Annotated in this window: 41 protein-coding genes and 1 rRNA gene (2 of these 42 cut by a window edge); 32 read left to right on the top strand and 10 right to left on the bottom strand. The window is 73.3% G+C overall.

Going from position 1 to position 57,671, the window contains the following annotated elements:
* Positions 1-149, bottom strand: the beginning of a protein-coding gene (locus RMN57_RS14570; protein ID WP_313763835.1) for a phosphatase PAP2 family protein. 502 nt of this gene lie to the left of the window's left edge; only the first 149 of its 651 coding nucleotides appear in the window; its start codon is at positions 147-149; the stop codon falls past the left edge of the window.
* A 545-nt stretch (positions 150-694) separates the two neighbouring features.
* Positions 695-2,050 carry a 4-aminobutyrate--2-oxoglutarate transaminase gene (gabT, locus tag RMN57_RS14565; RefSeq protein WP_313763834.1) on the bottom strand — a complete coding sequence of 452 codons (1,356 nt, stop codon included), beginning with the start codon at positions 2,048-2,050 and terminating at the stop codon, positions 695-697.
* 240 nt (positions 2,051-2,290) lie between these two features.
* On the opposite strand from gabT, the gene RMN57_RS14560 reads away from it, so the two are divergent.
* The 3 genes from RMN57_RS14560 (at position 2,291) to RMN57_RS14550 (ending at position 7,870) form a co-directional block, all read left to right on the top strand.
* Entirely contained in the window at positions 2,291-4,384 is a 2,094-nt protein-coding gene (locus RMN57_RS14560) for an ATP-binding protein (RefSeq protein WP_313763833.1), read from the top strand.
* Positions 4,385-4,586: 202 nt separating this feature from the next.
* Complete coding sequence (locus tag RMN57_RS14555; protein WP_313763832.1) at positions 4,587-6,152, top strand: PucR family transcriptional regulator; 1,566 nt, start codon at positions 4,587-4,589, stop codon at positions 6,150-6,152.
* Between the two features lie 275 nt (positions 6,153-6,427).
* Complete coding sequence (locus RMN57_RS14550) at positions 6,428-7,870, top strand: aldehyde dehydrogenase family protein (RefSeq protein ID WP_313763831.1); 1,443 nt, start codon at positions 6,428-6,430, stop codon at positions 7,868-7,870.
* 131 nt (positions 7,871-8,001) lie between these two features.
* Here the strand turns inward: RMN57_RS14550 and RMN57_RS14545 are convergent, their stop codons facing one another.
* Positions 8,002-8,670, bottom strand: a complete 669-nt coding sequence (locus RMN57_RS14545; RefSeq protein ID WP_313763830.1) for an NAD(P)-binding oxidoreductase — start codon at positions 8,668-8,670, stop codon at positions 8,002-8,004.
* A 68-nt stretch (positions 8,671-8,738) separates the two neighbouring features.
* On the opposite strand from RMN57_RS14545, the gene dxr reads away from it, so the two are divergent.
* The 5 genes from dxr (at position 8,739) to RMN57_RS14520 (ending at position 14,307) form a co-directional block, all read left to right on the top strand.
* Entirely contained in the window at positions 8,739-9,968 is a 1,230-nt protein-coding gene (gene dxr / locus RMN57_RS14540; RefSeq protein WP_313763829.1) for a 1-deoxy-D-xylulose-5-phosphate reductoisomerase, read from the top strand.
* A gap of 70 nt (positions 9,969-10,038) precedes the next feature.
* Complete coding sequence (locus RMN57_RS14535; protein ID WP_313763828.1) at positions 10,039-11,343, top strand: site-2 protease family protein; 1,305 nt, start codon at positions 10,039-10,041, stop codon at positions 11,341-11,343.
* Between the two features lie 142 nt (positions 11,344-11,485).
* Positions 11,486-12,646: a flavodoxin-dependent (E)-4-hydroxy-3-methylbut-2-enyl-diphosphate synthase gene (ispG, locus tag RMN57_RS14530; protein ID WP_313763827.1), complete on the top strand. Its 1,161-nt coding sequence runs from the start codon at positions 11,486-11,488 to the stop codon at positions 12,644-12,646.
* Between the two features lie 137 nt (positions 12,647-12,783).
* Positions 12,784-13,659 carry a GNAT family N-acetyltransferase gene (locus tag RMN57_RS14525; RefSeq protein WP_313767822.1) on the top strand — a complete coding sequence of 292 codons (876 nt, stop codon included), beginning with the start codon at positions 12,784-12,786 and terminating at the stop codon, positions 13,657-13,659.
* A 72-nt stretch (positions 13,660-13,731) separates the two neighbouring features.
* Positions 13,732-14,307 (top strand): GNAT family N-acetyltransferase, encoded by a 576-nt coding sequence (locus RMN57_RS14520; RefSeq protein WP_313763826.1) that lies wholly within the window; start codon positions 13,732-13,734, stop codon positions 14,305-14,307.
* Here the strand turns inward: RMN57_RS14520 and RMN57_RS14515 are convergent.
* Both RMN57_RS14515 and RMN57_RS14510 read right to left on the bottom strand, forming a co-directional pair.
* The gene (locus tag RMN57_RS14515; RefSeq protein WP_313763825.1) at positions 14,280-15,197 is read right to left on the bottom strand and encodes an aminoglycoside phosphotransferase family protein; all 918 of its coding nucleotides are present in this window, start codon (positions 15,195-15,197) and stop codon (positions 14,280-14,282) included. The two genes, RMN57_RS14520 and RMN57_RS14515, sit on opposite strands and share 28 nt — an antisense overlap.
* Positions 15,198-15,375: 178 nt before the next feature.
* A complete protein-coding gene (locus RMN57_RS14510) occupies positions 15,376-15,831 on the bottom strand; it encodes a ferritin-like domain-containing protein (protein WP_313767821.1) in 456 nt (151 codons plus the stop codon).
* Positions 15,832-16,825: 994 nt separating this feature from the next.
* On the opposite strand from RMN57_RS14510, the gene rimP reads away from it, so the two are divergent.
* The 10 genes from rimP (at position 16,826) to RMN57_RS14460 (ending at position 30,594) form a co-directional block, all read left to right on the top strand.
* Positions 16,826-17,416, top strand: coding sequence for a ribosome maturation factor RimP (rimP, locus tag RMN57_RS14505; RefSeq protein WP_313763824.1), 591 nt, complete (start codon positions 16,826-16,828; stop codon positions 17,414-17,416).
* A 57-nt stretch (positions 17,417-17,473) separates the two neighbouring features.
* A complete protein-coding gene (gene nusA / locus RMN57_RS14500) occupies positions 17,474-18,484 on the top strand; it encodes a transcription termination factor NusA (protein WP_313763823.1) in 1,011 nt (336 codons plus the stop codon).
* Positions 18,485-18,586: 102 nt separating this feature from the next.
* Entirely contained in the window at positions 18,587-18,886 is a 300-nt protein-coding gene (locus RMN57_RS14495) for a YlxR family protein (protein WP_313763822.1), read from the top strand.
* 249 nt (positions 18,887-19,135) lie between these two features.
* Positions 19,136-22,270 carry a translation initiation factor IF-2 gene (gene infB / locus RMN57_RS14490; RefSeq protein ID WP_313763821.1) on the top strand — a complete coding sequence of 1,045 codons (3,135 nt, stop codon included), beginning with the start codon at positions 19,136-19,138 and terminating at the stop codon, positions 22,268-22,270.
* Positions 22,271-22,420: 150 nt separating this feature from the next.
* Positions 22,421-22,717, top strand: coding sequence for a DUF503 domain-containing protein (locus RMN57_RS14485; RefSeq protein ID WP_030397729.1), 297 nt, complete (start codon positions 22,421-22,423; stop codon positions 22,715-22,717).
* A gap of 153 nt (positions 22,718-22,870) precedes the next feature.
* A complete protein-coding gene (gene rbfA, locus RMN57_RS14480) occupies positions 22,871-23,314 on the top strand; it encodes a 30S ribosome-binding factor RbfA (RefSeq protein WP_238741323.1) in 444 nt (147 codons plus the stop codon).
* Positions 23,315-23,316: 2 nt separating this feature from the next.
* Positions 23,317-24,420, top strand: a complete 1,104-nt coding sequence (locus RMN57_RS14475; RefSeq protein WP_313763820.1) for a bifunctional oligoribonuclease/PAP phosphatase NrnA — start codon at positions 23,317-23,319, stop codon at positions 24,418-24,420.
* A 61-nt stretch (positions 24,421-24,481) separates the two neighbouring features.
* The gene (truB, locus tag RMN57_RS14470; protein WP_313763819.1) at positions 24,482-25,411 is read left to right on the top strand and encodes a tRNA pseudouridine(55) synthase TruB; all 930 of its coding nucleotides are present in this window, start codon (positions 24,482-24,484) and stop codon (positions 25,409-25,411) included.
* Between the two features lie 401 nt (positions 25,412-25,812).
* Positions 25,813-29,583, top strand: coding sequence for a serine protease (locus RMN57_RS14465; protein ID WP_313763818.1), 3,771 nt, complete (start codon positions 25,813-25,815; stop codon positions 29,581-29,583).
* A gap of 66 nt (positions 29,584-29,649) precedes the next feature.
* Positions 29,650-30,594, top strand: coding sequence for a bifunctional riboflavin kinase/FAD synthetase (locus RMN57_RS14460; RefSeq protein WP_313763817.1), 945 nt, complete (start codon positions 29,650-29,652; stop codon positions 30,592-30,594).
* Positions 30,595-30,688: 94 nt separating this feature from the next.
* Here the strand turns inward: RMN57_RS14460 and RMN57_RS14455 are convergent, their stop codons facing one another.
* The 3 genes from RMN57_RS14455 to eccE all read right to left on the bottom strand — a co-directional run bounded on the left by RMN57_RS14455 (position 30,689) and on the right by eccE (position 35,341).
* Positions 30,689-32,875: a MinD/ParA family protein gene (locus tag RMN57_RS14455; RefSeq protein ID WP_313763816.1), complete on the bottom strand. Its 2,187-nt coding sequence runs from the start codon at positions 32,873-32,875 to the stop codon at positions 30,689-30,691.
* A 430-nt stretch (positions 32,876-33,305) separates the two neighbouring features.
* Complete coding sequence (locus RMN57_RS14450) at positions 33,306-34,076, bottom strand: hypothetical protein (protein WP_313763815.1); 771 nt, start codon at positions 34,074-34,076, stop codon at positions 33,306-33,308.
* On the bottom strand, positions 34,076-35,341 hold the full coding sequence (gene eccE / locus RMN57_RS14445) for a type VII secretion protein EccE (RefSeq protein ID WP_313763814.1): 1,266 nt from the start codon (positions 35,339-35,341) through the stop codon (positions 34,076-34,078). The genes RMN57_RS14450 and eccE overlap by 1 nt, the downstream gene beginning before the upstream one ends.
* 307 nt (positions 35,342-35,648) lie before the next feature.
* On the opposite strand from eccE, the gene eccB reads away from it, so the two are divergent.
* From eccB to mycP, 4 genes are all read left to right on the top strand, one after another.
* Positions 35,649-37,322, top strand: coding sequence for a type VII secretion protein EccB (eccB, locus tag RMN57_RS14440; RefSeq protein WP_313763813.1), 1,674 nt, complete (start codon positions 35,649-35,651; stop codon positions 37,320-37,322).
* A gap of 179 nt (positions 37,323-37,501) precedes the next feature.
* Positions 37,502-37,792 (top strand): WXG100 family type VII secretion target, encoded by a 291-nt coding sequence (locus tag RMN57_RS14435; RefSeq protein WP_313763812.1) that lies wholly within the window; start codon positions 37,502-37,504, stop codon positions 37,790-37,792.
* 70 nt (positions 37,793-37,862) lie between these two features.
* Positions 37,863-38,153: a WXG100 family type VII secretion target gene (locus RMN57_RS14430; RefSeq protein ID WP_313763811.1), complete on the top strand. Its 291-nt coding sequence runs from the start codon at positions 37,863-37,865 to the stop codon at positions 38,151-38,153.
* Between the two features lie 113 nt (positions 38,154-38,266).
* Positions 38,267-39,496 (top strand): type VII secretion-associated serine protease mycosin, encoded by a 1,230-nt coding sequence (gene mycP / locus RMN57_RS14425; protein WP_313763810.1) that lies wholly within the window; start codon positions 38,267-38,269, stop codon positions 39,494-39,496.
* Positions 39,497-39,660: 164 nt separating this feature from the next.
* Here the strand turns inward: mycP and RMN57_RS14420 are convergent, their stop codons facing one another.
* Together RMN57_RS14420 and eccCa are read right to left on the bottom strand one after the other, a co-directional pair.
* On the bottom strand, positions 39,661-41,076 hold the full coding sequence (locus tag RMN57_RS14420; RefSeq protein ID WP_313763809.1) for an APC family permease: 1,416 nt from the start codon (positions 41,074-41,076) through the stop codon (positions 39,661-39,663).
* A gap of 528 nt (positions 41,077-41,604) precedes the next feature.
* On the bottom strand, positions 41,605-45,552 hold the full coding sequence (eccCa, locus tag RMN57_RS14415) for a type VII secretion protein EccCa (RefSeq protein WP_313763808.1): 3,948 nt from the start codon (positions 45,550-45,552) through the stop codon (positions 41,605-41,607).
* Between the two features lie 424 nt (positions 45,553-45,976).
* On the opposite strand from eccCa, the gene eccD reads away from it, so the two are divergent.
* From eccD to RMN57_RS14365, 10 genes are all read left to right on the top strand, one after another.
* On the top strand, positions 45,977-47,437 hold the full coding sequence (gene eccD / locus RMN57_RS14410) for a type VII secretion integral membrane protein EccD (protein ID WP_313763807.1): 1,461 nt from the start codon (positions 45,977-45,979) through the stop codon (positions 47,435-47,437).
* 174 nt (positions 47,438-47,611) lie between these two features.
* Complete coding sequence (rpsO, locus tag RMN57_RS14405) at positions 47,612-47,902, top strand: 30S ribosomal protein S15 (protein ID WP_238741294.1); 291 nt, start codon at positions 47,612-47,614, stop codon at positions 47,900-47,902.
* Positions 47,903-48,368: 466 nt separating this feature from the next.
* A complete protein-coding gene (locus RMN57_RS14400) occupies positions 48,369-50,576 on the top strand; it encodes a polyribonucleotide nucleotidyltransferase (RefSeq protein ID WP_313763806.1) in 2,208 nt (735 codons plus the stop codon).
* Positions 50,577-50,682: 106 nt separating this feature from the next.
* Complete coding sequence (locus RMN57_RS14395) at positions 50,683-52,035, top strand: pitrilysin family protein (protein ID WP_313763805.1); 1,353 nt, start codon at positions 50,683-50,685, stop codon at positions 52,033-52,035.
* A 14-nt stretch (positions 52,036-52,049) separates the two neighbouring features.
* Positions 52,050-52,796, top strand: coding sequence for a 4-hydroxy-tetrahydrodipicolinate reductase (gene dapB / locus RMN57_RS14390; protein ID WP_313763804.1), 747 nt, complete (start codon positions 52,050-52,052; stop codon positions 52,794-52,796).
* A 25-nt stretch (positions 52,797-52,821) separates the two neighbouring features.
* Positions 52,822-53,325: a hypothetical protein gene (locus tag RMN57_RS14385; protein WP_313763803.1), complete on the top strand. Its 504-nt coding sequence runs from the start codon at positions 52,822-52,824 to the stop codon at positions 53,323-53,325.
* Positions 53,322-54,053, top strand: coding sequence for an FAD-dependent thymidylate synthase (gene thyX, locus RMN57_RS14380; protein WP_313763802.1), 732 nt, complete (start codon positions 53,322-53,324; stop codon positions 54,051-54,053). Before RMN57_RS14385 ends, thyX begins: the two co-directional genes overlap by 4 nt.
* 214 nt (positions 54,054-54,267) lie before the next feature.
* Entirely contained in the window at positions 54,268-55,167 is a 900-nt protein-coding gene (dapA, locus tag RMN57_RS14375; protein WP_313763801.1) for a 4-hydroxy-tetrahydrodipicolinate synthase, read from the top strand.
* Positions 55,168-55,337: 170 nt separating this feature from the next.
* Complete coding sequence (locus RMN57_RS14370) at positions 55,338-57,023, top strand: ribonuclease J (protein ID WP_313763800.1); 1,686 nt, start codon at positions 55,338-55,340, stop codon at positions 57,021-57,023.
* 450 nt (positions 57,024-57,473) lie between these two features.
* A 16S ribosomal RNA gene (locus tag RMN57_RS14365) occupies positions 57,474-57,671 on the top strand (it continues 1,326 nt past the right edge of the window).

The following is a 57,671-nucleotide window of genomic DNA, read 5'->3' as shown; positions in this document are numbered from 1 at the left end:
CCGCCGAGGTCGGACAGGGCCTTGCCGAGGTGGTTGAGCAACGTGCTGTGCAGCTCGTGCCGGCTCTCCCGGACGGCGTGCCGGACCCAGCGGTCCAGCCCGAGCAGCGGCCCGTCGACGGCCACCTGCCAGGAGACCGGCACCAGCACGGCGACCAGCAGCGCCGGCAGCGCGGGAGAGGCGGCGAACCGGCGGAGGACGCGAAGCGGCCGCCCCGGAGCAGGGGGGAGAGCTCCGGGGCGGCTCTGATGATCGCCGTTCCGTGCGCCCCGGGGGGTGTGGGTCGGACGGTCGGTCGATCGGCCTTCGGTGTGCGCCGCCTCTTGCGGGGCGGCCTGGTTGTCCTCACGGCCGTCACGCGGACCCGCCTCCGAGGCCGGTTCCGCGGACGGTTCCGCCAATGGCTTTGGCTCGCTGTCCATCTGTCATGACACTACGTCAACGGCCGTGCCCCGTTGAGGAGCTTCAGCGATTCCGCACAGCATCTTCACCGCGGCCGGTCGGTGCCCCGCACGGCCCGCACACGCCGCCGAACGCACGGCCGGGCACGCGGCCGCGGGTGCGGCTGGCGGGTCCTCCGGACGGCGCCGGAGGGCCCGCACAAGACCGAACGGCCCGCGGGGACTCTCGTCCTCGCGGGCCGTTCAGCGCTGTCCGGACATCCCTCCGGCGGGGTCTGTGGCGCCTGCCCCGGTCAGGCGGCGGTGACGCCCTGCAGAGCGAAGGCGCCCTCGATGATGTCCAGGCCCTCGTTGAGCAGGTGCTCCGGGATCACCAGCGGCGGCAGGAAGCGCAGCACGTTGCCGTAGGTGCCGGCGGTCAGCACGACCAGGCCCTCGGCGTGGCAGGCCTTCGCCACGGCGGCGGTGATCTCCGGGTTCGGCTCCTTGGAGCCCGGCTTCACCAGCTCGATCGCGATCATCGCGCCGCGGCCGCGGACCTCGCCGATCACGTCGAACTTCTCCTGCATCGCCGACAGGCGGCCCAGCATGATCTCGCCGATCCGCTGCGCCTTGCCGTTGAGGTCCTGCTCCTTCATGGTCTCGATGGAGCCCAGCGCGGCGGCGCAGGCCACCGGGTTGCCGCCGTAGGTGCCGCCCAGGCCACCCGCGTGCGCGGCGTCCATGATCTCGGCGCGACCGGTCACCGCGGCCAGCGGCAGACCGCCGGCGATGCCCTTGGCGGTGGTGATCAGGTCCGGGACGATGCCCTCGTCGTCGCACGCGAACCACTGGCCGGTGCGGCAGAAGCCGGTCTGGATCTCGTCCGCGACGAACACGATGCCGTTGGCCTTCGCGTACTCCACGATCGCCGGCAGGAAGCCCTTGGCCGGCTCGATGAAGCCGCCCTCGCCCTGGATCGGCTCGATGATGATCGCAGCGACGTTCTCGGCGCCGATCTGCTTGTTGATGATGTCGATCGCCTGGGCGGCGGCCTCGGCGGCGCAGTTCTCCGCACCGGTCAGCCAGCGGTAGGGGTAGGCCACCGGCACCCGGTAGATCTCCGGGGCGAACGGACCGAAGCCCTGCTTGTACGGCATGTTCTTCGCCGTCAGGCCCATGGTGAGGTTGGTGCGGCCGTGGTAGCCGTGGTCGAACACCACGACGGCGGTGCGCTTGGTGTAAGCGCGGGCGATCTTCACCGCGTTCTCGACCGCCTCGGCGCCCGAGTTGAACAGCGCGGTGCGCTTCTCGTGGTCGCCCGGGGTCAGCTCGTTCAGCTGCTCGGCCACGGCCACGTAACCCTCGTACGGGGTCACCATGAAACAGGTGTGCGTGAAGGCGGCCAGCTGCTCGGACGCCTTGGCCACGACGGCCTCGGCGCTGTTGCCGACGTTGGTCACGGCGATGCCGGAGCCGAAGTCGATCAGCGAGTTGCCGTCCACGTCCTCCAGCACGCCGCCGTTGGCGCGGGACACGTACACCGGCAGGGTGGTGCCGACGCCGGCCGCCACCGCACCCAGCTTGCGGGCCTGCAGCTCCTGCGACTTCGGACCGGGGATCGCGGTGACCAGGCGGCGCTCCTGCGGGAGCGGCGTTGCGGCGCTCATCAGTTTTCTCCAGACTTCTCGGCTCGGTGCTTCGCAGGCTACGGCCGCCCTCCCCGGCCGGGCATGCGCCACTCGGTAGCACTGAGCCGTCCGACTTGTCCGAGGCGGCCAGGCGGGTGGTGCGACTACCGGGAGGCTCCGCTCCACTACATTGAGCGCGGGCGTGTCGCCGGTGCGGCGGCATGGGTATGGCGGGACCGACGACGGTCGGGCCGGGCGGGCGAGGGAGCGGGGCCGGACATGGGACTGGACGGGGCACAGGGCCACGGCGAGCGGACCACCACCACACCCACCCCACCGGTGCCCCACCAACGGCCGCACCCCCAGGCCTTCGACCTCCCCACCTGGTTCGCCGCCCCCCGCCCCCCGGCCCCCCCGGGCATCTACCGCCAGGGCTACGCCCAGATCGACCCCGACCGCGCCGAAGACGCCAAAGTCCCGACCTGGCCGCTGCTCTGGCGGGCGGGGCTGAACATCATCGCCACCATCGCGACGTACTACATCGGAACCGTCGTACTGATGTACGCAGCGGGTCTGCTGTTCGGCTGGTTCGACGGCACGTCACCGGAGCAATTCGACGTGGCCCAGATCCTCATCAACATCGTCACTGTCAGCTGCGCCGCGGCGGTCTTCTGGCGCACGGGACGCTGGCGGGAAGTCGGAAGGCGGTTCCTCACCCCCGCCGGCTGGCGAAAGAACGTCGCACCGGTCCTGGCCCGGGCCATTACGCACGAGGGGCCGGCCCCTGAGGCGCGCGCCGACCAGCCGCCGGCGCCGATTGCGGATCCTTGGACGGAGCAACGGGTCGGCGGCGGCGCCGCAGCCGCGGCACGGTTGGACGGTGAAGCGGTGGGGGATGTCGACTATGTGCGGATCCAGCGGGCGTGGGAGTCGGCGCAGGCCGACCCCGTCTTCGTTCCGGCGTTCGTGGACCATGTACTGAACCGCGGGGCTGCGGCGTTCAGCCACCCGTCGGAGAGTCGGGAGCTCTCGGGTAGATCGGCGCAGCACGACCTGTTGGTGCAGCAGGTGAGGCTCGGCACGGCTCAGGACGTCCCGAAGAACCCGCTGGCGTACCGCAATACGGGCTTCGCACTGGATCCGGCCGTGCTCGGAACCTCTGTCCTGGCGGTCGGCCCAGCCGGTACCGGGAAGACCGCGAGGCTGGCTCGGCCGGTGGTCGAGGCGCTGTGCCTTCAGGCCCTTGCCGGAACGGCGTGTGTCGTGGTCGTGGGAGGGACTGACGCCGATCTGGGTCCCGCCACCTGGTACGACGTGGTGATCGCACCGGGTGAGCCCGGGTCCGCCTACGGGCTGGACCTCTACGGGGCAACGCAGGACCCCGATGAGGCTGCGGCTCGCCTGGCGGACGCACTGCTACCGGATGAGCTGGCGCCACGCGCCGAGAGTGCGAGGGTTGCCCTTCAGCAGGTGGTGGGACCGTTCCAGGCTGCCTATGGGCGCTATCCGGGCGTGAGCGAGCTGCGAGCGCTGCTGACGGGTGAGGAACGAGCCGTCTCGGCCTTGGCCAAGGCGCTGAACGAGGCCGGTCGAACGGCCGTTTACGAGCGTGACCTCGGCCACCGCGCTCAGCAACAGGGACGAGTTGACGATCCGGGCGCGCTGCTTGCGGACCGGCTGGCGCTGCTGGAGCGCCCGGCCTTCGACGGGGCCTTCTCCACGGACGGATCGGGGCGTCCGCCATTTGCCATGCGGGCGCTGGACCACCCGTTGAGAGTCCTCATCAAGCTCCCCGAACGCAGCCATCCGGAGGCGGCCCGGATCCTGTCCCGACTGGTGGTCAGTCAGTTCGTCCTGGCGGCTGTGGCCCGGAAGGACCGTTCCCTGTTTGCAGGTTTGGTCGTGGATGACGCCTCCGTCGCTTTCGATACAACCGTCGTGCGCGGGATCCAGCGGATGCGAGGCACCAACGCGGGTGCGGTGCTGTTGCTGCGTACGTTGATGGATCTCCCGGAGGCACTGCGGGCTCCGCTGTTCGGGGCTGTCGGCTGCCGGATGGTGTTCCCGGGGATCGCTCCGTGGGACGGGCGGTTCTTCTCCGATGCCTGGGGCACCCACGTGATCCACGAAACGGTCGTCACCCATGCCCCGCAGACGGAAGGCGGCGTGATACGGCGGGCCGGGCGGTTGGGGCGGAAGGCGTTGTCGGGGACGACGGCGCAGACCGAGTCGGTGACCACGCGGGACGTCGAGCGGCTGCGGTGGTCGCCCTCCGACCTGGCGCACGCGCTGCCGGCGGGGCATGCGGTGGTGTCGCTGACAGCGGTCTCGGGCGAGCAGGTGCCGCCGCTGCTGGTGGATCTGCGGAGCTGAGCCGGCGGCTCGCGGGCGGCGCGGGGCCGGGCGAAGCCTGCCTCCGAGGTGGATTCGGCAGTGCCGGTTGTCCGGAGCGTCCATAATGAGAGGAGAGACCCCTCCCGTACCCCCCGACCCCCGGCCGCACGGCCGCTCAGCCCCCACCGCCTCTCCTCGCCCGGCCGCAACGGCGCGGTCAGGTCGTTCCCCCGAAGGTGCCATGCCTCCCACACTCGCCTCCGTCGTCCGCAACACCTCGCTCCATCTGACGGTCCTCGCCGGTGCGGACCACCTGGAGCGGCCGGTCCGCTGGGTGCACACCAGCGAGCTGGACGACCCGACGCCGTTCCTCGAAGGCGGTGAGCTGCTGCTCACCACCGGCATCAAGCTGGGCCGGACCGCCGCCCAGCTGCAGGCGTACGTGCACCGGCTGGCCGACGCGGGCGTGGTGGGGCTGGGGCTCGGTGTGGGGCTGTCGCACACCGAGGTGCCGCAACCGCTGGTGGAGGCGGCGGCGCAGCGCGGGCTGCCGCTGCTGCGGGTGCCGGAGCCGACGCCGTTCATCGCGATCAGCAAGGTGGTCTCGGCGGCGCTGGCGGCCGAGCAGTACGAGGCGGTGACCACCAGTTTCGAGGCTCAGGAGGAGCTGACCCGGGCGGCGCTGGGCAAGGACGGCACCACCGCGGTGGTGCGCCGGCTGGCGGCGCGGCTGGGGGGCTGGGCGGCGCTGTACGACGGCTCGGGGGCACTGTCGGTGGTGGCGCCGGACTGGGCGGCGCGGCGGGCGGGGCGGCTGGCGGCCGAGGTGGACCGGCTGCGGCGGCGTCCGGCGCCGTCGAGTGCCGCGCTGCAGGGGCGGTCGCCGGGGATAGACACGGCGGACGAGGACTACGTGGTGGTCCAGTCGCTGGGGGCGGACCGGCGGGCCCGGGGCTTCCTGGCGGTGGGGACCGAGGACCGGATCACCCCGACCGAGCGGTACGTGCTGAACGCGGCGGTGGCGCTGCTGACCCTGACCCTGGAGCGCTCGCGCGAGCTGCGGCAGGCCGAGGAGCGGATGGGCGCGGCGCTGCTCCGGATGGTGCTGGCGGGCGAGGTGGCCACGGCCCGGCAGGTGGCCGCGGGGCTGTTCGGCGGGCTGCCGGAGGGCACGGTCCGGGTCCTGGTGGCGGGTGCCGGCCAGGGCGTGGACGCCTCGGAGGCGCTGGGCGAGCTGGGGGACCGGGCCGAGCAGGCGGGTTCGCGGGTCGGCGAGAAGCTGCTGGTGGCGCGTGAGGACGGGACGCACGGCGCACGGCTGATGGTGCTGGCGCTGGACAACGGCGCGGTGCACCGGGCCTGCCTCGGGGTGGTGGAGGAGCACGAGGGGTTGTCGCTGGGCGTCTCGGCGCCGGCCGCGCTGGAGGAGGCCGGGACGGCGCACGCGCAGGCCGAGCGGGCGCTGGCGGTGGCGCTGCGCGGTGGCCGGCGTTCGGTGGACCACGAGGAGGTCGGCGCCGGGTCGCTGCTGCCGCTGCTCGGCGAGGACGCGGTGACGGCGTTCGCGGAGGGGCTGCTGCGCCCGCTGCGCGAGCACGACCGGACGGCGCGCGGTGACCTGGTCGCCTCGCTGCGGGCGTGGCTGTCCAGACACGGGCAGTGGGACGCGGCCGCGGCCGACCTCGGTGTGCACCGGCACACGCTGCGGTACCGGATGCGGCGGGTCGAGGAGCTGCTCGGCCGCTCGCTGGACGACACCGACGTGCGGATGGAGCTCTGGCTGGCCCTCCGCTCCGGCGAGGAGTAGGCCACCGGAGCAGGCGGGCCGGAACAGGCCACCGGAACAGGCCACCGGAGCCGGCGTTCGGAGTGGACGGCCGACGGGGCGGTGGGCGGCCCGGGCCGGTTCCCCACCAAACCCGCTACCTCATTCGGCGACCGAACGTCTGGACGTGTTGGAGTGGCATCCGGGGCGAACGCTACTTCGCGGCCAATCCGGTCGGCGCGTCGACGCCCCTACCCTCGATCCTGGTTCCACGTCCGTGGGGCCGTGAGGACGACGAGGAGAGGGCCGGTACCACGGTGACCACCACGTACGAATTCTGGCTGGCCGGCCGCCGGGCGAGCGGCGACGCCGACTTCGAGGTGCACAACAGCTGGGACGGCCGTCTGGTCGGCAAGGTCAGCGTCCCGACCGAGGCGCAGGTCGAGGAGGCGCTGGACGCCGCCGTGGCCGCGCTGCCGGTGTTCGCGGCGACCCCCGCCCACGTGCGGGCCACCGCGCTGGACCACGTGGCGAAGCGCCTGGCCGAGCGCACCGAGGAGATCGCCCAGCTGATCACCGCCGAGAACGGCAAGCCGATCAAGTGGGCCCGCGGCGAGGTCGGCCGTGCCGTCTCCGTGTTCCGCTGGGCGGCCGAGGAGGCCCGCCGCACCAACGGCGAGACCATGCGGCTGGACACCGACCCGGGCGGCGTGGGCCGCTTCGCGGTGGTGCGTCGGTTCCCGCGCGGCGTGGTGCTGGGCATCGCCCCGTTCAACTTCCCGCTGAACCTGGTCGCCCACAAGGTCGCCCCGGCGATCGCGGTCGGCGCTCCGATCATCCTCAAGCCGGCTCCCGCCACCCCGCTCTCCGCGATGGTGCTCGGCGAGATCCTGGCCGAGACCGACCTGCCGGCCGGCTCCTGGAGCGTCCTGCCGGTGCCGAACGACCGGATGCCGGCGCTGGTGCAGGACAAGCGCCTGCCGGTGATCTCCTTCACCGGTTCGGACAAGGTCGGCTACCAGATCATGGACTCGGTGCCGCGCAAGCACACCACCCTGGAGCTCGGCGGCAACGCCGCGGCCGTGGTGCTCGCCGACTGGTCCTCCGAGGCCGACCTGGACTGGGCCGCCACCCGGATCGCGATGTTCGCCAACTACCAGGGCGGCCAGTCCTGCATCTCGGTGCAGCGGGTGATCGCCGACGTGTCCGTCTACGACCGCCTGGTCGAGAAGGTCGTGGCCAAGGTCCAGGCCCAGGTCACCGGCGACCCGAACGACGACGCCACCGACGTCGGCCCGCTGGTCGACGAGAACGCCGCCAAGCGGGTGGAGTCCTGGGTGGACGACGCCGTCGCCAAGGGTGCCAAGGTGCTCACCGGTGGCACCCGCGAGGGCGCGACCTACGCCCCGACCGTGCTGGCCGACCTGCCGGCCGACGCGATCCTGGCCAAGGCCGAGGTGTTCGGCCCGGTCCTGTCGCTGCACAAGGTCGACGGCACCGACGAGGCCTTCGCCGCCGTGAACGACTCCGACTTCGGCCTGCAGGCCGGCGTCTTCACCCACGACCTGCAGACCGCCTTCCGCGCCCAGCGGGAGCTGGAGGTCGGCGGTGTGATCATCGGTGACGCGCCGTCCTACCGCGCCGACCAGATGCCGTACGGCGGCGTCAAGGACTCCGGCGTCGGCCGCGAGGGCGTCAAGTACGCGATGGACGACTACACCGTCGAGAAGGTCATGGTCCTCACTGGCCTCGACCTCTGATCGGCCGCTGAGCGGTCGGTCGACCGATCGCTGTGATCCCGTGCGCGGGGCCCGGTTCGCCGAACCGGGCCCCGCGCACGTGTGTGCCCGCCCGGGCCCCGGTCAGCCGTCGCGGCCGCCCGGCCCCTCGGTCAGCCGTTGTGCCCGGCCGCGGCGGCGACGGCCTCCTCGACCGTCGCGTTGCCGGCGACCAGCTCCAGCGTCTGCCCGGCGGTGCCCGGCTCGTGCAGCAGCGCGGCCAGCACGGCGGCCACGTCGGCCCGGTCCACCGCGCCGCGCGCGACCGACGGGGCGAGCCGGACCAGCCCGGTGCCGGGGCCGTCGGTGAGCCGGCCGGGCCGCAGCACCGTCCAGTCCAGCGTGGTGCGGGCCCGGACGGCGTCGTCGGCGGCGCCCTTGGCCCGCAGGTAGGTCTCGAAGACCGGGTCCGCGGCGTGCTCCGCCCCGGCGTCGGCCCCCATCGAGGAGATGATCAGGTAGCGCCGCACCCCGGCGAGCTCGGCCGCGTCGGCGAGCAGGACGGCCGCGTCGCGGTCGACGGTGTTCTTGCGGGCGGCGCCGCTGCCCGGCCCGGCGCCGGCGGCGAAGACCACCGCGTCGGCCCCCTCCAGCAGCCCGGCGAGTTCGGGGGCGGTGGCGGACTCCAGGTCGAGCAGCAGCGGCTCGGCCCCGGCGTCGGCCAGGTCGGCGGCCTGTTCGGGCCGGCGGATGATCCCGGCCGGCCGGTCGCCGCGCTCGGCGAGGAGCCGCTCCAGCTTGAGCGCGATCTGTCCGTGGCCTCCGGCGATGACGGTACGCATGGCTCCGACGGTAGCCGCGCGGCGTCCCGGCGTCCTGGGGAGTGCGCCGGGCAGGACACAATGGGCGCATGACTTCGCTCGCCCACCCGCAGCTGCGCTTCACCCCCGTGGTGAAGGACCCCTCCGCCCCCCGGGAGCTGGTGATCCTCGGCTCCACCGGTTCGATCGGCACCCAGGCCATCGACGTGGTGCGCCGCAACCCGGACCGGTTCAGGGTGGTCGCCCTGTCGGCGGCCGGCGGGCGGGTGGAGCTGCTCGCCGAGCAGGCCCTGGAGCTCGGGGTGCACACCGTGGCGGTGGCCGACCCGGCGGCCGAGCCGGCGCTGCGCGAGGCGCTGGCGGCGAAGGCGGCGGGCCGTCCGCTGCCGGCCGTGCTGGTGGGCCCGGACGCGGCGACCGAGCTGGCCGCGATGGAGTGCCACTCGGTGCTGAACGGCATCACCGGTTCGATCGGCCTGCGGCCGACGCTGGCCGCGCTGTCGGCCGGCCGGGTGCTGGTGCTGGCCAACAAGGAGTCGCTGATCGTCGGCGGCCCGCTGGTGAAGGCGGTGGCGAAGCCGGGGCAGATCGTGCCGGTGGACTCCGAGCACGCGGCGCTGTTCCAGGCGCTGGCCGGCGGCACCCGGGCCGAGGTCCGCAAGCTGGTGGTCACCGCCAGCGGCGGCCCGTTCCGCAACCGCAGCCGCGAGCAGCTGGCGGGCGTCACCCCGCAGGACGCGCTGGCGCACCCGACCTGGGCGATGGGCCCGGTGGTGACGATCAACTCGGCCACCCTGGTGAACAAGGGCCTGGAGGTGATCGAGGCGCACCTGCTGTACGACGTGCCGTTCGAGCGGATCGAGGTCGTCGTCCATCCGCAGTCGGTCGTGCACTCGATGGTGGAGTTCACCGACGGTTCCACGCTGGCGCAGGCCAGCCCGCCGGACATGCGGATGCCGATCGCCCTCGGCATGGGGTGGCCGGACCGGGTCCCGGACGCGGCGCCCGCCTGCGACTGGACCAAGGCGGCCACCTGGGAGTTCTTCCCGCTGGACAACGAGGCCTTCCCGGCGGTGGACCTGGCCCGGGAGGCGGGCTCGCTCGGCGGTACCGTTCCGGCGGTCTTCAACGCGGCGAACGAGGAGTGCGTGGAGGCCTTCCTGAAGGGCCGCCTCGCCTTCACCGGAATCGTGGACACTGTTGCCAAGGTCGTGGCGGAGCACGGGGCCCCCGCGGGGGGAACCTCCCTCACGGTCGAGGACGTCCTGCACGCGGAGGACTGGGCCAGGGCCCGGGCGCGCGAACTGGCGGCCGGTTGACGGTTCCGGTGGCGACCCAAACTGCGGTAAGACAAGACGACGAGCGGAGCGGCATGACGGAGGATCAGCGGTGGCAACGGTGATGACGGTGGTCGGCATCCTGGTCTTCGCGGTCGGGCTGCTGGTCTCGATCGCGTGGCACGAGCTCGGCCACCTCTCCACGGCCAAGCTGTTCGGCATCCGGGTGCCGCAGTACATGGTCGGCTTCGGTCCGACCGTCTGGTCCCGCAAGAAGGGCGAGACCGAGTACGGCATCAAGGCGATCCCGCTGGGCGGGTACATCCGCATGATCGGGATGTTCCCGCCGGGCGCGGACGGGCGGATCACCAAGCGGAGCAGCTCGCCCTGGCGCACCATGATCGAGGACGCCCGGCAGGCCTCCTACGAGGAGCTCCAGGACGGCGACGAGGACCGGCTCTTCTACACGCGCAAGCCGTGGAAGCGCGTCATCGTGATGTTCGCCGGCCCGTTCATGAACCTCGTCCTCGCGTTCGGGCTCTTCCTGACCGTGATGATGGGCTTCGGCGTCTCGATGACCGTGCCGACCATCGGCACCGTCTCCCAGTGCATCGTCAAGGCCGGCCAGCCCACCGACACCTGCCCCAAGGACGCGCCGCCGACCCCGGCCGCCCAGGTCCAGCTGAAGCCGGGCGACAAGGTCGTCTCCTTCGACGGCGACCGGATCCGCGACTACGAGCAGCTCCAGGCGGACATCCGCAGGTCGGCCGGGAAGACGGTGCCGATCGTGGTCGAGCGGGGCGGGCAGCTGGTCACGCTGGTGCCCACGATCGCCGTCAACGACGTGCAGAAGTACGACGGCAACGGCGTCCCGGTCAAGGGCGAGACGGTGCAGGCCGGCTTCCTCGGCTTCACGCCGACCACCGGCATCGTCCGGCTGGGCTTCGGGCAGTCGCTCGACCGGATGTACGACATGGCGGAGAACGGCGTGAAGTCGCTGGTCGCCCTGCCGGGCAAGATCCCGGGCCTGTGGCACTCGGTGGTGGACGGCGCCCCCCGCGAGGTGGACTCGCCGATCGGCATGGTCGGCGCCGCCCGGGTCAGCGGCGAGGTGTTCGCCCTGGACATCCCGGGGACCCAGCGGATCGCCTACTTCGTCAACCTGCTGGCCGGGATCAACCTGTCCCTCTTCCTGTTCAACATGCTGCCGCTGCTCCCGCTGGACGGCGGCCACATCGCCGGTGCGGTCTGGGAGTCGGTGCGCCGCCGGTTCGCTCAGCTGTTCAGGCGGCCCGACCCCGGGCCCTTCGACGTGGCCCGCCTGATGCCGCTCGCCTACGTGGTGGCCAGCATCTTCGTCGGCTTCACCGTGCTGGTGCTCGTCGCCGACCTGGTGAACCCGGTCAAGATCAGCTGACCGTGCGGGTACGGCGGGTGTGCTCCGGCCCGTCGGCGTGCCGTACCGTTGGAGGCCGGGTGCGCGTCGACCGTCGCGCCCGGCCCCGGCCTTCCCGAACGGCCGGACCGACCACACCTCAACCCCGGGGAACCCTGCGCACATGACCGCGATCTCGCTCGGTATTCCGTCTCTGCCGCTCAAGCCGCTCGCCAAGCGCCGTTACTCCCGGCAGATCATGGTCGGCAACGTGCCGGTCGGCGGTGACGCGCCCGTCTCGGTGCAGTCGATGACCACCACGGTGACCGCGGACATCAACGCCACGCTGCAGCAGATCGCTGAGCTGACCGCGTCCGGCTGCCAGATCGTCCGGGTCGCCTGCCCGTCGCAGGACGACGCCGACGCGCTGCCGATCATCGCGAAGAAGTCGAAGATCCCGGTGATCGCGGACATCCACTTCCAGCCGAAGTACGTCTTCGCGGCGATCGACGCCGGCTGCGCGGCCGTCCGCGTCAACCCGGGCAACATCAAGGCCTTCGACGACAAGGTCGGCGAGATCGCCAAGGCGGCCAAGGACGCCGGCATCCCGATCCGGATCGGCGTCAACGCCGGCTCGCTGGACAAGCGCCTGCTGGAGAAGTACGGCCGCGCCACCCCGGAGGCCCTGGTCGAGTCCGCGCTCTGGGAGTGCTCGCTGTTCGAGGAGCACGACTTCCGCGACATCAAGATCTCGGTCAAGCACAACGACCCGGTCGTGATGATCAACGCCTACCGCCAGCTCGCCGCCGCCTGCGACTACCCGCTGCACCTCGGCGTCACCGAGGCCGGCCCGGCGTTCCAGGGCACCATCAAGTCCGCGGTCGCCTTCGGCGCGCTGCTCGCCGAGGGCATCGGCGACACCATCCGGGTCTCCCTCTCCGCCCCGCCGGCCGAGGAGATCAAGGTCGGCAACCAGATCCTGGAGTCGCTCGGCCTGCGTGAGCGCGGCCTGGAGATCGTCTCCTGCCCGTCCTGCGGCCGCGCCCAGGTCGACGTCTACAAGCTCGCCGAGGAGGTCACCGCCGGCCTGGAGGGCATGGAGGTGCCGCTGCGCGTCGCGGTCATGGGCTGCGTCGTCAACGGCCCGGGCGAGGCCCGCGAGGCCGACCTCGGCGTCGCCTCCGGCAACGGCAAGGGCCAGATCTTCGTCAAGGGCGAGGTCATCAAGACCGTCCCCGAGTCCAAGATCGTCGAGACCCTGATCGAGGAGGCCCTCAAGCTGGCCGAGCAGATGCAGGCCGAGGGCGTCGAGTCGGGTGCGCCGACCGTGACCGCCGCGGAGTGACGGGCGGACTGCAGAATTCCGGAAGCGGGGCCGTCCGTGTGCGGACGGCCCCGCCGCCGTAGCCGGGTGGGGCCAGGAGTAGGGTGCGGCCAGAGTCGTCTCAGTGAGGTGCTGTCTCGATGCTCGATCGAGGTGTGATGCTCCCCAGCTCGTTCCAGGCCGCGCGCGCCCTGGCGACCACGCGTGTGCTGGAGGCCTCCGACCTGGCGGACACCCTGGAGGTGCTGCACCGCGACCCGGTCGCCAACGCCTTCGTCGCCACCCGGGTGGAGGCCGTCGGACTCGACCCCTGGCGCCTGGGCGGCGAGATGTGGGGCTGGTACGACGAGCACGGCGAGCTCGACGCGCTCTGCTACGCCGGTGCCAACCTGGTCCTGGTCAACGCCGGACCGCAGGCCGTCCAGGCCTTCGCCGAACGCGCCCGCCGCCAGGGCCGCCGCTGCTCCTCGATCGTCGGCCCGGCCGAGGCCACCGCCGCCCTCTGGGCGCTGCTGGAGCGCAGCTGGGGCCCGGCCCGCGAGGTCCGCGCCCACCAGCCGCTGCTCGCCACCACGGTGCCGTCCGCCGAGATCGCCCCCGACCCGCTGGTGCGGCGGGTGCGGCGGGACGAGGTCGAGACGCTGATGCCGGCCTGCGTGGCGATGTTCACCGAGGAGGTCGGGGTCTCCCCGCTGGCCGGCGACGGCGGCCTGCTCTACCAGGCCCGGGTCGCCGAACTGGTCTCCACCGGGCGCTCGTTCGCCCGGTTCGCCGAGGACGGCCAGGTGGTGTTCAAGGCCGAGATCGGCGCCGTCACCGAGGGCGCCTGCCAGGTCCAGGGCGTCTGGGTGGACCCGGCCCACCGCGGTCAGGGCATCTCCGAGACCGGCATGGCCGCCGTCCTGGACATCGCGCTGCGCGAGGTGGCCCCGGTGGTCTCGCTCTACGTCAACGACTACAACCTGCGCGCCCGCGCCGCGTACCGGCGGGTGGGCTTCCGCGAGGTCGGCGCGTTCATGAGCGTCCTGTTCTGAACGGTCCCGTTCCGCGGGCAGGTTGTCGGCTCGGGGCCGCACCGGGCGGGCGCCGGTAGTAACGTCCGGGGCATGGATCAGCTGACCGGGGTGACGATCGAGGCCATCGACCTTGCGGCATGGGCTCCGCAGGCGCTCGATGTCCAGGCGGTGGCGTTCGGGCTGACGCCCGAGGAGGTCATGGTCCGGTTGCACATCGTGGGCCGGCACGCGCAGCAGCCCGGGGTGATCGCGCTCGGCGCGTTCGACGGCGGACGGCTGGTCGGTTTCGGCTACGGCATGCCCAACCGGCGCGAGCACTGGTGGAGCACCGTGATCCAGCCCTACCTGGAGGCCGGTGGCCACGGCGACTGGCTCGACGGCGTCTTCGCGATCACCGAACTGCACGTGCTGCCCGGCTTCCAGGGCCACGGGATCGGCTCCACCCTGATCCGGACCCTCTGCGAGCGGTCCGGCCTGCACCGCAGCATCCTCTCCGCGATCGACGCCGAGACGCCCGCCCGCCGCCTCTACCGCTCGCTCGGCTACCGGGACCTCGCCCGGGCGGTGCACTTCCCGAACACCGAGCGCCTCTACGCCGTCATGGGCGCCCCGCTGCCGCTGCCGGCCCGGCCGGGCGGTCAGAGCGCCCCGGCGAACTCCAGGTAGAGCTCGGCGTCCTCCCCGCGGCCGGCCGCGAGCGCCCGCAGGCCGAGGTCGGTGGCGCGGAACAGCGTCCAGCCGCGCAGCCGCTCCCGGTCCACCTCCAGCGCGTCGGAGAGCTGGTGCAGCCGGCGCCGGACTGCGGCCGGGACGCCGGGGGAACCGACCAGGGTGTCGGCCCGGTCCAGCGCCAGCCGGGCCAGGTCGAAGGCGCGCTCGCCGACCAGCGGCCGCGGGTCGATCGTCAGCCAGGGCGCGCGGTCGGCGGCGAGCACGTTGCCGTGGTGGAAGTCGCCGTGCAGCAGGAACGCCTCGGCGGCGGAGCCGACCAGCCCGTCGGCGGTCTCCAGCGCCTCGGCCACCAGGGCGTCGGCCTCGACGGCGCCGGGCAGGCCGCGGCGGCGGCGCAGGCCGTCGGCGAGGTACCCGGCCCGGTCGGCCAGCGAGGGGAACGGGTGGCCCTCGGCCGGCTCCACCCAGAGCCGGTGCAGCAGGCTGGTGGCCTCCAGCATCGCCTTCGCCTCGGCGAGCGAGCGCAACGGGATGTCGCCGTGCAGCCGCTCCAGCAGCAGCACCCCCTGGGCGGGGTCCGCGTCCAGCAGCAGCACGGCCCCGCGGCCGGCCCAGTGGGAGAGCGCGGCGTGCTCCGCAGCCGTCTCGGGGGTGGTCCGCCCGGACTTGAGGACGGCGGGGCTGAGGTCGTCACGGCGGACGTAGCCGACCAGGCTCAGACTGCCGCCCGGATCGAGGACCCGCTCCAGGGTGAGGTCCCAGCGGGCCAGGTGTGCGGCGACCAGAGCGGGCAGCTCCGCCAGCCACTGCCGCCCCTCCTCGTCGGTGCCGACGCTGCGCGTCAGCCACTCGGGGACGGTGATCTGCGCTGGTGCTCCCGACATGCCGGCCTTCCGGTAGCTGTTCCCCCGTGGTGTTACCCGTCCATTGTCGGCCATGGCCCTGAAACCGCAGGTCAGCGACGCGGGAGGGGGAGCCTGCGGGAGGGGCTCCCGGGAGGGTGCCCGCGCCCCGGGCGGGGCGTGGGAAGTCGGCCCCGCCGACTTCCCACGGATCCGCAGGTCAGGGGGTGGGGGCGGCCGTCGGGGTGGCGGTCGCGGTGTCGGGGAGGCCCGGGAACGGGGTGGGGGCGGCGCCCCAGCGGTGGGCGCGCAGGGCGCACTCGCGCAGCGCGTCGGCCGCGGCGGTGCGCTGGGGGCCGGACACGGCGGCGACCAGGTCGGCGTAGACCGCGGTGAGCCGGGTTTCCAGGTGGGCCGCGAGCCGGGTGGCGCCGGCGGCGTCGGTGACGGCGAAGGGGAGCTGGTAGCCGGCCGCGGCTGCGCTCGGTGTGGCGCCGGCCGTCCCCAGGAGCCGCTGCCACGAGTCCCGGCGGGCCTGGTGCGAGGCGAGGGCGGTGCGTGCGTCGGTCCGCTGCTGGTCGTCCGGGAGCCGGGCGCCCACCACGCCGTAGCCGTAGACCGCGGCGTGCTCGGCGCCCAGCGCGCCCTGGAGCGCCGTGACGGCCTCCGGGCCCACGGCCGGGGTGCTGCCGGTCTCGGACGGCGAGGCCGTGGCCGGTGCCGCACCCGAGGGCGCGCCGGACGGCGATGCGGAGGCGCCGGCCGGAGCGGTGGACGGCGGGGCGCTCGGCGAGGCGGCCGGTGCCGGGGCGGACGCCGGGACCGGGTCGCCGAGGGCGACCGCGTGCAGCACCCCGGCGGCGGACACCGAGGCGAGCAGCCGGGCCAGCTGCGGCGAGGCGGCGCCGAGGTCGGCGAGCCGGGACTGCGCGGTCTGCCGCTCCAGCGAGGCGAGCCCGGCCGCGGTGGTGACCGGGGAACCGGCCGCCGGCGCGGACGAGGGGGACGACGCGGAGGGGGACGCCGAGGAGGACGGCGGCGGGGAGGACGGGGAGGCGGACCCCGGGTCGCCGCCGGAACCGCCGGCCAGGGCGGCCCGGTGCCGGACCACCTCCGCCCGCAGCGGCTGGAGCAGCGCCGCCTGCCCGGCGCCCGGCCCGGCCAGCAGTGCGTCGTACCCGGCGAGCAGGGTGTCGGTGGCGGCGACGGCCCGCAGCCGGACCGGCTCGTCCGGGTCGGGCCGGCGCGGCTCGCCCCGGCCGCCGCCGTCGTCCCCGTCGTGGGAATCGGTGCACGCGGACAGCGTGCCCCCGCCGGCGAGGAGCAGCCCGAGGGCCAGGAAGGTCCGTCTACGGGGCGGCTGCATCGGTGTCACTCCGGGGCGTGTACGGGAGGACGGCCTGCCCGCCTGCCCTCGTTGGCGTGAATGATTACAGAATCCTCACGTCCCCGGGCGCGGATTCCAACGGTCGGAGGCCTGCCGGGCAGGTGTGACCTTCCTCGCAGTGCCCCACCGTCTTCGGGCCTGGCGCAGGCCGGAATCGGTGGTTGGCGGCTTCACCGGATAGGCTTTGGGCCGAGCTGCCGCGACCCGGCCGGCGCCGAACCGGCGCCTGGGGGCGCGGCACACCCTTCTGACAACAGCAGACGCGGCCGAGGAGTCCACCCGGATGAGCACCACCCACACCGACCGGCTGCGCGCGTTGCTGGAGCCGCTGGCCGCCCAGGCGGGCCTGGACCTGGAGGACCTGAAGGTCACCCAGGCCGGCAGCCGTCGCCAGGTGCAGATCGACGTGGACGCCGACGGCGGCGTGGACCTCGACACCATCGCCGAGTTCAGCCGTGTGGTCGGCGAGGCCCTGGACGAGTCCGACGTGATGGGTGCCGGCGCGTACGTGCTGGAGGTCGGCTCGCCGGGCGCGGAGCGTCCGCTGGTCGAGCCCCGCCACTGGCGCCGTGCCGAGGGCCGGCTGGCCAAGATCCACCTGGTCGACGGCGGGGAGATCGTCGCCCGGGTGCTGGAGGCGGACGAGGACGGCGCGCTGGTCGAGGTGCAGCCGGTGAAGGGCCGCGGGCGGCCCAAGGAGCGCCGTCTGGAGTACACCGAGGTGGACCGGGCGCGCGTCCAGGTGGAGTTCAACCGCAAGGACGAGAAGCTCCTCGACGAGGCCGCGGACTTCGCGGACGACGACGCCTCGGACTTCGTGGACGACGCCTCGGCGGACGACGGCGCCGAGGAGGGGGACGACGGTGCGCAGTGACGAACTGCGGACCGACCGCACCATGACGAACGTGACGAAAGACGAGGAGGCGTAGCCGTGGACATCGACATGAGTGCCCTGCGCACGCTGGTCAACGAGAAGAACATCCCCTTCGACCTGCTGGTCGAGTCCATCGAGTCGGCCCTCCTCACCGCGTACCACCGCACCGAGGGCTCGCGCCGCCGCGCCCGCGTCGAGCTGGACCGCAAGTCCGGCCACGTCACGGTCTGGGCCACCGAGGACCCGTCCGAGCTGGACGAGGGCGTCGAGCCCAAGGAGTTCGACGACACGCCGAGCGGCTTCGGCCGGATCGCCTCCAGCATCGGCATCCAGGTGATGATGCAGCGCCTGCGCGACGCCGCCGACGACCAGACCTTCGGCGAGTACGCGGGCAAGGAGGGCGACATCGTCACCGGTGTCGTCCAGCAGGGCAACGACCCGAAGAACGTGCTCGTCGACATCGGCAAGCTGGAGGCCATCCTGCCGCCGCAGGAGCAGGTCCCGGGTGAGGACTACCGGCACGGCACCCGCCTCAAGTGCTACGTCGTGGCGGTCCGCCGGGGCGTCCGCGGCGCCTCGGTGACGCTCTCGCGCACCCACCCGAACCTGGTGAAGAAGCTCTTCGCGCTGGAGGTCCCGGAGATCGCGGACGGCAGCGTGGAGATCGCCGCGATCGCCCGCGAGGCCGGCCACCGCACCAAGATCGCGGTCTGGTCGCGCCGGGCCGGTCTGAACGCCAAGGGCGCCTGCATCGGCCCGATGGGCAGCCGGGTGCGCGCGGTGATGGGCGAGCTGCACGGCGAGAAGATCGACATCGTGGACTGGTCGGAGGACCCCCGCGAGATGGTCGCCGCCGCGCTGTCCCCCGCGCGGGTGACCAGCGTGGAGATCGTCGACGCCGTTCAGCGCTCCGCACGGGTGATCGTGCCGGACTACCAGCTGTCGCTGGCGATCGGCAAGGAGGGCCAGAACGCCCGCCTCGCCGCCCGCCTCACCGGCTGGCGGATCGACATCCGGCCCGACACCGAGGGCCAGCCCGAGGCCGCCGCCCGGCCCGCCGACAACTGACCGTCGCGGGAATTCCGGCCGAGCAATCGGCGTTGTCAAAGGCTCCCCGCCGTACCGCCCCGGTTCGGCGGGGCGGCGCCATGTCCCTTCGGAGGGGTAGACTTGCCTTCGTCTGGCTGGACGCATGTCCGAGCACGCCCGGAACGCACCTGCGTGGGCTGCCGCAAGCGCGCGGCCAAGCACAAGCTGTTGCGTGTCACGGCGGTCGAGGGCGTCTGCGTCCCTGATCCCCGTGGCGCACTGCCGGGCCGGGGTGCTCACCTGCATCCCGATCCGGCCTGCCTCGACCTCGCGGTCCGCCGACGGGCGTTCCCCCGGGCCTTCCGGCTCCAGGGCGCGCTCGACACGGAGCGGCTCCGCGGGTTCATCGGGGAGCGGGAAGGCGACACCCCGGAGCCCTGAGTCCCTCAGGCCCGTCCGGTGGGGCACCTCCCGCGACGGCCGCCGCTAGCCGCGGCGGAGAACCACCGCAACAAGCACAGCGGGCGGGCAGCCGCGCGCCGTGCCACCAGTCAGGTACCTCGCGATGTGGAAGTAGGTCGAGATTGCGATGAGCACTCGATGAGTACGCGATGAGTACGCGATGGGTACGCCCATGAAGTAGCGACGGTCCGGCGGACGAGACACCCCGGACTCATAGACAGGAGTGAAGTGGCTAAGGTCCGGGTTTACGAACTCGCCAAGGAGCTTGGCTTGGAGAGCAAGGCCGTCATGGCCAAGCTCACCGAGCTCGGTGAGTTCGTCCGTTCGGCGTCCTCGACGATCGAGGCGCCGGTCGTGCGCAAGTTGACTGACGCTCTGGGAGTCGCCCCCACCGGTGGCGCTGCCAAGCCTGGCCCGCGGAAGCCCGCGGCGCCCCAGCCCGCCGGCGGTTCCGCCGGTGCGGCCGCACCCAAGCCGGGTGCCCCGAGCCCGGGTCCGCGCCCCAGCGCGACGCCCGGTCCCCGTCCTACGCCGGCCGCGGCTCCCGCCGCGTCGGCCCCCGCCGCTCCCGCGGCGCCCGCCGCCCCGCGTCCGGGCGCGCCGACTCCGGGCCCGCGCCCGGCGGCCCGCCCCGCCGCCCCGGCGGCTCCGGCCGCTCCCGCGGCCGAGTTCTCCTCGCCGGCCCCGGCCGGTGAGACCCAGGCCTCGCGCCCGGCCGCCTCGCGTCCGGCCGGTCCCGCCGCCGGCGGTGCCCGTCCGGGTCCGCGTCCGGCCGGTCCGCGTCCGGGCAACAACCCGTTCACCTCGGGCAGTGCCACCGGCATGGCCCGCCCCGGCGACCGCCGTCCGGCCGCGCCGGGTGCGCGTCCGGCCGCTGCGGGCGGCCAGGGTGCCGGTGCTCCGCGTCCGGGCGGCGACCGTCCGCGTCCGGGTGCCGGTGCGCCCGGTGCCGGTGCTCCGCGTCCGGGCGGCGACCGTCCGCGTCCGGGTGCCGGTGCGCCCGGTGCCGGTGCTCCGCGCCCCGGTGGCGACCGTCCGCGTCCGGGTGCCGGTGCGCCCGGTGCCGGTGCTCCCCGTCCGGGTGGTGCCCCGCGTCCCGACGGCATGCCCCGTCCGGCCGGTCCGCGTCCCGGCGGCCCGACCCCGTCCGGCATGCCGCGTCCGAACCCCGGCATGATGCCGCAGCGTCCGGCTCCGGGCCCGCGTCCGGGCCCCGGCGGCCGTGGCCCGGGTGGCCCCGGCGGCCGTCCCGGTGCTCCGGGCGGCGCGCGTCCCGGCTTCCAGGGCCGTCCGGCCGGTCCGGGCTCGCGCCCGGCGGGCGGCGGCTTCGGCGGCCCGCGTCCCGGTGGCGGTGCCCCCGGTGGCGGCGGCGGCTTCGGTCCGCGTCCCGGCGGCTTCGGCGGCCGTCCCGGCGGCCCGGCCGGCCGTGGTGGCACGCAGGGCGCCTTCGGCCGTGGCCCCGGTGGCCGTCCGGCCCGTGGTCGCAAGTCGAAGCGGGCGAAGCGCCAGGAGTACGAGGCCATGCAGGCCCCGTCCGTCGGCGGTGTGATGCTGCCCCGCGGCAACGGCCAGACGGTCCGCCTGTCGCGTGGTGCCTCCCTGACGGACTTCGCCGAGAAGATCAACGCCAACCCGGCGGCGCTCGTCTCGGTCATGTTCAACCTCGGTGAGATGGTCACCGCGACCCAGTCGGTCTCCGACGCGACCCTTGAGCTGCTGGCCGGCGAGATGGGCTTCGTCCTGGAGATCGTCAGCCGGGACGACGAGGACCGCGAGCTGCTGGAGTCGTTCGACATCGACTTCGGCGCCAACGAGGGCGACGAGGACCAGCTGGCCCCGCGCCCGCCGGTCGTCACCGTCATGGGTCACGTCGACCACGGTAAGACCCGCCTGCTGGACGCGATCCGCAAGTCCAACGTGGTGGCCGGCGAGGCCGGTGGCATCACCCAGCACATCGGTGCCTACCAGGTCGTCACCGAGGTGAACGGCGAGCAGCGCCCGATCACCTTCCTCGACACCCCGGGTCACGAGGCGTTCTCCGCCATGCGTGCCCGTGGTGCCAAGTCCACCGACATCGCGATCCTGGTGGTCGCGGCCAACGACGGTGTCATGCCGCAGACGGTCGAGGCGCTTAACCACGCCAAGGCCGCGGGTGTGCCGATCGTGGTCGCCGTCAACAAGATCGACGTCGAGGGCGCCGACCCGACCAAGGTCCGCGGTCAGCTGACCGAGTTCGGCCTGGTGGCCGAGGAGTACGGCGGCGACACCATGTTCGTCGACATCTCCGCGCGCCAGGGTCTGCACATCGACCAGCTGCTGGAGGCCGTGGTCCTCACCGCGGACGCCTCGCTCGACCTGCGGGCCAACCCCGACCAGGACGCGCAGGGTATCGCCATCGAGGCCCACCTCGACAAGGGCCGCGGCGCCATGGCGACCGTGCTCGTGCAGCGCGGTACCCTCCGCGTCGGCGACTCGATCGTGGTCGGCGACGCCTACGGCCGCGTCCGCGCGATGCTGGACGAGAACGGCAACAGCCTCACCGAGGCCGGCCCGTCCCGCCCGGTGCTGCTGCTCGGTCTGACCTCGGTGCCCCGCGCCGGCGACAGCTTCATCGTCGTCGACGAGGACCGCACCGCCCGCCAGATCGCCGAGAAGCGCTCGGCCCGCGACCGCAACGCCGCCTTCGCGCAGCGTCGGGTCCGGGTGTCCCTGGAGGACCTGGACAAGGCCATCGCCGCCGGCTCCATCGAGCAGCTCAACCTCATCATCAAGGGTGACGTCTCCGGTTCGGTCGAGGCCCTGGAGGACGCCCTCGTCAAGCTGGACGTGGGCGAGGAGGTCGAGCTCCGGGTCCTGCACCGCGGTGTGGGTGCCATCACCGAGTCCGACGTGGACCTGGCGATGGGCTCGGACGCCATCATCATCGGCTTCAACGTGCGCGCCGAAGGCCGTGCGCGTGCGGCGGCCGACAAGGAAGGCGTGGACGTCCGGTACTACTCGGTCATCTACCAGGCGATCGAGGAGATCGAGAACGCCCTCAAGGGCATGCTCAAGCCGGAGTACGAGGAGGTGCGCCTCGGCGCCGCGGAGATCCGCGAGGTCTTCCGCTCCTCCAAGTTCGGCAACATCGCCGGTGTCCTGGTGCGCGACGGCATCATCCGCCGCAACGCCAAGGCCCGCCTGCTGCGCGACGGCAAGGTCGTGGCGGAGAGCCTCACCATCGAGGGTCTGCGCCGCTTCAAGGACGACGCGACCGAGGTCCGCGAGGGCTTCGAGGCCGGTGTGACCCTGGGGTCGTTCAACGACATCAAGGTCGAGGACATCATCGAGACCTACGAGATGCGCGAGAAGCCGCGCGCGTAAGCGAGTGGTGTCCGGGGCCGGTCGACGGGTGGAATTCCCGTCGACCGGCCCCGGTCTCGCTGTGTAGGGTCCTCGGGTAGCCGGATGACGCGGCACCAGCCCGGTTCCGGGCTGTCCCCGAGGCCTCCAGGTCGGCGAGACCTGTCATACATGTTCGTGGGAACACTCACCTTCGACCTGCTGCTGGGCGACGTCCACTCGCTCAAGGAGAAGCGTTCGATCGTGCGGCCCATCGTGGCCGAACTGCAGCGCAAGTACAGCGTGTGCGCTGCCGAGACCGGGAACCAGGATCTGCACCGCCGGGCCGAGATCGGCCTCGCGGTGGTGTCCGGCGAAGCCGGGTACGTGACCGAGATCCTGGACAGCTGTGAGCGGTTGGTCGCCGGCCGCCCCGAGGTACAGCTGCTCTCCGCCAGGAGGCGCTACCACAACGACGACGATGAATGAGGTCTGCGGGACGGACCGGCGCGAGTCGCCGTTCTCACACAGATCAGGACCGAGAGCGCCCGCAAGGCCGGGCGCGGGCCGGTACTTTGGGGCGTGGGCCCCGACGGGCAGGCAGCACGCCCGGGTTACCGGCCCACTGCACGAGGAGGCAACGTGACCGACACCGCAAGGGCGCGCAAGCTCGCCGACCGCATCCAGGTGGTCGTCGCCCAGACCCTGGAACGGCGGATCAAGGACCCCCGGCTGGGGTTCGTGACCATCACCGACACCCGGGTGACCGGCGACCTGCGCGAGGCCACCGTCTTCTACACCGTCTTCGGTGACGAGACCGAGCGCGAGGCCACGGCCGCCGCGCTGGAGAGCGCCAAGGGCGTGCTCCGCTCCGAGGTCGGCAAGCAGACCGGGGTGCGCTTCACCCCGTCGCTGACCTTCGTCGCGGACGCCCTGCCGGAGAACGCCCGGAACATCGACGACCTGCTCGACCGGGCCCGGGCGATCGACGCCGCCGTGCGCACCACGGCGGCGGGCGCGACCTACGCAGGCGACGCGGACCCGTACAAGGTCCCGGCGTCCGAGCGTGACGACGAGGACGAGTAGTCATGGCGGGTGAGCCGGCGCCGGCCGGTTCGACGGCCGGAGCAACCACGGGGGCGTCCTCCACCAGCACGGTGGAGGGTGCCCTCGCGGTGCTTCCGGGGCCGCGCGCCGAGGAGAGCGGCTTCGAGCTGGTCTGGCAGCAGGTGGTCGCGGAGATCGGGCGGGCCCGCTCGATCGACCTGATCTGCCACATCTGCCCGGACGGCGACGCACTCGGCTCGGCCCTGGCGGCCGGGCTGGCGCTGCGCGGGCTCGGGTACGAGGTCCGGGTCTCCTTCGGGGACGACCCGCAGATCGTCCCCGAGTCGCTGTCCTTCCTGCCCGGCCAGGAGCTGATCGTGCCGGCCTCCGAGGTGCCCGACACCCCGGAGCTGGTGCTCTGCTTCGACGTCGCCGCGGAGAGCCGGCTCGGACTCCTGCACGACAAGGCCTTCGCCGCGCCCGTGCTGGCGGTCTTCGACCACCACGCCTCCAACCCCGGCTTCGGCACCCACCAGCTGATCGACCCGAGTGCGCCGGCCACCGCCGTCCTGGTGGACGAACTGCTGCGCCGGCTCGGCGTCGAGCTGGACCGGGACCTGGCCACCTGCCTCTACACCGGGGTCGCCACCGACACCGGCTCCTTCAAGTACCGGGCCACCACGCCCGAGACCCACGAACTCGCCGGGCGGCTGCTGGCCACCGGCATCCGGCACGACCTGATCTCCCGGCAGCTGTGGGACACCTCGTCCTTCGGCTACCTCAAGGTGCTCGCGGCCGCGCTCGACCGGGCCGTCTACGAGCCGGACGCGGCCGACGGGCTGGGTCTGGTGTGGACCTGGGTGCCGTACCAGGACCTGGCGCTGTTCAGCGTCACCGTCGAGGAGATCGAGGGCCTGATCGACATCGTCCGCCGCCCGGCCGAGGCCGAGGTCGCGCTGGTACTCAAGCAGGACCCGGACGGCACGCTGCGCGGCTCCTCGCGCTCCAAGGGCGCGGTCGACGTCGCGGCCGCCTGTGCGGAGCTCGGCGGCGGCGGGCACACCTACGCGGCCGGGTTCTCCGCCCGCGACGGCGTGGAGGCCGTGGTGGCGCGGTTCCGGGCCGCGCTGCGGCCGATCGGTTGACCGGCCGGCCGCCGAGCCCGGCCGATCGACCCCAGAAGACCACTCCCACAGAAAAGAACAGATGAAGCGCAAAGGAACCGGTCCGGACGGCCTGGTCATCGTCGACAAGCCGGAGGGCATCACGTCGCACGGGGTGGTGGCCAAGCTGCGCTGGCTGGCCGGGACGCGGAAGGTCGGCCACGCCGGCACGCTCGACCCGATGGCCACCGGCGTGCTGGTGATCGGCGTCGAGCGGGCCACCCGGCTGCTCGGCCACCTGATGCTCACCGCGAAGACGTACGAGGCGACCGTCCGGCTGGGCCAGACCACCGTCACCGACGACCGGGAGGGCGAGGTCACCTCCTCGACGGCGGCGGACGGTGTCACCCGGGAGGCCGTCGAGGCCGGGATCGCCCTGCTCACCGGCGAGATCATGCAGGTGCCGTCCAAGGTCAGCGCGATCAAGATCGACGGCAAGCGCTCCTACGCGCGCGTCCGCGAGGGCGAGGACTTCGAGCTCGCGGCGCGGCCGACCACCGTGCACTCCTTCACCGTGCACGAGTACCGCACCGCCGTCGCCGAGGACGGCACGCCGGTGCTCGACCTCGACGTGACGGTGGAGTGCTCCTCCGGCACCTACATCCGGGCGCTCGCCCGCGACCTCGGCGCCGGCCTCGGCGTCGGCGGACACCTCACCGCGCTGCGGCGCACCAAGGTCGGCCCGTACGGCGTGGAGTCGGCGCGGACGCTGGAGCAGCTGGAGGAGTCGGTGCACGGCGAGGCCGCGACCGGCCTGGACGTGCTGCCGATCGGCGCGGCCGCGGCGGCGGCCTTCCCCCGCTGGGACCTCGACGCCGAGCAGGCCAAGCTGCTCTCGCACGGCGCCCGGCTGAAGGCGCCGGGGCTGGGCGTGGACGGGCCGATCGCGGTGTTCGGGCCGGACGACCGGTTCCTCGCGCTGGTGGAGGAGAAGGGCGGCCAGGCGAAGCCGGTCGCCGTCTTCGTCGGCTGAACCGGCCGACCGGCGGCCCGGTGCGCCAACGGCGGAGGCCCCGGCGGCTCCTCGGAAGGCTGACACCCCCGCGGGGGTGATGACCCCGTACGGGTGAGGCCGCGGGGAGTCCCGGGGCCCGCGGCGGACCGGTGGTCCGGGAACGGACGAGCCCCTGCGGCCCGGTGGGCGGCAGGGGCTCCGTGCTGCCCGCGTGCTGCCCCCGGGCAGGCAGGTCCGGCGGCTCCGGCGGGGCCGGCGTCCCTTCACCCGGACGGGGGAGCGCGCGAGGTGAACGCCGGTGGTGAGCGGCGCGGGCGCGGTCGGGCCCAGCCGCCCGCGGGCAGGCTCCCGGTCGGCGAGCAGGTCGCCGCGACGCGTCCGCTCCCGGGCCGGCCGGCCCTGCGGGGAGGGCTGCGCGAATGCCGGGATTCCTGGACGGCGACGAGGTGGCGGGCGATCCGGGGCGGTACCTGCTGCGGATCCGTGCCCTGGACGGACGGCTGTGCGGACTGGGGTTCGTCGCCGACCCGCAGGGCACCGTCCTGACCGCGCACGAGTGCGTGGCGGGGCTCGACCGGATCGTCCTGCACACCCCCGGCGGGCAGACCCGCGTCCTGGGCCCGGACAGCGTGCTGCCGCTGCCCGCGCACGGGCTCGCCCTGCTGCGCACCGACACCGTCGGCGGGCTCCCGGTGCCGCCGTTGCCGATCGCGTCCGAGGGGGCGACGGGCCCGGGCCGGGAGGTGGTGCTGCCGGTACCGGCCGGGGAGGACGGACGGGTGGTCGCGGTGCGCTGCGGCGTCCTGGGCGCCACCGGTGCGGTCTACGCGCCCGGACCGCCGCCCGCCGAAGGGCGGCCGGGCCCCGGGCCGTTCCACCTGCTGGGCGGGGTGCTGCTGCTCGGCGTCCCGGCCGGAGCCGGCGGCGCGGCGGCGGTGCCGCCCGGGACACCGGTGCTGGACGCGCGCGGCGGCGCGGTGGTCGGGGTCGCCGCGCCGGCGCTGCGGGCCCCGGAACAGGCGGGCGCGCTCACCGTCGCGCCCGCGACCGGCGGCGGACCGGTGCAGGACGGTCCGGAGCTGGCGGCGGCGCTGGCCCGGAACGCGGCCGGCGTGCCCGCGTACGGCCCTTCGCTCAACCTGGCGGGCGTGCTCCGGCTGGCGGCCGCCCGGTCGGCCGCGGCGAGCGCGGGACCCGGGCGGGTGGCGGCGCTGGCGGCGGACCGGATCGACCGGCCCGACGGGCTGGTCGGCGACGAGCCGTCGGCGGTGGTCACCGTGCTGGTCGGCGCGCCGGGCTCCGGTCGGAGCACCGAACTGGCCGCCCTCGCCGCCCGCCGGGCCGGTGGCGACCGGCCGCTGCCCACGCTCTGGCTGCGCGGCGCCGACCTGGACGCCGCAGACGTTTCGCTCGCCGGCGCGGTGCGGCGCGCGTTGGAGTCGGCCGCGGCGGACCTGGCCACCCAGCCGCCGCCCGGGCCGGAGGCGGTGGCCGCCCTCTGCGCGGAGGCGGGGCGGCCGCTGCTGGTCCTGCTCGACGGGCCCGAGGAGGCGCCCGTCCCGCTGGACGCGGCCTGGCTGCGGGCGGCGGGGGAGTGGCTGGCGGCCACTGGCGGGCGGCTGGTCACGGCCTGCGGGGAGGAGGCCCGGGAGGCCCTGGCGCCGGACGGGCGCGACGCGGCTCCGCACCCCGCCGGCCACCCCGACGCGCTCGACACCGGCGCCCATGCCGGCGCCCACGCCGGCGCCCACGCCGGCGCCCGCCGTCCGGCGCTCGCCGTGCACCGCCTCGGCCCGCTGCCCGCCGAAGCGGCGGACCGGGTCCGCCGCCGGTACGGGCTGCCGCCCGGGTGGCCGGCGGCGCCGGACGCCCGGCACCCGCTGGCCGTCCGGCTGGCCGGCGAGCTGTGGGCGGAGGGGCTGCACGGGGAGCCGCCGTGCCGGAGCGAGCTGTTCGCCGCCCACCTGGACCTGCGCTGCCTGCGGGTGGCCCAGCGCCTCGCCGCCGACGGCCGGCCCCGGCGGGGCGCCCACCGGCGGGGTGGGGGCCGCCCCGCCGGGCCCGCCCACGGCCGGGTGCGGCGGCTGGCCGCGGCGGTGGCCGGCCGGGTGCACGAGGCGGCCCGGCGGATGCTCGGCGAGGAGGAGGGCGGGCTGGGCCGGGCGGCGTTCGAGGAGCTGTTCCCGGTGGCCGGCGGCTGGGCGGCCGCCGTGCTGGCGGAGGGCCTGTTCACCCCGGCCGGGCCCGGCTACCGGCTGGCGCACGGCGAGTTCGCCGACTGGCTGCAGGGCCTCCACCTGGACCTCGACGGCGCACTGCGGCTGCTGCTCGGCGAGGCCGAGGACACCCGGCCGGCCGGGGCGGACCGCGCGGGGGAGGCCGGCCCGGGCGAGGGCCGGGGGCGGCACGCCCGCGCCGTCCCCCGGCACCGGGTCGGCCCGGTGGCCGCCGCCCTGGGGCAGCTGGCCGGCGCCTGGGGCGCCGCCGCACTGGACCCGTGGCTGCACCGGCTCTGGCGCGCCCTGGACCTGCGCCCGCCGGGCAGCGAACCCGCCTGGTGGGCGGGCCGGTTGCTGGCCGCCGGGCTGGCCGTCACCCCGGACCTCGCCGAACACCGCGCACTGCTGGACCAGTTGGCCGTCCGGATCACCGAAGTCGCCCCGGCCGCGGGCGGGTTCGAGCGGCTTCCGGCGGACGGCCTCGGGCGGTTCGACGCCGCCTTCTGGACCGGCCTCGGGCTGCCCGTCGTGCGCGAACTGGAGCTGCTGGGCCGCCTCGTGACCGCCGACGGGCCGGGCCGGCCCTTCCTCGCCGCCGTCGCCGAGCGGCTGCGGGCCGATCCGGCCGGCGTCGTCCCGCTGCTCTGCGGCTGGTTCGACGACCCGCGCGGCCTGCCCGGCCACCCCGGCACCACCGTCGCCGACCTCGCCCACGACCTGCTGTACGCCCACCGGGCCCTCGCCCTGGACGAGTTGACCGAGGCGCTGGCCGACGCGGCGCACCCCCGGGCGGACGCCCTGCTCACCGTCCTCGCCGCCGAGGAGCCGTCCGCGCTCTGCCGGGCGGTCGACCGCTGGAGCCACGACCGGCGGCCCGAGCGCCACGTCACCGCCGCCGTGCACGCGCTGCGCACCGCCCCGTACGCCCGCGGCGCGGCCGCGGAGCTGCTGCGCCACACCGCGCTCACCCTGCTCGCCCGCGACGAGGAGCCGGGCCTGCACGGCGCCGCGCTGGCCCTGCTGATCGCCGACCGGGAGGCGAGGGCCGCCCACCTGCCGGCGGCGCTGGCCGCGTACCGGCGGGGCGGGGACGGCTTCCTCACCGCGCGGACGCTGGCCCCGGCGCTGGAGAGCGACCCGGAGCCGGTGCTGGCGGCGCTCGCGGACCGGCTGGGGCGGCCGGGGGCGCCGGTCGCCGAGACCCTGCGGGTGCTGGCCGACGCCCGCTCGCCGCTGGGCGGCCGGTGCGGCGCCGAGTTGGCGGCCCGGCTGCTGCGGGAGCACCCGGCCGCGGCCGGCCCGGTCGCCGTCGACTACCTGGGCCGCCGCCTGGCCGGTGGGGCCGCCCGCGGGCCGGCCGCCCGGCTGGAGCTGCGGCTGCTGCTCGGCAGCGCCCTGGCGGCCCGGGCGGCGGCCGTCCGCCGGACCTTCGCCGAGGTGCTGGCGGCGCCGGTGGCCGACGCCGACGGGAACGCCCTGCGCGGCGAGTTGCTGGACACCGTGCTCGCCACCGAGGGCGACCCGGAGGTGCTGACCGCGCTGGTGGAGCGGTTGGCCGAGCACTGCGCCGCCGAGCGGCCGGCCCGGGCCCGGACGGCGCTGGCCCGGGCGGCGGCCGGACTGCCGGACGCGGACCGGTTGCTGGTGCGCTGCGCGGGCCGCTCGGCGGCGTTCGCCCTGCTGCTGGCCGACTGGCCGGACGGCTGGCCGCTCCGCCCCGGCGGACCGCGGCTGGACCGGATGCGGGAGCTGGTGGCGGCCGGCCGCGATCCGCAGGGCGCCGCCGCGGAGGCCGGGCGCGAGGCCGGTGCGGAGCCGGGCTCCGGGAACGGTGCGGAGCCGGGTGCCGGGACCGGGCGCGAGGACCCGGTGGAGGCCGTCCGTACGCCCGCGTCCGGGGCCCGGCACCCGGCGGTGCGCCCAACCCGCCTTCCGGTGCCGAACCAGGGGCAGGCGCATGGCACGCTATAGGGGTTCGGGTTTTGAGCGTTTGAGCGTACAGAAGGTACGCGCCGTACGGAACAAGGAGCGGTCAGGGTGCAGCGCTGGCGTGGCCTGGAGGAGATCCCCGGTGACTGGGGACGCAGCGTCGTCACCATCGGCTCGTTCGACGGTGTGCACCGCGGACACCAGCTGATCATCAACCGGGTGGTCGAGCGCGCCCGGGAACTCGGCGTCCGCTCGGTCGTCGTGACCTTCGACCCGCACCCGAGCGAGGTCGTCCGCCCGGGCAGCCACCCGGCGCTGCTCGCCCCGCAGCCGCGCCGCGCCGAGCTGATCGCGGAGCTCGGCGTGGACGCCGTGCTGGTGCTGCCGTTCACCGCGGAGTTCTCGCAGGAGTCCCCGGAGACCTTCTTCCGGCAGGTCCTGGTGGACGCGCTGCACGCCTGCCTGGTCATCGAGGGCCCGAACTTCCGCTTCGGGCACCGGGCGGCCGGGGACGTCGCGCTCCTCACCGAGCTGGGCCGGGCCGCCGACTGCGGCGTCGAGGTGGTCGACCTGCAGGTCCGCGGGGCGGCCGGCGACGGCGAGCCGTTCTCGTCCACGCTGACCCGGCGGCTGGTCGCGGCCGGCGACATGGCCGGGGCCGGCGAGGTGCTCGGCCGCCCGCACCGGGTGGAGGGCATCGTGGTGCGCGGGGCGCAGCGCGGCCGCGAACTCGGCTACCCGACCGCCAACGTGGAGACCGTGCCGCACAGCGCGATCCCGGCCGACGGCGTCTACGCGGGCTGGCTCACCGCGAACGGCGAGCGGATGCCGGCGGCGATCTCGGTCGGCACCAACCCGACCTTCGACGGCACCGCCCGTACCGTCGAGGCCTACGCCATCGACCGGGTCGGCCTGGACCTCTACGGTCTGCACGTCGCCGTCGACTTCCTGGCCTACCTGCGCGGGATGGAGAAGTTCGACTCCATCGAGGCGCTGCTGGACCGGATGGCCGACGACGTCAAGCAGGCCCGTGAGCTGACCGACGCCGCCTGACGCGCGAAGCACCAGGGCCCGCCGTCCGTTCCCGGGAGGGGACGGACGGCGGGCTCTGGTGCGTGCCGGGCCCGGTTCGGGCCCGGCGCCGCTCCTACTGCTGGGGCTGCTGGGGCGGGTGCGGGTACCCGTACCCGGCGGGCGGCTGCGTGCCGGGCTGCGGCTGCGCGCCGGGCTGCGGGTATCCGTACCCCGCCGGGGCCGGGGGCTGCTGCCACTCCGGCTGTCCGGGCTGCTGCTGACCCGGCTGCGGGTAGCCGTACCCGGGCGGGGGCGGCGGGGTCTGCCCCGGCTGCGGCGCCCACGGTGCGCCGGGCGCCGGCTGGCCGGCCGGGTAGCCGCCCTGGCCCGGCTGCGGGTAGGGCTGCGGCTGCCCGGGCTGCGGGTAGCCCGGCTGCTGCGGGTCGGCGTACGGCTGCGGCTGGCCCGGCACGACCTGCTGCTGCTCGGCGTACGGGTACGGCGCGGCGGCCTGCGGGGGCTGCTGCGCCTGCTGCTGCCAGCCGGTCTGCTGGGCGGCCTGCTGGGCGCGGACGATGTCCTCGCCGACCAGGGTGGCGAGGTCGAAGTACGCCTCGCGGACCTTGGGCCGCATCATGTCGAGGTTGACCTCGGCGCCGGCCGCCAGGGACTCGTCGAACGGCACCACGACGACGCCGCGGCAGCGGGTCTGGAAGTGCGCGACGATGTCCTCGACCTTGATCATCTTGCTGGTCTCGCGGACCCCCGAGACCACCGTGATGCTGCGCTGCACCAGGTCCGCGTAGCCGTGCGCGGAGAGCCAGTCCAGCGTGGTGGAGGCGGAGGAGGCACCGTCCACGCTCGGGGTCGAGACGATGATCAGCTGGTCGGCGAGGTCGAGCACCCCGCGCATCGCGCTGTACAGCAGGCCGGTGCCGGAGTCGGTCAGGATGATCGGATACTGGCGGCCCAGCACGTCGATGACCTGGCGGTAGTCCGAGTCGTTGAAGGTGGTCGAGACGGCCGGGTCGACGTCGTTCGCCAGGATCTCCAGGCCCGAGTGCAGGTCCTGCGAGGTGAACTGACGGATGTCCATGTAGCTGCGCAGGTGCGGGATGGCCGTCACCAGGTCGCGGATGGTCGCGCCGGTCTGGCGCTTGACCCGCCGGCCCAGGGTGCCGGCGTCCGGGTTGGCGTCGATCGCGATCACCTTGTCCTGGCGCTCGCTGGCCAGGGTCGCGCCGAGCGCGGTGGTGGTCGTGGTCTTGCCGACGCCGCCCTTGAGGCTGATCACCGCGATCCGGTAGCAGCTCAGCACCGGGGTGCGGATGATCTCCAGCTTGCGGGACTTCTCGGCCGCCGCGGCCTTGCCGCCGAACTGGAACCGGGGCTGCTGGCGCTGCTGCTTCGGCTGGCTGCGCAGCAGGCGGTCCGAGGACAGCTCGACGGCGGCCGTGTAGCCGAGCGGCGCGCCGTGCGCGGTCGGCTGCGGGGAGGCGGCCTGCTGGAAGGCCGCGGGGGCCTGCGGCGTGCCGGTCTGCTGCGGCCACGCCTGCTGGACCTGCGGTGCCTGCTGGACCTGCGGTGCCTGCTGGACCTGCGGAGCCTGCTGAACCTGCGGAGTCGGCTGGGCCGGCTGCTGCTGGGCCGCGGGCTGCGACCAGCCCGCCTGGCGCGGGTCGACCGGCGCGGCCGGCTGGGGTACCGGCTGCGGGGCGGGGACCGGCTGGCCCGGCGCCGGCTGGGCGGCGGGCCAGCCCGCGGCCTGCGGGTCCTGCGGCGGTACCGGCTGCACCGGCTGCCCGGGCGGGACCGGCTGGGCGTACGGGTGGGGCTCGGCGTACGGCTGCGGCTGGCCCGGGACGGCCTGCTGCGGGTCCGCGTACGGATGCGGCTGCGGCTGCTGCGGGACGGGCTGCTGCTGCGCCGGGTCGGCCGCCGGCCAGGGCTGGGCGACGGCGGTCGGCTGCTGCTCCACCACGGGCGCCGGGGCGGGGGCGACCGCCTCGGCCGGCGGCGCGGTGAACGGGTTGGCCTGTACCTCGACGGGGGCGGCCGGGACGTGGGCGGCCGCGGCGGGGGCCGGTCCGGCCTCCGCGGGCACACCGGTCGGCACCGGCTCGGGCGCCACCGGGGCGGCTGCGGCCACGGCCTGATCGGGCGTCGGGACGGGCGGCTGGGCCGGCCCGCCGGCCGGAGCCGGAGCCGGCACCGGTGCGGGCCCGGGCTGGGCGGGGGGCGGCACCGGCGGCCCGCCCACCACGGTCGGCGCGGGCGCGGGTACGGGTGCCGTCCCGCCCGCCTGAACGGGCGCAGGCATGGGCGCGGGCATGGGCGCAGGCGCCGGCACGGCCGCGGGCGCCCCCGCGCCCGGAACCCCCGGCACACCCGGAACCGCCACCCCGGGAGCCCCCGGCACAGCCGCACCCGGCGCCCCCGCGCCCGGAGCCGCCGCCGCCGGCCCGGGGGCCGCGGGCGCGGCCGCCGGGCCACCCGCGGGCTCCGACTGCACGTACCAGGACGGGGGAGTGTAGTCGGGCGCGTCGGACCAGTCGTCGTCGTCCTCCGCCGCGTTGTCGCCGACGTAGACGCCGTCCCGATCGCTGCTCACCTAGGGCTCCCTCGTGTTCGCCGCCGCTTGGTAGCGGTGCCGTTGCCGCATCAAAGACTAGGCCGTGCGCCACCCCTCGATGAAGGCGGAGTCGCATCTCACCCGCTGGGCGACCGGGGAACGCCGGGGGCGCACGGGGTCAGTCCATCCGGCGCGGACCGCCCAGGACCTGCTGCTCGGCCTGTCCGGGAATGGTCCGCACGTACTGGCGGCGCATCCGGGTCGTCCACAGCGTCATGTCGTCGCCGAGGGTGGGCAGCGCGGCGACGTCCTGCGGGCCGAGCGAGAGCACCCGGCCGACCAGTTCGGCCTCCTGCGGCGAGACGCGCTGCAGCCCGACCAGGTCGGCGGCGTTCAGCACCCGGGACGCGTTCGGGCCCAGGTAGGGCAGCAGGGTCAGGGTGGTCTGCCAGGGCGCGGCGGAGAGCCGGCTGCGCGGCGGGCGCGCGCCGAGGTCGCGGACCACCAGCACCGGCGAGTTCACCGAGGCACCCTGCGGACCGAGCCGGCCGACCTGGTGGACGGTGACGCACGGCTGCCCGCCGCCCGCCGCCTGCGCCATCGGGCCCCAGAGCTGGCCGCGGGCGGTCTCCACCGCGATCCGGGCGCCGGTGGCGGCCGCCCGCAGGGCGATCACCTGCGCCGTCCAGACCCCGCCGACCAGCACCAGGTCGTAGGCGCTGGGGCGGAACAGCCCGAGGACGGCCGGCTGCTGCTGCACGTCCTCGCCGATCAGCACGCCGTCGTCGCCGACCGGGAGGGCCAGCGCGCCGAGCTCCTCGACGGTCAGCACGTGCTTCTCCCGCCGGGGGCCGCGCAGCCCGAAGCCGGGCAGGATGCGGGGCCGGACGCGCGACTGCTCGGCGGAGCCGGACTGCGGACCGGGCGCGGGATAGGTCTGGTACGCCATCAGGAAGCACCTCCCAGGGGCAGGGTGGCGAGCATGCCGGGGGCCTGCTCCAGGTCGAGCCGGGCGAGGCCGATGCCGGCGCTCTGTGCCCGGGCCTCCACGAGCCGGCCGATCTGGACGACCTCGCTCTCGCTGCGCCCGGTCACCCGGACGTGGCCGCTGATCGCCACCGAGCCGCCGGTGCCGTGACCGGCGGTCAGGCTGAAGGTGCTGGCGAGTGCGGGCGAGCCGGTGACCAGGTTGACCAGGTCGGGCGCGGAGATCCGGCCGGGGGAGCCGCCGGGGCGGCCGAGCTGCGGCCACCGGGAGACCCAGTAGGTGCTGTGCCAGCGGTCGTCGATCCGCCAGAAGCGGTTGCTCTCCTGGGTGCGCCGGCCGCTGCCGCCGCCGCTGCCGGTGCCCTGGCGGCCGGCCACGGCGAGCGGGTTGGCGCAGGTGGAGATGGCGAGCGCGGCGATCAGCTCGCGCTCGTCCAGCACCGTGGCGTTGAAGCCGGCGCTGTTGAGCCGACCGGCGAGCTGGTCGGTGACCCGTTGCAGGGCCTTGCGGGCGCCCTCCTCGCCGCCGCCGCGGGCGCGGACGGCGGTGGCGGCCCGCTCCGGGTCGAGCTTGAGCGCCACCCAGGTGAGCCGCAGCCCGGGCGTCGCGGTGCCGTCCGGCAGCTCCTGGTAGGCGCGGGAGGCCAGCGACTGCTCGGGCAGGTGCGGGGCCGGGGCCGGCTGGGTGTGCTGGACCACCTGGACCGACTCCAGGGTGATGTCGTCCACCCGCAGTGCCGAGCAGACCAGGTCCAGCGGCAGCGGGAGCGCGGTGCGCACCGGGCGCAGCGGCTGGTCCTTGGCCTGGACGAGCAGCACCGAGGTGAGGAAGGTGCCGTCGCCGACCATGCCGGTCTCGCGGCGGATCGGGCGGCCGCCGAAGTCGGTCTCGGTGGCGTGGGTGCAGGTGCGCAGGGCCGGCTCCAGCTCCAGCGCGGGGGCGATCGCCGGGTCGGTGCCGACCGGCGGGACGTTGGTCCGGGCCTGCTTCCGACGGGCCTTCAGGGCGCCGCGCACCCGCAGCAGCTCCGGGATGGTGCGGCCGCGCAGCGGGATCGCCGCGAGGACGACCAGGGCCAGCGCGACCGCGCCGAAAGCGCCGGCCACCGGCTTGCTGATGGTCCAGCCGACGGCCACCAGCGCCACCGCGACCTCGACCAGCACGAGCTGTTGGAGTCTCAGCCGGCCGCCGAGCAGCCCCGGGCGGGGGTGGACGCGGACCTGCACGGGGGCGCCGGGCCCGCCGGGGGGCGCCGGCCGGGGCGCGGCGGCGGCTGCCGGTTCGGGCTGCGCCCGTCGGCCGGAGCGGCGCGATCCCCTGCCCTGTGCCGTGCTGCGGCGCCCTGGAGCGGTCTGGCTTGGCATCCCCCGAGTGGCCCTTCCTGATCAGTTGTCGCGGCCCGGTTGGCCGGTCCGCGAACCGTACCCGTACCGTACTCACCGTCTGCTGCCGCATCGTAGAGGGTTCGAGCTCGCGCTCGCCGGGCGGGTGCGGACCACGGGGAGTGTCGGTCAGACAGGGGAGACGACAAGCATGGCATCGCGCCGCGACGAGCTGAACGCCTACACCTTCGCCCGCAAGCGCACGGTCGGCGCCTTCCTGCTGCCCGGCGGCGGCGGGAGCGACGAGGACGCGCCGCGGCCGCTCAAGGCGGTCCTGCCGAGCGTCGTCGTGGGGGCGCTGGTGGTCGGCGGGTTCGGGGTCTGGGGGGTGTTCAAGCCGAGCGCCCCGGTGGGCTGGGACAACGGCAAGAACATCATCCAGGGCAAGCAGAGCACCACCCGGTACGTGGTGCTGCCGGATCCGGACGGCAAGACCAGGCGGCTGCACCAGGTGCTCAACATGGCCTCGGCGCGGCTGGTGCTGCCGGCGGACGCCAAGGTGGTGGTGGTCGCCGACGACGTGCTCGACCGCTACCCCAACCACGGTCCGACGATCGGCATCCCGTACGCGCCGGACAAGCTGCCGACCAAGGAGAACGTCAGCAAGCCGATGAAGTGGTCGGTCTGCGACCGCCCGGGCTCGGACGACCGCCAGGAGACCGTCAACCAGGCGGTGTTCGTGGCCGGCGGCGCCGACGCGAAGGCGCTGGAGGCCAAGGACCGGGTGCTCGACGTCGACCAGGCGCTGCTGGTGCAGCAGGTGGACGAGCAGCAGGTGTCCGTGCAGCCGGGCGCGGGCCAGGCGCCGGCCGCGCAGGCCAAGCTGAAGCTCTTCCTGATCGACGCCAAGGGCCGCAAGCACGCCATCGGCGGCGAGAACGACCCGGACAGCACCCGGACGCAGCTGATGGGCGCGATCTTCGGCTCGATGGCCGCCCCGCAGCGGGTGAAGAAGGACTGGCTGGACACCCTGGTGCCCGGCAGCGACATCGTCTTCCCGAAGATCGACGGCCTGGGCTCCAACTCGTCGGTGACGCTGCAGAAGCCGGAGGACCGCAAGGTCGGCCGACTGGTCCGGTTCGGCGAGCGCTACTACGTGGTGGCCAAGGACAAGCTGCTCCAGATCACCCCCTTCCAGGCCGAACTGATCCGGCAGAACCCGCTGTTGCAGCCGCTCTACAACCAGGACGCGGACAAGACCCCGCGGGTGAACGAGATGACGCCGGCCGATCACGCGGCCTTCAAGAGCGACGCCCCGCTGATGGGCGAGGGCGCCGGCGACTGGCCGACCAGGACCGGTGCGCCGGCCAACAACTGGCAGGCCCCGAAGGACGCCAGGATGGTGGTCTGCAGCACCTTCGACGGGGTGGCGGAGGACGGCCGGACGCCGCGCCGCAGCGTCTGGGCCGGGCCGGACTACCCGGTGAAGTACAGCAGCGGCGCCGTCTCCGCCCATGTGACGCCGGGTCACGGGCTGTACTACCGCGCGCTGGACAACGGTGCGGACGGCTCCGGCAGCGACTACCTGATCACCGAGACGGGCCTGCGCTACGCCGTTCCGGCCAACAGCACCGGCGGCAAGGGCGGCGCCCCGACCACCGCTCCGGGCCGGCCGAGTTCGAGCCCGAGCGCGGTGGCGAAGACGCCGTCGGCCCAGCCCACCGACCCGGCCGCGCCGCAGCAGCCGGAGGAGGTCGGCGGCAACCAGGCCAGGCTCGGCTACCAGGGCCTGCAGCCGGCGCCGGTGCCGGTGCAGTGGTCGAACCTGGTTCCGGCCGGTCCGGCGCTGAACTCGAAGAGTGCGACGCAGCAGCAGAACGCCTGACGGGCGGGCCTCGTAAAGGAATTGGCCGCTGTGTCATGGTCTGGTAACTAGCCGTCTCCCGATGTTGGGCGAGCTGCGTGTGCCGACTACAGTGCTGCAGGACATCACGCCGTGATGCGACGGGGTGGCCGGAATCGGCGCCCCGGACACAATGTCTGTCTCATGGGGGACGGTAGAGCATGGGTCAGTTCAAGACGACCGCTCAGGAAATGATGGCCTTCGCCAAGCACATGGACGAGGTCATCAACAAGATCGACGGTGAGATCAAGGGCCTCAACACCCTGGTCGACTCGGTCAAGGGCGGCTGGCAGGGCCAGGCTGCCCAGGCCTACACCAACCTGCAGCGCGAGTTCAACGAGGACGCGGTCAAGCTGAACCAGTCGCTGACGGCGATCAAGGGCGCGATCGAGATCACGACCAAGCAGTACTCGGCCACCGACGCGGACCAGCAGGCCGCGTTCAAGGCCTGATCCGCCTCTGCCAGGTAGTCATCGACGTCCCCGCTGAGGGACGACGTCGCCATCCCGACCAGGAGACATCGTGTCCGAGCACATCCTCGTCAATTTCGAGCACGTCCGTAGCGCCGGTACCCAGGTCCGCAACACCGCGAACCAGATCAAGCAGCAGCTCGAGGAGCTGAAGTCGGGCGTCAACAAGATCGCCCAGAGCTGGGAGGGTGTCGCGCAGGAGGGCTACCGCGCCCACCAGGCCCAGTGGGACCAGCGTGCCGCCCACCTCCAGGAGACCCTGGCGAAGATCGCCACCGCCCTGGACAACGCGGCCGACAGCTACAACAACACCGAGAAGAGCAACCAGCAGCTCTGGACCTGACAGAGCCGCTGCCCCGTCAGGGGCGCGCAGGACTCCGCTGAGGGGCGGGTGCCCGAGCCACGGGTGCCCGCCCCTGGCGTGCAACACGGCTGGACGACATGAGGGGTGGCAGGGTGTCCGTAGTCAGGTGCCGGAAGACGGCCGCGGCGGTGGCCGCGCTCGCGGTGCTCGGCGGCCCGCTGGCCGCCCCGGCGTACGCGGACGGGCCCGGCATCGCCGCGGCCGGCGACTGCTCCAAGAGCGCCCAGAACGTCCAGGCCGTGCCGTGGTCGCTGCAGCGCATGGTGCTCGACGAGCTCTGGCAGGGCGGCCGGACCACCGGCGCGGGCGTCACGGTGGCGGTCATCGACACCGGCGTGGACGACCAGAACCCGCAGCTGGCCAACAAGGTCACCGACGGCGGCTCGCTGCTGAAGGAGAAGGACGGCCGCAAGCCCGAGGGCGGCGGCAAGGTCGACCCGGTCGGCCACGGCACCAAGGTGGCCGGCATCGTCGCCGCCGCGCGCAGCGACCAGACCGGCTTCGTCGGGCTCGCACCGGAGGCCACCATCCTGTCGTTGCGGCAGAACGACGCGGAGGGCAGCGGCGACGTCCACACCCTGGTGGACGCGATCAACCAGGCGGTCCAGAAGGGCGCCAAGGTCATCAACATCTCCCAGGACGTGCGCGGCGCGGGCGACACCAAGTTCGCCGGCTACGCGGAGCTGAAGGCCGCCGTCGAGGCCGCCGAGGCCGCCAACGTGGTGGTGGTCGCCTCCACCGGCAACGACGGGAAGAAGGGCGACACCTACCCGGCGGCCTTCCCGACCGTGCTCGCCGTCGGCGCCTCCGACCGCAACAACGAGCGCGCGCCGTTCTCCCAGTACGGCGACTTCGTGGACGTCGCCGCCCCCGGCGTCGACATGCTCTCCACCGTCCCGCACGGCGGCCAGTGCGTGGACAACGGCACCAGCTTCGCCGCGCCCTACGTCGCCGGACTGGCCGCGCTGCTGGTCGGCGCGCACCCCAAGTGGAAGCCGCGGCAGGTCCGGGCCTGGATCGAGCAGACCGCGCAGCGCACCGACCACAAGGCCAACGAGTACGTCGGCTGGGGCGTGGTGGACCCGGTGAAGGCCGTCACCAAGGCGCCCGACGTGGCGCCGGACGACGCCACCGAGGACAAGGTGGTCGAGCTGGCCGCCGCCCCGATCGTGCCGCAGCCGGTCGGCCTCGGCGAGACCCAGGCCGACCGCGACCGCCGCACCGCGACCTACGTGCTGGGCGTCGGGGCCCTGCTCGTCGCCCTGCTCGTCGGCGGCGGCGTCGTGCTGCGGGACCGCCGCCGCGCCACCCCCGCGGACTGACCGCACCGCACCGTCCTCCCCCGGGGCCGCGCCGACGGCCGACGTCCTGCGCGGGGGCACCCCGCGCGTAGCGCGCACGGACGACGGAAAGTGCCCCGGGCGAGGGGGAGCCCGGGGCACTTTCCGTGTGGGGGAGGGGTGGGGGTCGGCGGGGCCGGCGGGCCTCAGGCCTGCTGCTGGTCCTCGGGGAGGGTGATCACCCAGTGGGTGGCCTGCCGGGGGCGCAGGTAGAAGACCCAGTAGAGGGTGGCGGCGGCGGTGATGCCGCCGGTCCACAGCAGCGGCACGGTGTCCAGCTGGGTGATGATGTAGACGAGCACCACGATCAGCAGCACCGGGACGGCCGGCCAGAGCGGCATCCGCCAGGCGGCGGCGTGCTTGTGGTGGTTGCGGCGCGACAGCAGCGCGGCGACGGCGACCAGCAGGTACATCCCGGTGACGGCGACGCCGGTGATCTCGCTGAGCAGATCACCCTCGACGAAGCAGAGCGCGGCGCCCGGCAGGCCGACGGCCAGGGTGGCGACCCAGGGGGAGCCGAACCGGCCGAGGGTGGCGAAGGCCTTGTTGACCGGCTCGGGCCAGGCCTTGTCGCGGGCCGAGGCGAACAGCACCCGGGAGTTCTGGATCACCATGACGATGCCGGCGTTGATGATGGCCAGCGCGACGCAGAGGCTGATGAAGGTGCCGACGGCGGAGTTGCTCCAGGCGGTGACCAGGCCGGAGATGTCGCCGGAGCTCAGGGTCGCCAGGTCGGGGGCGCCCATGGTGATGGCGGCGACCGGGACGAGGATGACGGCGGCGGAGATGGCCAGCGTCCAGAGCACGGTGCGCGAGACGTTGCGGCGGGGGTTCTCCAGCTCCTCGGAGAGGTAGACCGCGGTGGAGAAGCCCTGGGTGATGAAGAGGGCGATGCCGAGCGCGCCGACGATGGCGCCGATGCTCACCGTGGTGACGGCGCCGTCCTCACCGGCGACCACGCCGTGCAGCATGCTCGGGGCGCCGCTGTTGGCGTGGGCGAAACCGAGCACCGAGACGACGCCGGCCGCGACGACCTCCAGGACCAGGAAGATGCCGGTGATCCAGGCGTTGGCGCGCAGGTCCAGCAGGCCGGCGAGGGTGGCGGCGAGCATCACCGCGGCGCCGGCGATCGCCTTGTCGACGTGCAGCACCGGGGCGAGGTAGTCGGCGGTGCCGAGGGCGATCACCGAGGGGACGATCAGCACCACGATCAGGGAGAGCACGAAGACCAGCCAGCCGGCCAGCCGGCCCGCCAGGGTGCCGACCATCGCGTACTCGCCACCGGCGCTGGGGATCAGGGTGCCGAGCTCGGAGTAGCAGAAGGCGACCGCGATGCAGAGCACCGAGCCGATCGCGATGGCCAGCGCGGTGGCACTGCCGATGCTGGAGAACAGCTCCGGGACGATCACGAAGAGCGTGGACGCCGGGGTCACGCAGGAGAGCGTGAGGAGGGTGCCGCCGACGACGCCGATCGAGCGCTTGAGCGTCTGGGGGGAGGCGTTCGCGCCCTCGGCGGCCGTGGCGGGGGCTACGGCGCGTGGCGGGCGAAGCGTGTCGGTCATCTGGCATCCGATCGGCTCTGGGCGGTCCTGGAGAGGGAGCGGTATCGCCTCCGCTGGCTGGTGCTGTCGGTCTCGGTCCTGTCGCTCCCGGGTCGCCATGGAACCTTGGCCGTAAAGAGTGCGTCAATGGCGGAATTGCTTCGGAATTCGTTGCGGTCAAGGGCATAAACATGCGAATCAGTGATCACGCATGGTCATTGTGATGTATGTCCGACTTGTTACCTTCCCTGGATCGCGCTTGAATCCAAGGTGAACCTCGGATTGCGGCCAGTCTTTCGAAGGCGGCATCCGGGTGTGGGCTGGCTCACCCAGGCGCCGCCGACCGACCCCGGGGCCGCCCGGCCGGGTACGGGAACCGCAGCCGCGGGCCCGAAAGATCTAGGTAACGTTTCGGCACGTGGGACGCCGAAGGGCCGGACTCCCGAGGAGCCCGGCCCTTCGATCACCGTCCGTGACCGCCGCCGGAGGCGGTCGCGCATACCCGTCCCCGCCGGGACGGGACCCGGACGAGTACGTCCGGAGCCTCGGCTAGGCCGACGGCAGCCAGCCCGTCTGGACCATCTGGCCGTTGGTCGCCCGGCGCGAGACGAACACCCCGCGGCCCGGCGGCAGCGGCTGCGGCTTGACCGTGCCCAGCAGCGCGCCCTCGTCCTTGTTCCCGGACAGGATCACGCCCTGGCCGCCCAGCTCCCGCATCCGCTGCATCACCGGCTCGTACAGCGAGCGCCCGGCACCGCCGGCGCTGCGGGCGATGATCACGCGCAGGCCGATGTCCCGCGCGAACGGCAGGAACTCGGCCAGCGGCGCCAGCGGGTTGCCCGAGCTCGTCGCCACCAGCTCGTAGTCGTCCACGATCACGAACATGTCCTTGCCGCTGTACCAGCTGCGGTTGCGCAGCTGCTCGGCGGTCACGTCCGGGCCCGGCAGACGGCGCGAGCAGGCCCCGCGCAGCATCTCCACGATGCTGGTCATGGCCGGCTGCGCGGCCGCGTACTCCACCAGGTACTCCTGAGGCACCACGCCGAGCAGTGCACGCCGGTAGTCGCCGACCACGATGCCCGCCTGGTCCGGCGTGTACCGCTCGGTGATCTGCTTGATGAGCATCCGCAGCAGCGCGGACTTCCCGGACTCGGTGTCGCCGAAGACGATGAACAGCGGGTCGGTCTCGAAGTTGACGAAGGCCGGCGCCAGCTCCACCTCGTCCACGCCGAACGAAACGCCGCGCTCGGGGTGCTCGAATCCCTTCGGCAGCGAGAACCCGTCCAGCACCGCCGGCAGCATCCGGACCTGCGGCGCGCGCGGGCCCGTCCAGGCCGCGTTGACCGCCGCGACCAGCCCGGCCACCCCGTCCTGCAGGTCGTCCACCGAGTTCGAGCCGTCCAGCCGCGGCAGACCGGAGAGGAAGTGCAGCCGGTCCGGCGTGACACCGCGGCCCGGCATGGACGGCACGCTCTGCGCCACCTTCCGGTCCACCTCGGACTCCATCGCGTCACCGAGCTTCAGCTCGGTCCGGTTCTGCAGCAGGTCCTTCAGCGCCGGGCGGACCTCCGCGTAGCGGGCCGCGGTGATGATCACGTGGACGCCGTAGCCGAGACCGCGCTGCGCGATGTCGCCGATCACCCCCTCCAGCATCTCGAACTCCTGCTTGAAGGTGTTCCAGCCGTCGATCGCGAGGAACACGTCGCCGAACTGCTCGTCCGGCAGCTGCCCGGCCGCCCGGCGGGCCCGGTACGTCGCGATCGAGTCGATCCCGGTCGCCCGGAACAGCTCCTCGCGCCGGTTCAGCACCCCGTGCACCTCGCTGATCATGCGGCGCACCTTCTCGACGTCCAGCCGGCCCGCGACCCCGCCGACGTGCGGCAGGTCCTGCAGCGACTGGAAACCGCCGCCGCCGAAGTCCAGCAGGTAGAACTGCGCCTCCAGCGGGGTGTGGGTCAGCGCGAACGCCGTGACCGTGGTGCGCACCAGCGTCGACTTGCCGGAGCGCGGACCGCCCACGATCAGACCGTGACCGGCCGCGCCCGAGTAGTTCTGGTGCAGCACGTCGCGCCGCTGGTCGCGCGGCCGGTCCACGATGCCGACCGGCACCTCCAGCCGGCCCAGCGCCCCGAAGCCCGGCGAGGTCAGCCCGCGCTCGGCGGTCGCCTGCAGCGGCGGCAGCAGCTGGTCCACGCTCGGCGCCTCGTCCAGCGGCGGCAGCCACACCTGGTGCGCGGCCGGGCCCTGCCCCGCCATCCGCTGCACGAACACGTCCAGCACGGTGTCCACCAGCGCGTCGTCCGGCTCCTCCGCCACCGGCTCGACCTCCTGCACCGGCGGCTCCAGCACCGGCACCTCGGCCGCGGTGAACAGCACCGGCTGCGCCGTCACCAGCCGCCCGCCGGTGGCGCGCTGCTGACCCGGCGCCCGGTACGGCCCGGAGACGTACGCGGCCTTGAACCGGTCCATCACGTCGGTGCCGAACTTCAGGTAGCCGACACCCGGCACCGGCGGCAGGTGGTACGCGTCCGGCACCCCGAGCGCCGCCCGCGACTCCGCCGCCGAGAAGGTGCGCAGACCGATCCGGTACGAGAGGTAGGTGTCCAGACCGCGCAGCTTGCCCTCCTCCAGGCGCTGCGAGGCCAGCAGCAGGTGCACGCCCAGCGAGCGGCCGATCCGGCCGATCTGGATGAACATCTCGATGAAGTCCGGCTTCGCGGTGAGCAGCTCGGAGAACTCGTCGATGATCAGCACCAGCGAGGGCAGCGGGTCGAGCGCCGCACCCGCCGCGCGGGCCCGCTCGTACTCGTGGAGGTTGGCGTAGTTGCCCGCCGAGCGCAGCAGCTCCTGGCGGCGGTTCAGCTCGCCCTCGATCGCGTCCCGCATGCGGTCGACCAGGGTGAGCTCGCCCTCCAGGTTGGTGATCACCGCGGAGGTGTGCGGCATGTCCGCCATGCCGGCGAAGGTCGCGCCGCCCTTGAAGTCGGCGAGGACGAAGTTCAGGATCTCCGAGGAGTGCGTCATCGCCAGCGCCAGCACCAGGGTGCGCAGCAGCTCGGACTTGCCGGAGCCGGTCGCGCCGACGCACAGGCCGTGCGGGCCCATGCCCTCCAGCGCCGCCTCCTTGATGTCCAGGTAGACGTGCTCGCCGCCGGCCCCGACCCCGATCGGGACCCGCAGCTTCTCGTGCTGCGCCCGCGGCCGCCAGCTGCGCGACACGTCGAAGGAGCCCGGGTCGCCCGAGTTCATCAGGTCGGTGAAGTCCAGGTTGGACAGCAGCGGCTCGTCGTCGCCGCCGGCCGAGATCCGGTACGGCGCCAACTGCCGTGCCAGCGCCTCGGACTGCCAGGCCGACAGGGTGTCCGGCTTGCCGGAGTAGGTGGCGCCCGAGGCCGAGCGGAGCACCAGCTGCTCCGGGCTCACCGTGACGATGAGGTGGCCGGTCGGCTCGTCCAGGTCGCCCGGGACGACCTCGATGATGGTCACCCCGTGCACGCCCTCCGGGCCCGCCAGCAGCGAGTCGTGCGGCACCGAGGCGCCGTCCATGACCACCACGATGTGCGGCTGCTCCGTCGTCGGCGCGGCGTCCCGCACGAAGCGCTGGCGGCCCGCCAGCTCGTCCTGGAGCAGGTACTCCAGCTCACCGAGGCCGGTCGCGATCAGCCGCCGCGAGCCCGCACCGTCGTTCTCCTTGCGGTGCTGGTTGTGCGGGAGCCACTTGGTCCACTCCCACTCCTCCACCGCGCCCGGCGCCGCGGCCACCGTCACCAGCAGGTCGTCCGGCGAGTGCAGCGTCGTCAACTGGGCGATCATCGCCCGCACGTTGCCGTACACGGTGTCCGGGTCCCCGCACACCGTGATGTGGTAGAAGGCGCGCAGCGACACCGCCAGCGGCAGGTCCTGCAGGGTGCCGTGGGCCTTGAGGAAGGTGTGCATCGCGGCCGCGGAGAGCGGTTCCAGCTCATCCATCGGCGCGGTCTGCGGCGCCACCAGCGGCGTCGACAGCTGCACCGGCCCGCGGCCGACCCGGATCTGCGCGAAGTCGGCGTCACCGCTGCGGCGTTCCCAGATCCGCCGGCCGTCCGCGACGATCGACCAGAGCTGGTCCGGCTCCGGGTTGAGGAACAGCTGCGCGCCGCGCTGGCGCTCGGCCGTGCGCCGCACCTGGCGGCGCATCTGCTGCAGGTACTTCAGGTAGTCGCGGCGCTCGTCGGCGGTGGCGGTCGAGCCGCCCTTGCGCGCCCGCACGATCTGGGCCAGCGCCATGCCGACCGTCGAGACGATCATCAGACCGCCCATGATCTTCATCGGGGCCGCGGCGCCGGGCGAGAAGAAGAACACCGCCGAGCCGCCCATGCCGAGCATCGGAAGGATGCTCATCAGCCAGTCCTCGCCGCCCGACCGGGGCAACTCGGGCGGAGTGACCAACTCCACCGGCTCGTCCGGCACCGCCGGGGGATAGGCGCGCGCCGGGCGCTTGACCGTGATCACGCTCATGCTCCCACCCCGCAGCCTCGAACGGACAGCTCGTTCACTTCGGCATCAGCCCTCACGCAACTGGATACGTACGGGTGAGGGCGCCCCGTGTGACGCCGCCCCCGCTCCGCCGACCGCAGGCGCCCCGGGGAGGAGCGCGGCTCCTTGCCCCCGTCGCCTTGCGCAGGGGCCGATCCTACTGGTCGCCCCGGGCGACCCACCGGCGGCACCCCACCGGCCCCTGCTCGACGGCGCCCGGGAACGGAGCGGGTAGGGTAACGCCGCGCCAACTCAAGGCCGGATCGGACCAGTTCCCCGGCCGGGCGCCCGCGCAGTGCAGCAGGAGAACCGACCGCCGCCCGCAGGGCGGCACCGTCAACAAGGGGGAGCGCCCAGTGCGTCGAGCGATCGAGGGGTGCGCGATGAACGCCGGCGAGGTGTCAGCATGACCACGTCCGCCACCACCGGCTTCTGCCGGGTCACCGTCGTCGCACCGGACAGCCGGATCGACGTCGCCCTGCCCGAGGACGTCCCGCTCGCGGACGTCTACCCCGAGGTGCTGCGCCTGTCCGGCCAGACCCAGCCCGACGGCGCGCCGACCGGCTTCCACCTCGTCCGGCGCGACGGCACCGTGCTCGACAGCGGCCTGCCGCTCGCCGCCCAGCAGGTCCGCGACGGCGACCTGCTCAGCCTGCGCCCGTTCGCCGAGTCGCTCCCGCCGGCCGTCTACGACGACGTCGCCGACGCCATCGCCACCGCCGTCGAGGCCGACCGCAGGTTCTGGAGCCCCGAGCTGATGCGGGCCTTCGGCCTCATCGGCGCCGGCGTCCTGCTCACCCTGCTCGGCTTCGCGCTCTGGTTCTCCGACCTGCGCCACGACATGCACGGCCTGCCCGGCGTGCTCTCCGGCGTCACCGCCGTGGTGCTCACCGCCCTGGCCGGCGTCCGCGCCCGGGTCTACCAGGACGCCTGGGCCGCGCTCGCCCTCGGCCTCGGCGCCCTCCCGCACGCCATGATCGGCGGCAGCGGCGTCATCGCACCCGCCCACGCCTGGGACGGTCCGGGCCGGCTGCAGTTCCTCACCGGCTGCGTCGCCGTCCTCGTCGTCGCCGTGCTGCTGGTCGGCCTGCTGCCCGAGCGGGACTCGCTCTTCGTCGCCGCCGCCTTCGTGGCCGCGGCCGGCGCACTCGCCACCTTCGCCGCCGTCCTGCTGCCCGGCACCCCGGTCGGCCACATCGCCGCCGTCACCGGCGTCGCCGCCGTCGCCGTGATCGGCTTCCTGCCCGGCCTCTCCGCCCGCTTCGCCCGGCTGCCCGTCGGCTTCAGCGCCCCCGGCCAGACCCGCACCCGCAGCCGCGACTACGACGAGGAGGCCGGCCGCGCCGAGGCCGTCCAGTACGAGCGGATCGCCCACCAGGCCCGCCGCGGCCACGAGGTGCTCGTCGGCCTCGTCGGCGGCTGCGCCGCGGTGATCGTCGGCGCCTGCGCCGTGCTCGGCTTCACCGACGCACTCTTCCCGGAGCTGCTCGCGCTCACCCTGGGCATCGCCACCATGCTGCGCGCCCGGCTGTTCCGCTACACCGCGCAGGTCTTCAGCCTCACCATCGCCGGGCTGATCGGCCTGTCGCTGCTGATCGTCGGCCTCTCCCTGCACACCCCGCTGTTCATCCTCAAGGCCGCCAGCGCCACCGAGGTCGACCTGCGCACCATCTGGCTGGGCACCTCGATCGCCTTCGGCGCCGCGGTGCTCACCGCCATCGCCCTGGTGGTGCCCCGGCTGGGCGTCTCCCCCTTCTGGGGGCGCATCCTGGACCTGGTCGACAGCCTCACCCTGATGGCCCTCGTCCCGCTGGCGCTCGCCGTGCTCGACATCTACACCCTGGTCCGCGGCGGCATCACCGGCTGACCGGGCCGCCGACGGGCCGCGGGGCGGCACTGGTACGCTTGCCTTTCGAGTGCAGCCGTGTGTCCGCCCCCGGTGGGTCGCAGACCGCAGGCCGCACTCAGTCGCGACACCGAGTTCTCACAGAGTCCTGTGCCGTAGACCAGGACCGCTCGGTATCACCCCGAAGGAGTTGCAGTGGCTCTCGCCTCTGACGTCAAGAAGCAGATCATCGCCGAGTTCGGCACCAAGGAGGGCGACACCGGCTCCCCCGAGGTCCAGGTGGCCATGCTCTCCCGTCGCATCTCGGACCTGACCGAGCACCTGAAGGCCCACAAGCACGACCACCACTCGCGTCGTGGCCTGCTGATCCTGGTCGGCCAGCGTCGCCGCCTGCTGCAGTACCTGGCCAAGAAGGACATCGAGCGCTTCCGTACGCTCGTCGACCGCCTGGGCATCCGCCGCGGTGCCGCCGGCGGCGCCCGCTAAGACCGCCGCTCGGGGCGGCTCCCCACACCGGGGGGCCGCCCCTCGCGCGTATGCCGCGGCCGGTGCCCACGGAGCACCGGACACACAACCGCGCATAACAACTCGCGCGCACCTCCCCAGGTGGCCGAGGATTGCACCGTAGGGTTGTGGGCATGCCGGGTGATGGCGCGACACCGCGCCACCCAGGCGGAAAGACCCAGACCCCCCGCGGGACGAAGGCTTCAAACGGAAGCCGCCCGCATCCGAGAGAGCGCCCAGACGCGGACCGCCCGTCCAGGCCCGGCAGCCGAGAGGCGCCGGTCCTCGGTAGTGGCCGCCGGAAGCCCCGCAGACGAGCGGGGCCCGCCGGAGGCTTCGATCGAAGACCGGCCCGACTGCCTCCCTCTGCGCAAGAGGGTCCAGGGCCACCGACAGGCTGTGCGCGGGGGCGCTCTCCCGGAGACGTACGAAAGAGGAGATCTTCCAGGTGGAAGAGAACGTGTTCTACGCCGAGGCCGTGATCGACAACGGTTTCTTCGGCACCCGTACCATCCGCTTCGAGACCGGCCGTCTGGCCCGCCAGGCCGGCGGCTCCGCCGTCGCCTACCTGGACGACGACACCATGGTCCTGTCGGCCACCAGCGCGTCCAAGCAGCCGAAGGAGCACTTCGACTTCTTCCCGCTGACCGTCGACGTCGAGGAGCGGATGTACGCCGCGGGCCGCATCCCCGGCTCGTTCTTCCGTCGTGAGGGCCGGCCCTCCGAGGACGCCATCCTCACCTGCCGCCTGATCGACCGCCCGCTGCGCCCGTCCTTCGTCAAGGGCCTGCGCAACGAGGTCCAGGTCGTCGTCACCGTGATGGCCCTCAACCCGGACCACCTGTACGACGTGGTGGCCATCAACGCCGCCTCCGCCTCCACCCAGCTGGCCGGCCTGCCGTTCACCGGCCCCATCGGCGGCGTGCGCGTCGCGCTGATCAAGGGCCAGTGGGTCGCCTTCCCGACCCACAGCGAGCTGGAGTCGGCCGTCTTCGACATGGTCGTGGCCGGCCGCGTCCTGCCGGACGGCGACGTCGCGATCATGATGGTCGAGGCCGAGGCCACCGACAAGACCATCAAGCTGGTCGCCGACGGCGCCGAGGCCCCGACCGAGGAGGTCGTCGCCGCCGGTCTGGACGCCGCCAAGCCGTTCATCAAGGTGCTCTGCGCCGCCCAGGCCCAGCTGGCCGCCCAGGCCGCCAAGCCGACCGGCGAGTTCCCGGTCTTCCTGGACTACCAGGACGACGTGCTGGCCGCGCTGACCGCCGCCGTCAAGGACGAGCTCTCCCAGGCCCTCACCATCGCGGGCAAGCAGGAGCGCAACAACGAGCTCGACCGCGTCAAGGCGCTGGCCGCCGAGAAGCTGCTGCCGGAGTTCGAGGGCCGCGAGAAGGAGATCAGCGCCGCCTACAACGCGCTGACCAAGAAGATCGTCCGCGAGCGCGTCATCAAGGACAAGGTCCGCATCGACGGCCGCGGCGTCACCGACATCCGCACCCTGGCCGCCGAGGTCGAGGCCATCCCGCGCGTCCACGGCTCCGCCCTGTTCGAGCGCGGCGAGACCCAGATCCTGGGCGTCACCACGCTGAACATGCTGCGCATGGAGCAGCAGCTCGACACGCTCTCCCCGGAGACGCGTCGCCGCTACATGCACAACTACAACTTCCCGCCGTACTCGGTCGGTGAGACCGGCCGCGTGGGCTCGCCCAAGCGCCGCGAGATCGGCCACGGCGCGCTGGCCGAGCGGGCGATCCTGCCCGTGCTGCCGACCCGCGAGGAGTTCCCCTACGCGATCCGCCAGGTCTCCGAGGCGCTCGGCTCCAACGGCTCCACCTCGATGGGCTCGGTCTGCGCCTCCACCATGTCGCTGCTGAACGCCGGTGTGCCGCTGAAGGCCGCCGTCGCCGGCATCGCCATGGGCCTGATCTCGCAGGAGATCGACGGCGAGACCCACTACGTCGCGCTGACCGACATCCTGGGCGCCGAGGACGCGTACGGCGACATGGACTTCAAGGTCGCCGGTACCCGCAACTTCATCACCGCGCTGCAGCTGGACACCAAGCTCACCGGCATCCCGGCGTCGGTGCTGGCCGCCGCGCTGAAGCAGGCCCGCGACGCCCGCCTGCACATCCTCGACGTGATGAACGAGGCCATCGACGCGCCCGACGAGATGTCGCCGAACGCGCCGCGCATCATCACCATCAAGATCCCGGTGGACAAGATCGGTGAGGTCATCGGCCCCAAGGGCAAGATGATCAACCAGATCCAGGAGGACACCGGCGCGGACATCACCATCGAGGACGACGGCACCATCTACATCGGTGCGGTCGACGGCCCCTCGGCGGAGGCTGCCCGTACGACGATCAACCAGATCGCCAACCCGACCATGCCGGAGGTCGGCGAGCGCTACCTGGGCACCGTGGTCAAGACCACGACGTTCGGCGCGTTCGTCTCGCTCATGCCGGGCAAGGACGGCCTGCTGCACATCTCGCAGATCCGCAAGCTGGCCGGCGGCAAGCGCGTCGAGAACGTCGAGGACGTCCTCGGCGTCGGCGCCAAGGTCCAGGTCGAGATCGCCGAGATCGACCCGCGCGGCAAGCTCTCCCTGATCCCCGTCATCGAGGGCGAGGAGGGCGGCGAGGCCGCTTCCGAGTGAAGCGCCGCTAGCCCCCATTCCTAGAGCCCGGTCGCGGCCCGCACGCCCCCGTCGGCGTGCGGGCCGCACCCGGTTGTTCACCCATGCTTTCTACGGAGGTACCCCCGTGGCCCAGGCCTCGGCGGCGAAGCAGCGCCCCGGCACCACCCGGACCCTGCTCAAGGGCGCGGACGGCGCCGGCACGGTGCGCCGCACCGTCCTCCCCGGCGGCCTGCGGGTCGTCACCGAGACCCTTCCGACGGTCCGCTCCGCGACCTTCGGCATCTGGGTCGGAGTCGGCTCGCGGGACGAGACCCCGCAGCTGAACGGGGCCACCCACTACCTGGAGCACCTGCTCTTCAAGGGCACCGAGCGGCGCAGCGCGCTGGACATCTCGGCCGCCCTGGACGCGGTCGGCGGCGAGATGAACGCCTTCACCGCGAAGGAGAACACCTGCTACTACGCGCGGGTGCTCGACACCGACCTGCCGCTGGCCATCGACGTGGTCTGCGACATGCTCACCGGTTCGCTGATCCGCCCCGAGGACGTGGAGGCCGAGCGCGGCGTCATCCTCGAGGAGATGGCGATGGCCGAGGACGACCCGGGCGACGTGGTGCACGACCTCTTCGCCAAGGTGATCTTCGGCAGCGGCCCGCTGGGCCGCCCGATCCTCGGCACCCAGGAGACCATCAAGGCGCTCACCCGGGACCAGATCGCCGGCTTCTTCCACCGCCGCTACCGGCCCGAGCACCTGGTCGTCGCCGCGGCCGGCAACCTGGACCACCGCAAGGTCGTCCGCCAGGTCGAGCGGGCCTTCGCCCCGCTGCTCGCCAAGTCGGACGCCGGCCCCGCCGAGGCCCGGCGCGGGGTCAAGACGCTGCGCACGGCCGGCAAGGTCGAGGTGCTCAACCGCGGCACCGAGCAGGCCCACCTGGTGCTCGGCGTCCCCGGCGTGCCCCGGCACGACGAGCGCCGCTGGGCGATGGGCGTGCTCAACGCGGCCCTCGGCGGCGGCATGAGCTCGCGGCTCTTCCAGGAGGTCCGGGAGAAGCGCGGCCTGGCCTACTCGGTGTACTCCTACTCCTCCTCGTACGCGGACAGCGGCCTCTTCGGCATCTACGCCGGCTGCCAGCCCAAGCGCGTCGAGGAGGTGCTGCGGATCTGCCGCGAGGAGCTCGCCAAGGTGGTCGCCGAGGGCATCACCGAGGAGGAGCTGCAGCGGGCGATCGGCCAGATCTCCGGCTCCACCGTGCTCGGCATGGAGGACACCGGCTCGCTGATGAACCGGATCGGCAAGGCCGAGCTGAGCTACGGCCACCACCTCTCGGTCGACGACATGCTGGCGAAGATAGCGGACGTCACCCTGGAGGACGTCCACGCCGTGGCCCGTGACGTGCTGGGCGCCCACCGGCCGTCGCTGGCGCTGATCGGCCCGATCACCGACAAGCGGGCCGCCAGGCTCGCCGACCTGCTGGCCTGAAGGGAACACACACCATGACGCTGCGTGTCGCCGTGATCGGCGCCAAGGGCCGGATCGGCTCCGAGGCGGTCAAGGCCGTCGAGGCCGCGCCCGACCTGGAGCTGGTCGCCACCCTGGGCCGGGGGTCGAAGCCGGAGGAGCTGACCGAGGCCGGGGTGCAGGTCGCCGTCGAGCTGACCCACCCCGACTCGGTGATGCCCAACCTCGACTACTGCCTGCACCACGGCATCCACGTGGTCACCGGCACCACCGGCTGGACCGAGGACCGGTTCGCCACCGTCCGCGGCTGGCTGGACGAGGCGCCCGGGCTGGGCCTGCTGATCGCGCCGAACTTCTCCATCGGCGCCGTGCTCGGCATGAAGTTCGCGCAGACCGCCGCCAAGTACTTCGAGTCGGTCGAGGTGGTCGAGCTCCACCACGACCGCAAGGCCGACGCCCCCAGCGGCACCGCCACCCGCACCGCGCAGCTGATCGCCGCCGCCCGTGCCGAGGCCGGCCTCCCGCCCCAGCAGGACCCGACCACGCACGGCCTCCCCGGCGCCCGCGGCGCCGACGTGGACGGGGTGCCGGTGCACGCGGTCCGGCTGCGCGGCCTGCTCGCCCACCAGCAGGTGATGTTCGGCGACACCGGCGAGACCCTCACCATCCGGCACGACTCGCTGCACCACAGCAGCTTCATGCCGGGCATCCTGCTCGGCGTGCGCAAGGTCGTGGAGACCCCCGGGCTCACCCTGGGCCTCGAAAACTTCCTGGACCTGTGACCGTGCCGGCCCCCTGGAGTACGACGTGACCTCCCGCACCGGCTTCTTCGTCCTCGCCGCCGTGCTGCTGCTGGTGGCGCTGATCTGCGTGGGCGAGGGCGTCCAGCTGATCGCCACCGGCAAGCCGCTCGGCATCGGCATGGGGCTCTGCGCCTTCGTCATCCCGGTGATCGGCATCTGGTTCCTGCGCCAGACCGTCCGCTTCGGGCGCGACAGCGAGCGGCTGGCCCGCGAGCTGGAGGCCGAGGGCAGCCTGCCGGTGGACGAGCTGGAGCGCACCGCCGGCGGGCGGATCGACCGGAACTCCGCCGACGCCGTGTTCGCCCGCCGCAAGGCCGAGGCCGAGGCGGCCCCCGGCGACTGGCGGGCCTTCTTCCGCCTCGCGGTCGCCTACGCCGACGCCGGCGACACCCCCCGGGCCCGCAAGACCATGCAGCACGCGATCCGGCTGCACCGCACGACCGGCACCACCCGCACCACCGGTACCACTGGTACCACCATCGACAACCCTGCGAGGAGCAGCGCGTGAGCGACGAACCGACGGCCCCCCAGTTCCGCAGCGACGTGACCGTGGAGCTCGTCCGCAGCGCCGCGGCCGACTCGGACGTCATCTGGGCGGCCCGGGTCTCGACGGCGGGGGAGCAGTCCCTGGAGGCGCTCCAGCAGGACCCGGAGAAGTCCAAGGGCCTGATCAACTACCTGATGCGGGACCGGCACGGCACGCCGTTCGAGCACAACTCGATGACCTTCTTCATCAGCGCGCCGATCTTCGTCTTCCGCGAGTTCCACCGCCACCGCAGCGGCTGGTCGTACAACGAGGAGTCCGGCCGCTACCGCGAGCTGCAGCCGGTCTTCTACGTGCCGGGCGAGGACCGCAAGCTGGTCCAGGAGGGCCGCCCGGGCCGCTACGAGTTCGTCGAGGGCACGCCCGAGCAGCACAAGACCGTCACCGAGGCGATGGAGACGGCCTACCGCGAGGCGTACGGGCGCTACCGGGAGATGCTGGACGCAGGCGTCGCCCGCGAGGTGGCCCGGGCGGTGCTGCCGGTCGGCCTCTTCTCCTCCATGTACGCGACCTGCAACGCCCGCTCGCTGATGCACTTCCTGTCGCTGCGGACCAAGAAGGAGAACGCCGCCGTGCCGTCCTTCCCGCAGCGCGAGATCGAGATGGTCGCCGAGCAGATGGAGGAGCAGTGGGCCCGGCTCATGCCGCTCACCCATGCGGCTTTCGAGAAGCACGGCCGAGTCGCCCCCTGACCTGGGATGACAGGCATATGGGCGGCTTGCCTGGCATGTCTGGATTGCGGCTTTTCTGGCCGCTCCCTACGCTCGTGACACGGATTCCGGTGCTGCATGAACCCCCGAGCATGCAGCACCGGAATCCCACGTTTCCGCCGCCCGTGCGCTACACCTGTCCGAACCCTGGACCGGCCTGGGTACCGCCCCACCGCCTACGAGTAGCTTTGGATGCATGGCTCCGACCTCCACCCCCCAGACGCCCTTCGGCCGGGTCCTGACCGCGATGGTGACGCCGTTCACCGCTGACGGCGGGCTCGACCTCGACGGCGCCCAGCGCCTCGCCGCACACCTCGTCGACTCCGGCAACGACGGCCTCGTCGTCAACGGCACCACCGGCGAGTCCCCGACCACCAGCGACGCCGAGAAGGCCGACCTCGTCCGTGCCGTGGTGGAGGCGGTGGGGGACCGCGCCCACGTGGTGGCCGGCGTCGGCACCAACGACACGCACCACAGCGCCGAGCTGGCCCGCCAGGCCGAGGCCGCCGGAGCCCACGGCCTGCTCGTCGTCACCCCGTACTACAGCAAGCCCCCGCAGGAGGGCCTGTACCGGCACACCACGCACATCGCCGACGCCACCGGGCTGCCGGTCATGCTCTACGACATCCCCGGCCGCAGCGGCGTGGCGCTGAGCCACGAGACGCTGGTGCGGCTCGGCGAGCACCCGCGGATCGTCGCCAACAAGGACGCCAAGGGCGACCTCGGCGCCGCCGCCTGGGCGATCGCCCGCTCCGACCTGGCCTGGTACTCCGGCGACGACATCCTCAATCTGCCGCTGCTGTCCGTCGGAGCCGTCGGCGTGGTCAGCGTGGTCGGGCACGTGGTGGCCGGCGAGCTGCGGACCATGATCGAGGCCTACCTGGCCGGCGATGTGTCCAAGGCCACGGCGATCCACCAGAGCCTGCTCCCGGTCTTCACCGGTATCTTCCGCACCCAGGGCGTGATCCTCAGCAAGGCCGCGCTGGAGCTCCAGGGCCTGCCCGCCGGACCGCTGCGGCTCCCGCTGGTCGGCGCGACCGCCGAGGAGATCGCGCAATTGAAGAAGGATCTCGCCGCAGGCGGGGTAAACCTGTAGCAGACACAGACGTGCGCGCCCCGGCTCGCCGGACCTCCCGGAGGTCTGCCGCTGAACCGGACGAAGGCGCGAGAGCACCGACCCAGTAGGAAACCGACACTGAGTACGCACGCCATATGTCTCGCGGGGGAGGACCCCGGGCATATGGCGTGCGTCGTGAGGAGAGTCTTTTGAGCCACCCGCATCCCGAACTCGGCGCGCCCCCGGCCCTGAAGGAGGGCGCCCTCCGCATCACTCCGCTCGGCGGCCTCGGCGAGATCGGCCGCAACATGACGGTCTTCGAGTACGGGGACCGCATCCTCATCGTGGACTGCGGCGTCCTCTTCCCCGAGGACGAGCAGCCCGGCGTCGACCTGATCCTCCCGGACTTCACCTACATCCGGGACCGCCTCGACAAGGTCGACGGCATCGTCCTGACCCACGGCCACGAGGACCACATCGGCGCCGTCCCGTACCTCCTCCGGGAGAACCCGGACATCCCGCTGATCGGCTCGAAGCTCACCCTCGCCCTGATCGAGGCCAAGCTCGCCGAGCACCGCATCCGCCCCTACGTCCTGGAGGTCGCCGAGGGCGACCGCGAGCGGATCGGCCCCTTCGACTGCGAGTTCATCGCGGTCAACCACTCCATCCCGGACGCCCTGGCCGTCGCCGTGCGCACCCCCGCCGGCATGGTCGTCGCCACCGGTGACTTCAAGATGGACCAGCTGCCGCTCGACGGCCGCCTGACCGACCTCCCGACCTTCGCCAAGCTGGCCGAGGAGGGCATGGACCTGCTGCTGGTGGACTCCACCAACGCCGAGGTCCCCGGCTTCATCCCGCACGAGCGGGACATCTCCGCCGCGCTGCGGAACGTCTTCGCCAACGCCGAGCGGCGCATCATCGTCGCCTCCTTCGCCAGCCACGTGCACCGCATCCAGCAGGTGCTGGACGCCGCGCACGAGTACAAGCGCAAGGTCGCCTTCGTCGGCCGCTCGATGGTGCGCAACATGGGCATCGCCCGCGACCTCGGCTACCTGAAGGTGCCCGGCAACCTGATCGTCGACGTCAAGCAGCTGGACGACCTCCCGGACAAGGAGGTCGTGCTGATCTGTACCGGCTCGCAGGGCGAGCCGATGGCCGCGCTGTCCCGGATGGCCAATCGCGACCACCAGATCCGCATCGTCGAGGGCGACACCGTCGTCCTGGCCTCCTCGCTGATCCCCGGCAACGAGAACGCCGTCTACCGGGTGATCAACGGCTTGACCCGCTGGGGCGCCAAGGTCGTGCACAAGGGCAACGCCAAGGTGCACGTCTCCGGCCATGCCTCGGCCGGCGAGCTCCTGTACTTCTTCAACATCTGCAAGCCGCGCAACCTGATGCCGGTGCACGGCGAGTGGCGTCACCTGCGGGCCGCTGCCGACCTGGGCGTCCTCACCGGCGTGCCGCGCAACCGCGTGGTCATCGCCGAGGACGGTGTCTGCGTCGACCTGGAGGGCGGCGTCGCCCGCATCGTCGGCAAGGTGCAGGCCGGCTACGTGTACGTCGACGGCTCCTCGGTCGGCGACATCACCGAGGCCTCGCTCAAGGACCGCAGGATCCTGGGCGAGGAGGGCTTCATCTCGGTCTTCGTGGTGGTCGACTCCACCAACGGGAAGATCGTGGGTGGCCCGACCATCCAGGCCCGCGGATCCGGCATCGACGACAGCGCGTTCGTCCCGGTGGCGGCCAAGCTCCAGGAGGCGCTGGACCGCTCGGCGAGCGACGGCGTCCTGGAGATCCGCCAGGTGCAGCAGCTGGTCCGCCGGACCATCGGCAAGTGGGTGGCGGACAACTACCGCCGCCGCCCGATGATCGTGCCGGTCGTCGTCGAGGTGTGATTTGACGTGGGGCAACCCGGTGCGTAATGTTCTCCGGGTTGCCCCACGGGACGGCCCCTGCGGAAGCCCTCGAATCGAATTTCGAGTGGTGAGCGGGAAAACGGCCCGAGAAACTCTGATAGAGTTCGGGAGCGCCGAAAGGCCGAAGCAAATCGGATGAATGAAACTCCGGAAAACGGAGCGGAAAACGTCTGATAAGCTGGAAACACGAAAGAACGAAGCGCCCGGAGGGCCGGTGTGAAAGCCGCCTGAAGGAAGTGTCCGTTCCTTGAGAACTCAACAGCGTGCCAAAAGTCAACGCCAGATATGTTGACATCCCCGGCCTCAGATTCTCTGGGGTTGGAGATTCCTTTTGAAATAACACAGCGAGGACGCAGTGCGCGGGGCCGCCCTATTCCGGTGGTTGCCGTGCCGCTCAACGCGAGTGTGCCGCTCGATTACGAGCAAGCATTCACGGAGAGTTTGATCCTGGCTCAGGACGAACGCTGGCGGCGTGCTTAACACATGCAAGTCGAACGGTGAAGCCCTTCGGGGTGGATCAGTGGCGAACGGGTGAGTAACACGTGGGCAATCTGCCCTGCACTCTGGGACAAGCCCTGGAAACGGGGTCTAATACCGGATATGACCTTCCTCTGCATGGGGGTTGGT

It is taken from the genome of Kitasatospora sp. CM 4170 (assembly GCF_032110285.1).
Taxonomy (GTDB): domain Bacteria; phylum Actinomycetota; class Actinomycetes; order Streptomycetales; family Streptomycetaceae; genus Kitasatospora; species Kitasatospora aburaviensis.
Note: the sequence above shows the minus strand (reverse complement) of the source record. Positions and strands in the feature narration are given on the sequence as shown.

What these genes read in the sequence shown, in the direction of transcription:
- gabT (WP_313763834.1), bottom strand. Translation starts at nt 2,050, where the DNA reads ATGAGCGCCGCAACGCCGCTCCCGCAGGAGCGCCGCCTGGTCACCGCG.
- RMN57_RS14560 (WP_313763833.1), top strand. Translation starts at nt 2,291, where the DNA reads ATGGGACTGGACGGGGCACAGGGCCACGGCGAGCGGACCACCACCACA.
- RMN57_RS14555 (WP_313763832.1), top strand. Translation starts at nt 4,587, where the DNA reads ATGCCTCCCACACTCGCCTCCGTCGTCCGCAACACCTCGCTCCATCTG.
- RMN57_RS14545 (WP_313763830.1), bottom strand. Translation starts at nt 8,670, where the DNA reads ATGCGTACCGTCATCGCCGGAGGCCACGGACAGATCGCGCTCAAGCTG.
- dxr (WP_313763829.1), top strand. Translation starts at nt 8,739, where the DNA reads ATGACTTCGCTCGCCCACCCGCAGCTGCGCTTCACCCCCGTGGTGAAG.
- ispG (WP_313763827.1), top strand. Translation starts at nt 11,486, where the DNA reads ATGACCGCGATCTCGCTCGGTATTCCGTCTCTGCCGCTCAAGCCGCTC.
- RMN57_RS14525 (WP_313767822.1), top strand. Translation starts at nt 12,784, where the DNA reads ATGCTCCCCAGCTCGTTCCAGGCCGCGCGCGCCCTGGCGACCACGCGT.
- RMN57_RS14520 (WP_313763826.1), top strand. Translation starts at nt 13,732, where the DNA reads ATGGATCAGCTGACCGGGGTGACGATCGAGGCCATCGACCTTGCGGCA.
- RMN57_RS14515 (WP_313763825.1), bottom strand. Translation starts at nt 15,197, where the DNA reads ATGTCGGGAGCACCAGCGCAGATCACCGTCCCCGAGTGGCTGACGCGC.
- rimP (WP_313763824.1), top strand. Translation starts at nt 16,826, where the DNA reads ATGAGCACCACCCACACCGACCGGCTGCGCGCGTTGCTGGAGCCGCTG.
- RMN57_RS14485 (WP_030397729.1), top strand. Translation starts at nt 22,421, where the DNA reads ATGTTCGTGGGAACACTCACCTTCGACCTGCTGCTGGGCGACGTCCAC.
- RMN57_RS14475 (WP_313763820.1), top strand. Translation starts at nt 23,317, where the DNA reads ATGGCGGGTGAGCCGGCGCCGGCCGGTTCGACGGCCGGAGCAACCACG.
- truB (WP_313763819.1), top strand. Translation starts at nt 24,482, where the DNA reads ATGAAGCGCAAAGGAACCGGTCCGGACGGCCTGGTCATCGTCGACAAG.
- RMN57_RS14465 (WP_313763818.1), top strand. Translation starts at nt 25,813, where the DNA reads ATGCCGGGATTCCTGGACGGCGACGAGGTGGCGGGCGATCCGGGGCGG.
- RMN57_RS14455 (WP_313763816.1), bottom strand. Translation starts at nt 32,875, where the DNA reads ATGCCTGCGCCCGTTCAGGCGGGCGGGACGGCACCCGTACCCGCGCCC.
- RMN57_RS14450 (WP_313763815.1), bottom strand. Translation starts at nt 34,076, where the DNA reads ATGGCGTACCAGACCTATCCCGCGCCCGGTCCGCAGTCCGGCTCCGCC.
- eccB (WP_313763813.1), top strand. Translation starts at nt 35,649, where the DNA reads ATGGCATCGCGCCGCGACGAGCTGAACGCCTACACCTTCGCCCGCAAG.
- RMN57_RS14435 (WP_313763812.1), top strand. Translation starts at nt 37,502, where the DNA reads ATGGGTCAGTTCAAGACGACCGCTCAGGAAATGATGGCCTTCGCCAAG.
- RMN57_RS14420 (WP_313763809.1), bottom strand. Translation starts at nt 41,076, where the DNA reads ATGACCGACACGCTTCGCCCGCCACGCGCCGTAGCCCCCGCCACGGCC.
- eccCa (WP_313763808.1), bottom strand. Translation starts at nt 45,552, where the DNA reads ATGAGCGTGATCACGGTCAAGCGCCCGGCGCGCGCCTATCCCCCGGCG.
- eccD (WP_313763807.1), top strand. Translation starts at nt 45,977, where the DNA reads ATGACCACGTCCGCCACCACCGGCTTCTGCCGGGTCACCGTCGTCGCA.
- dapB (WP_313763804.1), top strand. Translation starts at nt 52,050, where the DNA reads ATGACGCTGCGTGTCGCCGTGATCGGCGCCAAGGGCCGGATCGGCTCC.
- dapA (WP_313763801.1), top strand. Translation starts at nt 54,268, where the DNA reads ATGGCTCCGACCTCCACCCCCCAGACGCCCTTCGGCCGGGTCCTGACC.